Origin of the sequence: Paenibacillus sp. FSL K6-1217 (assembly GCF_045040735.1) — a bacterium.
Lineage (GTDB): Bacteria > Bacillota > Bacilli > Paenibacillales > Paenibacillaceae > Paenibacillus_AQ.
The window spans coordinates 692060-749730 of record NZ_CP150271.1; the positions used below are offsets into that span (position 1 = coordinate 692060).

The following is a 57671-nucleotide window of genomic DNA, read 5'->3' on the forward strand; positions in this document are numbered from 1 at the left end:
TTTATAATGGTGCACACCGAGACCGCCGGATGTTACAGCAGGAACACTGGAAGAGGCCTATGAGCTGATATCCAGTGAACAATAATAAAGGAGCTGTGAGCGAAATGAACGACAATGTGGAAGAGCAGGAGCTGGAATTGTTAAAATACCCGATTGGGAGATTCGCCGCTAAGGGGAGCCGGACGGCAGAGGTACGGGAAGAATCGATTGCAGTCTTCAAGCAGCTGGCAGAGGAGCTGCGGGCAGCAGTCGAGCCGTTAACGGCGGAACAGCAGCAGACGCCTTACCGGCCGGGCGGCTGGACCGTGGTTCAAGTCGTGCATCATCTCGCCGATACGGGCATGTATGCATACCTCCGCTTCAAGCGGGGGCTGACGGAGGAAGCACCGCTGGTTCCAAGCTACCGGCAGGATCTGTGGGCGGAGCAGAGCGATTATTCCGGCGAGCCGGTGGAATCCTCACTCCAGCTCATCGGACTGCTTAACCGCAGATTCGCCACCTTGCTGGACTCCTTGAAGCCTGAGGATTATGACCGGACCTTCGTAAGCGGCGGTCTTGGTGAGATGACACTGGATACGGCATTGGAGAGATACATCTGGCACAGCCGCCATCACACTGCCCAGATTACAGCATTAATCCGGCGAAGCGGCTGGTAGAGGATAACTAAGTTTTACAATGAACAGACGGAGAGGATGTTTACCCTCCGTCTTTTTATTTTGTCCGGGACCGGAAAAGGGTGTGGAGGCCCTACGAGTAAACGAGGAGTCTGGAATGTATGCGGAAAACAGCATACATTGGGGCGGAAGCGGGGCCTACAGGCAATACGTATGTGGAAAACAGCATACATTCGGGCGGATACGAGGCTCCCGGGCAAAATGTATGTGGAAAACAGCATACATTGGAGCGCAAGCGGGGTTCCGGGCAAAATGTGTGCGGAAAACAGCATACATTGGGGCGGAAGCGGGGCCTACAGGCAATACGTATGTGGAAAACAGCATACATTCGGGCGGATACGAGGCTCCCGGGCAAAATGTATGTGGAAAACAGCATACATTGGAGCGCAAGCGGGGTTCCGGGCAAAATGTATGCGGAAAAACGCATACATTAGCATAGGGCGACTGCGGGGCATGTGAGACTTTACTCCTTTTATGGTTGCAGCCCCATCCAACCCAGCCCGTCCGCCCCATCCATTGTTTAATCGCGCATCCAGCTATTCAATTCCGCTTAAGTTGCAATTTTACCGGGCGTCGGCACAATTCATCGTCACCTGGGCATGGGCGGATACATACCATATAACCAGAACGATAAAAACGGCCCCGAGGAAGGACGGATATGTGTGACCTCTTACATGGATTATACGTCGCCCAATACACAGTTTACGTTTGATATGAACGGCAACACCTTATTCAAGAAGGATGACTGCAATTATATCAATGTACTGGGCATCAAAAATTTGAACACCCTGGAGAACACCTCGCTGCTCGATATCTACCTCAGCAAATCCAATGTGGTCGAACCGCATTATCATCAAAATGCTGCTGAACTGGTCTATTGCATCTCTGGCGCAGCCGTGGTGTCGCTGATTAACCCGTTCACGAATGAGCTGCTGCATTTCCCGATCACCCCGGGCCAGGTTGCCAATGTGCCGCAGGGCTGGTGGCATTATGAAGTGGCTACGATGGATTGCACCCATCTGCTGGCGGTCTTCGATGCTCCCACTCCAGAGGTCATCCTCGGCTCGGATCTTCTGAGCCTGACCCCGGCTAATGTGCTGGCGCATACCTACTGCCTGAATGAAGCGCTGGTCAAGGAGACACTCGCTCCGGTGAAGCCCCAGACCTTCATTGGTCCGCCTGCAGACTGCTGTCCCCCTGCGAAGGCTGCGAACGAGAATATAAAGGGTACCCATACCGCTCCCGCCAATATGGCGCCGATGATGGCCAGTGCGAATATGCCGCCTTACATGCAGCCGCAGCCGTCTCCGCAATCCTTCGGATACCAGCCGATGGCGGTACACGGTTATTATGCTCAGCCGTATGCCCAGCCCTACCGCCAGCAGCATTACTTCCAGGCTCCTCCGCAAGCTGTACATGAGGCTGGAACCAAGTAGCAGCAGCAATATACACTGGACTTGAAAAAACGGCGGCGTCATTCTGCATGCACAGAATACGCCGCCGTTTTCTTTTGAGATCTAACAAAAAGGGAGCTTACCCTCAGTTCTTCTTATCTGGAACCTGAAAGGAATGCAGATAATTCTGAATATCCTCCTGCGGAGTCTCCAGCAGACCTGCCAGCATGCTTTGGATGGAATACAGGGCGGCCACCTTCTCATCGATTTCGGTGATTTTGTCGCGGACGAGCTCCTTCAACGTGTCCTCATCCATCTTCGAGCCGAGTAGGGCAAGCGCTGCCTGAATTTCTTTCAGTGAATATCCCAGGGATTGGGCATCCTTGATGAACTTCAGCTTCACCAGAACATCCGCGGAATAGATCCGGTATCCCTTCGCGGTCCGCTCCGGGGCGGGCAGGATGCCGCTGTCCTCATAATAACGGATGGCGGCTGCGCTCACCCCCGCCTGCCGCGCCAGCTCACCACGGGTCATTCCTTCCATCTGGCTTTCCCTCCTGTGTTCGATATCTGTCTAATCCTATGGTCTCTTACGCGTGTAGGCTTGGTCAATAGTCACTTCCGGGTATCCAGCCGACAGACCATTCAGCAGTTCTTGCGGCGTCCCGTTCCAGATTCAGAACGGGCTGCCGCCGATACTGCTAACCTTGCATCAAGTAAGACTAGGCTATGCGGACAAGCACGCGCCCCCGGGTACCCGACTGGAGAATATCCTGAAGCGCCGCCGGCAGCTCCGTCAGGGAAATCTCGCGGTCCACCAGCGTATCCAGCACCGCAGGCTTCATGTCACCTGCCATGCGCTTCCAGAGCTTGACCCGTTTCTCCATAGGGCAAGCTACGGAATCGATGCCGAGCAGACTGACTCCGCGCAGGATAAACGGCAAGACAGTGGTTGGGATAGCCGTGCCTGCGGTTAAGCCGCTTGCGGCCACTGCGCCGCCGTAGGCGATTTTGCTTAGAACGGCAGCAAGCGGGGTACCCCCGACTGAATCCACTGCCGCCTGCCAGAGCTGCTTGTCCAGCGGCTTCACCGCACTGCCCGCGACCTCTTCACGGGAGATGACCTCAGCGGCGCCAAGCGCCAGCAGATATTCTGCTTCATCCGTTCTGCCGGTACTGGCAGTGACCTGGTAGCCCAGCTTCGCCAGGATGGCGGTTGCCGCACCTCCGACACCGCCGGTGGCACCGGTAACGAGCACTTTTCCCTGATCAGGAGTCATTCCTTGGGCTTCGAGCGCCTGCACAGACAGCGCCGCCGTGAATCCGGCCGTGCCATAGATCATCGCTTCCCGCAGCGTTAAGCCTTCCGGCAGAGGGACGACCCAGTCCGCAGGAATTCGGGCGTATTCACTGAAGCCGCCGAAGTGGGAGACGCCGATCCCATAGCTGGTGGCGATGACAGACTGGCCTTCGCGGAACCGGCTGTCTGTAGATGAGACTACCGTCCCTGACAGGTCAATCCCTGGAATGAACGGATAGTTTCGCACAATATTCCCATTAGGGATGCTTGCCAGTCCGTCTTTGTAGTTTACACTGGAATAAGCTACCTTAATTAACACTTCACCGGCGGGCAGTTCCTCCAGTGCTACCGGTCTGATCTCTACGGAGAATGGTTCTGTCTTGTCCACTACCAATGCTTGAAAAGGGTTAGTCATATCTTCTCACTCCTAATCCGTGCTGTATTTGTTCAATGACAAGAATTCATAGGTCTTGCGCCACTACTATTGTGCCCTGTCAATTGGGGAAACGCAATGATATCCTATACTAAAATGGTTTCAAAGGGGGTGTTCATATGGGAGCAAAAATGCGTAAAACCGCGCTTATCACAGCGATTTGCCTCGTTCTGGGCGGAGGAGCGCTGTACGGGTCCGCAGCATCTGATTCCGGCCCGGCCGTACACCGGCTGCGGCTAAGTGCGGACGAGCCTGCGCGATATGTGCAGGGGATGGAGGCTGTGACTCTCGACCAACTGGAGCTGACGCTTGGCGAGCAGAGCCGTCCGGGTAATTATATCAGTATCCCCAATCATACTGAGGTGCTATGGAGGAAGCCGGTGCCGACTCCGGCAGGCGAAGGGGAGCTGATCAAGTTCGTTCAGGGGGGAAGCGCGGTCTATCCGGTTCCTGAGACTACTTATTATTGGCTGTGTTTTCAGCGTTCCGGCAAGAGTGACAGCGTTAATACGTTAACCTACTATATTGAAGCGAAAGTCTTGGGACAGGATGAAGAAGCGGCCGAGGCGGAGCTGTTGAAGCTTGCAGAACAGTGGGAAATTCCCGGTTAACCCGGAATTGATTATGAACATCGTGTGAACTGTAGTATATTAGGATAGAATTCATCCGTCTGATGAGGGAGGCATACTCTATGTCCATTGCAACAACGATGATTATCCGGCTTGAGATCCGTAAGGCAGAGGCTTCTTTTGGCGATGTGGCGTCCAGGCTGGCCGCAGCCGGCGGTGATATTGTCGCGATTGACGTGATCCGTGGCGGCAAGGATGTGACGACCCGTGACCTGACTGTGAATGTGCAGGATGCGGCGAACGAAGAGATTATTAGCGTGCTGAAGAATATGGCCGGGATCAAAGTCATCAATGTCTCCGACCGTACCTTCCTGGCCCATCTCGGGGGCAAAATCGAGGTTACCCCGAAGATGCCGATCAAGAACCGGGAGGATCTGTCGCTGGTGTATACCCCCGGTGTGGCCCGTGTCTGCACGGCAATTGCCGAAGATCCGTCCAAGGCATATTCCCTGACGATGAAAAGAAATACGGTAGCTGTCGTCACCGACGGTACCGCAGTGCTTGGGCTTGGTGATATCGGACCGGAGGCGGCGATGCCGGTGATGGAGGGCAAGGCCATGCTGTTCAAGCAGCTGGCGGATATTGACGGGTTCCCGCTGTGTCTGGACACCAAGGACCCGGAAGAAATCATCCGGATTGTGAAAGCGGTTGCTCCGGGCTTCGGCGGCATCAACCTGGAGGATATCAGCTCGCCGCGCTGCTTCGAGATTGAACGGCGGCTGTCTGCGGAGCTGGACATTCCGGTCTTCCATGATGATCAGCATGGTACGGCGGTAGTTGCGCTGGCTGGTCTGCTGAACGCGTTCCAGGTAGTGGAGAAGACGATTGAAGACTCCAGAATTGTGGTCGTCGGTATCGGTGCGGCAGGCGTATCGATCTGCCGTCTGCTGCTGGCGGCAGGCGCGAAGCAGCTCTATGCGGTGGACAAGGACGGGATACTGAACCGCAATGTAGCCTACACCAATCCTGAATGGAGCTGGCTGGCCGAAGCCACGAATCCCGAGAATCTGAGCGGAGGACTGGACGAGGCGGTGCGCGGCGCAGATGTGTTCATCGGCGTATCCAGGGGAGGCATTCTGCAGGTTAGTCATCTGCAAAGCATGGCCCCGGACAGCATCGTGTTCGCTATGGCGAATCCTACCCCGGAGATTGAACCGGATCTGGCCGAGCCTTACGTCCGGGTACTGGCTACCGGAAGAAGCGATTATCCTAACCAGATTAACAATGTGCTGTGTTTTCCAGGGATTTTCCGCGGGGCGCTGGACTGCCGGGCGAAGACGGTCAATCTGGAGATGAAGCTCGCAGCGGCGCAGGCCATTGCATCGGTGGTTCACCCGGATGAGCGGAATGAGCAGTATATTATTCCGAGCATTTTCAACGAGAAGGTTGTGGAGCAGGTACGTCTGGCTGTAATTAAGGCCGCCATAGCGACCGGCATCGCCCGGCGCATCCCGCCGGATGTGAGCTGAGGAGCACACTGAGCATTAGGAAGGTGAACAAGCTGTAGCCTGGGGCTGCGGCTTTGTTTGCGTTGTCCACCTATTTCCTGCCGGGATAGAGCGGCAAGTCCTGCAGAATCAGGCTGCAAGGTTTAAATATAAGGATCAGCATGGTAAAATATACAAATGGATACAATGATTCTTTCATACAGGAGGGCCTATGTACCGCAGAATTCATATTATGGGAGCTTCCGGGGCGGGAACGACTACCTTGGGCAAGGCGCTGGCGGCGAGGCTTCCGCATGCCCATCTGGATAGTGACGATTATTTCTGGGAGCAGAAGTACAGTAAGCAAAGTGTTGTGTCAGAGCGTCTCGGCAGATTGCGGTCTGATTTGGCGCGGAATGAGCCGTGGGTACTGTCCGGTGCGGTCTGCGGCTGGGGGGATTCGCTGCGGGATACCTTTGATCTGGTGATTTTCCTGTGGATTCCTGAGCAGGTTCGTCTGGAGCGGCTGCGGGCGAGAGAGTATGGGCGTTACGGGGATGAGAGTCTGCCGGGCGGAGATAAATATGAGGATGTACAGGACTTTATGGCTTGGGCGGCGCTCTATGATACGGCAGGACCGGAGGTCCGCAGCCGGACGCTGCATGAGGAGTGGATGGCTGGGCTGAGCTGTGATCTGCTGCGGCTGGAGGGGGATCTGTCAGTGGAGGAACGGGTAGAGGCAGTGCTGCAATACATGTCCCGTTCACTCTAATTCAATCTATGGGAAAAGGGGGCTGACCATGAAGAAGATGGTGCGTGCGCTGCTGCTTCCGGCAATTCTGCTGCTGCTGACGTCCTGTAATACGGAAACGACCCATTTCAATTATACCTTCAAGGGCGAGGGGGACACCTGGTCGGGGGTGTATAAGCAGGAGGCCAGCCAGAAGCTGATTACGAAGAAGGATAAAGTGACCAGTGAAAGCTCCAAACAGCATACATTCGATCTGAAATACAAAGGTAAGCAGTCCGACCTGGGGGAAATCAAGCAGTTCAAATATGGCTACAAAGGCACCAGCGGCAGCAGCACCCGGACGGAGGAAGGCCCGGTGCGCTGGGATATGCTGCATATGGGGGGATATGGGAATGGTGCGTTTGAGAATGAGGACTCCGTCATTATAGTCACTGTCGAGTGGGACGGGAAAAGTGAGGAGTTTGAGCTCAAGAATGAGAAGTAGGGGGCATAACAAGCCATGGTAACCATCGAACAAATCGAAATCGCATCACTGGAAGCATTGAACACACTCTACGATGAATTAATGGGCGGAAGGGCGGACCCGGTGAAGCTGGAGAGAGCCTTTCTGACAATCCGGCAGGATGAGCGGTATGTGCTGCTGGGTGCTTTTGTGGACGGGGAATTGTTAGGCTCGCTGATGGGGATTGTCTGCCAGGACTTAGTGGGGGATTGCCGTCCGTTCATGGTTATTGAGAATGTGGTGGTATCTTCGCGCGCACGGCGGCAGGGGCTTGGCAAGAAGCTGATGACTTCCATCGAAGCGATTGCGCATGAGCGAGACTGTTACTATATCATTTTCGTGTCGGGGGAGAAGCGGAAGGAAGCGCATATTTTCTATGAGGCGATGGGGTATAGGGAGGAGAAGGTCGAGGGGTACCGCAAGCATCTTAGCTCGCATTAGGGTATACTACTTTTCCAATTCACCCTCTAATTGTACTTTGTACAATCAAAAGCCAAGAAACCATCGTATTTTCATCTTCTGCTGTAGTTCATACATTAGAATGCTGGAATTGGGCCTGGAATGAGCACTTTTGAGGAAATCTGTTGCAGCAAATACAGCAGAATTCATTCTGGAGGACGTTTTATCCTTGTCTGCTGTACAAAATGCAATTAGCCAAGTGTATCTCGATTCCTGTTAAAATCAGGATAGCATGCGCCTCTCTTAGACACTGTACATAGGCAGACTTGAACAAATACAAGAGCCGGGAAAGCTTCCCTGCTCTTATTTTTAGTTTGACCATCTTCATGATAGCGCTTTATAATCCGTTCATGACTGGCATAGGCCGGCGAGGATCACTATGAAAGGCGGGGGACAATTGTGAATCAAATATGTAAGGTGCTGATTGTGGACGATGAAATCCTGGTCCGGCAAGGGATTAAGTATGTGCTGGACTGCGAACAGGAAGGATTTCAGATTGTGGGTGAAGCGGCCAACGGACGGGAAGCGCTGAATTCGCTGCTGACCCTGCAGCCGCATATCATCATTACAGATATTGTCATGCCAGTGATGGATGGCGAGGAGTTGACCCGGCTCGTGAAGCGGGATTATCCAGATACCGAGGTCATTGTACTAAGCAGCTTCAGCGAGTTCCATTATGTGCGCTCCACTTTCCAGCATGGGGTGGCGGATTATATTCTGAAGCCGAAGCTGGAAGCCGGAGCTTTATTGCAGGTGTTAAAAAAGACCCGGGAACGCATTCCGGGACTCAGCGGCGGGGGACCGCAGGCGGAGACGGCAGCGCAGCCGCTGGACACCCTGCTCGGCCGGATGCTGGCCGGTTACCGGCTGCCGCCGGAGAGCGAGGCGGATGTGAAGCGGCAGCTGCCGCATAACTGCTTCGCGCTGCTGGGCTGGGAGACGCTACAGCCAGTACCGGGCGGTGAAGCCCTTAACCGTAGCTCCGTTAACGCTGCCATGACCAATAACGCCACTAGCCTTGGCGGTAATAATGCGGCCACAAGCAGCAACGCCCGCACTGCATATGACGCGGCATCCGCCACCGTCACCACTGCTATTACAGGAGAACTGGACCGGAGTGTTCCGGGACGGGTGCAATGCGTTATTCCAGGCACAGAGCCGCCGGGGACTGCTTTCATGCTGGTCAATCTGGAGGAAGCCCATTGGCCGGAGCTGCTAGAGGCTGTTCACCGGTTAGCCGATACGCTGACCGGGCAGGAAGTCGAGCTGCGTCTGACCCTAAGCCGAAGCTTCAGCTCGCTCAGCGAACTGGCGGCTATCCGGCAGGAGAGCTATGCCAGACTGCAACAGCACCGGTTCTTCCGGCCGGATCAAGTGCTGCTGGTGCAGGTAGAGCGGCCGGAGTGGGAGACCCCGCCGCCCAAGTTCAATCTGACCACGTTCACAGAGCAGCTGAAGCGGCAGCAGCTGGAGGAAGCATTCGGTGACCTGCATCAGCATGTGGATGCGCTCAGCCGCCAGAATGACGGGGATGTGTATCAGTTCAAGTCCTTCCTCGGCAATATCATCTTCAATATTACGAATCAGTTCAGCCATCTGCCGGAGCTGGAGGAGGGGAAATACAGCCTGTTCAGGGCCATCGATGAAGCGGGTACTGCGGAGCAGGCTATGCAGATTCTGGATCATTACCTGACCCGGATCATGGAGCTGACTTCATCGGCAACGTCTGCACCGGGCGGCAATGCCAATATGGCGAAGCTGCTTCAGTACATAGAAGAGCATTATGCCGAGCCGCTGACCCTTACGGAGCTGGCCCGTCATTTTCATTTTAACCCATCCTATCTGTCCAGCCTGTTCACAACCCATAATCGCGAAGGCTTCAAGGAGCATCTCAACACGGTCCGCACGGGCAAGGCGGCAGAGCTGCTGCGGGCCGGGGAAGCACCTATAGCGGAGATTAGCAGTATGGTCGGGTACGGGGATCACAGCTATTTTTGCAAAGTGTTCAAGAAATACACCGGCTTGTCCCCGAGCGGCTACCGGCGTCAGCATTACGGGCAGGAGTAGAGCGTATGCGCAGACACTGGGAGCGGTTCAAATTCCACAGCCTGTTCATCAAAATCTTCATCGTCATGCTCATCAGCATCATCGCCGTAGCCATCGCTTCCTCCTGGACGACCGTCCGCATGTCGGAGAAGCTGTTCATGAATACCTTCAGCATTACGAATTCCAAGGTGATCAGCCAGATTAAGGCGAGCTTTGAAGCTTTTCATTACTCGGTCGTTACGGCTACCAACAATACCCAGCTAAGCGGCACGATCCGTTCCTTCCTGAGTGAGGAGGACTCTGATTCGGTGCGGATGCTGCGGACCTATTACAACATGACCACCCAGATGAAGAAGATTCAGTCCACACTCGATGCCTATCAGGTCGGGATCAAAATCATGGGCAAAAACGGCCGCAGCTACTCCACCAACACGAACAATCTGCTGATGAGTGACCGGGAGCTTCAGCAGCATGAGCTGACACGGAATACGCTGGCTGAACCGAAACGGCTGATGTACCAGTTCTATGAGGAGACGGTGCAGGATTCGCCGCAGAAGGAAGCGGTCATTGTGGGCAGCAAAGCGCTGATGGACCGGACGACGGGCGATATTTACGGGACACTGTTCTTTACGATTCATGAGAAGGATTTCCGCTCCTTCTACGGGAGCTTTGTCAGTACCGGGAACGATGTGGTGATCCTCAATAAGCAGGGGACGATTGTGTCCAGCAACCGCAGTGAGCTGATGGGCCAGCAGGCAGGAGATCTATTGCAGGTGGCGAGCGAGATTGAGGAGCAGCAGCTTGCTTACCAGAAGATTGATTTCCAGGGGACCGATTCGATTCTGATTGCAGATTACCTGCCGTCTTATGATTTCTATATTGTGAACCTGATCGATAAACAGACGGCCCTCGGCCAGATGGTCAACGGTAAAATGGTCGTACTCTTCTGCTCAGCCATCGTCATCGTGGCCCTGATCGTGGTGTTCCTGATCTTCAGAAGGCTGACCCGGTCGCTCACGCTGCTTACCCGGCAGATGTCCAAGATTACCGAGCGTAACTTCCATAATTACATTACGGTGACGGGCAGCTTTGAATTTCAGGAGCTGGGTCATGCCTATAACTATATGCTGGACGAGCTGAATGAATATGTCGAGAAGCTGGTGGAGACGCAGAAGGAGCAGCGGAATGCCGAGCTTGCGGCCTTGCAGCATCAGATTAACCCGCATTTTCTGTACAATACGCTGGCCTCGGTGAAATTCCTGGTGCAGCAGGGCAGTCAGGACAAGGCGGTGCATACAATTCATGCCCTGATCTCGATGCTGCAGAATGCGCTGAGCAATGTCAGTGAGAGCATTACGGTGACGCAGGAGCTGGAGAATCTGAAGTCTTATGTGTTCATCAACCATGTGCGGTACGGCGAACGGATCAGGGTGAATTTCTTCGTCTCCCCGGACTGTATGGAATACCAGCTGCCGAAGCTGATTATTCAGCCGTTCATTGAGAATGCCTTCTTCCATGCGTTTACGCACAAAAGCAGCGGATATATCCATATCCTCATCTCCCAGGATGCCGGGTCCCTGCTCTGCGAGGTGGTGGACAACGGGGACGGGATGGACACCGGAGCGGGAGATCTGCCCATGTCCGGCCTGGAGGGCAAACGCCAGTTATTCACCGGCATCGGCATCCGCAATGTGCATGACCGGCTGGTGTTGATGTACGGTGAGGAGTATGGAGTCACCATTAAGAGTGCACCGGGGGAGGGGACTGCGATCCGAATCCGCCTGCCGCTGATGAAGGGGTGAGATAATTACCATTTTCCAAAAAAAGAACAAACGGCAAACAGGGTAACGCTTACAATCAGGCGATAAAATGACCAATCCCCATAAAGTAAGTCCTAACGGGTCCCCGATGGCGGGTGATAAGATTACTTATGTAATAAATAAGCGCTTACATTCAAGCGGGTTACAGTAAAGCGCATCAAAGGGGAGGCTTACCAATGAAAAAAGGCTTTGCGTTAATCCTGATTTGCCTGCTTCTGCTCACGGCCTGCAGCTCGAACTCCGGGTCGAAGAATTCCGGCAATACCGCTGCGGACACTGGAAAGACAGAGAATACAGCTGCTACAGAGCCTGCACAGGCGAAGGAAGTTACCATCTGGGCTTGGGACCCTGCATTCAACATCGCCGCGCTGGAAGTGGCCAAAGCAGAATATGCCAAGACGAACCCGGATGTGAAAATTAACATTGTGGAATATGCACAGGCGGATATTATCCAGAAGCTGAACACGGGGCTGAATTCCGGGACCACCAAGGGTCTGCCGAACATCGTGCTGATTGAAGACTACCGTTCGCAGAGCTTCCTGCAATCGTACAAGGATTCCTTTTACGATCTGAGCAGCTCGATCAAGGGCGCAGACTTCGCGGATTACAAAAGCGGGCCGACCAGCCTGGACGGCAAGCAGTACGGAATTCCTTTTGACTCCGGCGTGACCGGCCTCTATGTCAGAACGGATTATCTGGAGCAGGCAGGCTATAAGCTCGCTGATCTGCAGGATATCGACTGGAAGCAATATATTGAAATCGGCAAAGCTGTGAAAGAGAAAACCGGCAAAGCACTGATTACGCTGGACCCGAACGACCTCGGGCTGATCCGGGTGATGATTCAATCCGCAGGCCAGTGGTATCTGAAGGAAGACGGCAAGACACCGAATATTGCGGGGAATGCTCCGCTTAAGGAAGCTTTTGAAACCTATAAGGAGCTGACCGAATCCAATGTGGCCAAGGTGCATGCGGACTGGAGCCAGTTCGTGGCTGCCCTGAATAGCGGCGATGTCGCCTCCGTGCCGACAGGCAACTGGATCACCCCTTCGATTACGGCTGAAACATCACAATCCGGCAAGTGGGGTATCGCGCCGCTTCCGAAGCTGACGGTGAACAAATCGGTTCATGCCTCGAACCTGGGCGGAAGCTCCTGGTATGTGATGAATGTGGACGGCAAGGAGACGGCAGCGGACTTCATGGCGAAGACCTTCGGCTCGAATGTGGAAATGTACCAGAAGCTGCTCACAGACATCGGTGTCATTGGTACCTTCAAAGCGGCAGCGGGCGGAGAGGCTTACAGCCAGGCGAATGAATTCTTCAGCGGCCAGAAAATTGTATCGGATTTCGCGGCCTGGACGGAGCAGATCCCAAGCGTCAATTACGGGATCAACACGTATGCGATTGAAGACATCCTGATTGTAGAGATGCAGAATTATCTGAACGGCAAGGATATTGACAGCGTGCTGAGCGATGCTCAGGCCCAGGCCGAGTCGCAGATTAAATGATTGGCTCTCACACAGTGAACCTTGGGCGTGGCGTGCAGCTTCCGGGAGTTAGGGAGGCGGGCGGCGCCCGGGGTTTATTTTAAATGATCAGGAAAGGACTGGACGGCTGTGCATCATACAAATTCCAAACTTAGGTTCCGCACCAAAAGCGTGTTGACGGGATGGTCCTTCGTCCTGCTTGCGGTCCTGCTTATCTTCATCTTCTATTTCTACCCGATGATTCAGGCCCTTATTCTGTCGTTCCAGACGGGAACGGGCAGCAATCTTACCTTTACCGGCTTCGATAACTATTCACGGCTGCTGTCTGACAAGACATTTATAGTATCGGTTAAAAACACCTTCATCTATCTGCTGGTTCAAGTGCCGCTGATGATCATCCTCGCGCTGTTTATCTCGGTGCTGCTGAATGACAGCAAGCTGAGATTCAAGGGGTTTTTCCGGACGGCGATCTTCCTGCCCTGTGTCACTTCACTGGTTGCGTATTCTGTAGTATTCAAGTATCTGTTCTCCGGCAATGGCCTGGTGAATACGATGCTGCTGAAGCTCCATCTGGTCAGTGCCCCGATTGAATGGATCACTGATCCGTTCTGGGCCAAAATCACCATTATTATAGCGATCACTTGGCGCTGGACGGGGTACAATATGATTTTTTACCTGTCGGCCCTGCAAAATATCGATCACTCCATCTACGAGGCCGCCCGGATTGACGGAGCTTCGGCTTCCCGCCAGTTCTTCGGAATTACGGTCCCGCTGCTGAAGCCGATCATCCTGTTCACCTCGATTACCTCAACCATCGGGACGCTGCAATTGTTCGACGAGGTCATGAATATTACGAAGGGCGGCCCGGGCAACGCGACCCAGACGATCTCCCAGTACATCTACAATTTGTCGTTCAAGTATTCAGCAGACTTCGGCTATGCAGCCACCGTATCGTATTCGATCGTGATTATGATCGCGCTGCTGTCGGTCATCCAGTTCAAAGTGGCAGGTGATAAGAATGGCTAAAAGTAAACGGTTCTTCATGTACCTGTTCCTGAGCATCGCGGCCATCGTCTCGATCTTCCCGTTCCTGTGGATGGTGGTTAGTTCCACAAACCCGTCGGTGGATGTCACCCGCGGACGGCTGCTGCCGGGCACCCATCTGGTGGAGAATCTGCGCAAGCTGCTGGACACCACAGACCTGCAGTTATCCCTGATGAATTCAGCGAAAATCTCGGTAACCACCACGCTGCTGGCGCTATTGATTGCCTCGCTGGCCGGTTACGGCTTCGAGGTGTTCCGCAGCCGCTCGAAGGATATCGTATTCAACATTCTGCTGCTGTCGATGATGATTCCGTTCGCCGCGCTGATGATTCCGCTCTACCGGATGTTCGGCCAGATCTCCAACGTGTTCCCGTGGATGGGCATTGATACGATGGCCTCGGTCATTCTGCCAACCGTGACTACCGCGTTCCTGATCTTCTTCTTCCGCCAGAGCACGAAGATGTTCCCGAAGGAGCTGCTGGAGGCCGGCCGGATGGATGGTCTTAGCGAGCTGGGCATTTTCCTGCGGATCTATCTGCCGACGATGAAGACCACTTACGCCGCCGGAGCGATCATTACGTTCATGTCGAGCTGGAACAACTATCTCTGGCCGCTGATCGTATTGCAGACGCCGCAGACGAAGACGATGCCGCTGCTGATCTCCACCCTCGGCTCGGGTTACGCCCCAGACTACGGAATGATTATGATCGCGATTGTAATCGGCACGATCCCGACCGCGCTGGTATTCTTCGTGATGCAGAAGCAGTTTGTGGCGGGGATGATCGGGTCGGTGAAGTAAGGTGAACAGGAGCAATTCTACACATTGGGAATAGTCGTGGCTCCGGGGATTGTTTGGACTTTCGGCCGCTGTTGTCTCCAGATTTCTTGATTCAAGCCGCTTCCAGCGGTTGAAATCCGGAGACAAAGGCGGACGCATTCGCTCCTACAGTTCCAAACATCCCCTCCGCCACTCCTCCCAAAATGGGGGGAAGCTCAAGTTCACTTACTGTGAGGGGAGGCAAGGGGGGAAAGGCAAAAGGCAAAGGCAAAAGCAAAAGGGTTTGTTTAATTGCACTCTGTACACCTATATCGTCTGATATAACGCCAATTATCCGTTTAGCTGTATTTCGTGCAATTAAACTGTCTCGATAGTGGGGTTCTCACCCATTCGGGCAGATTTAGTTGTACAGACTGCAGCTAAAAGGAGAAAGCCTTCCTTTTCAGGGTTTTTAAGTGTACAGAATACAACTATCGCTGAATGTTCGCTTCGGACACAGCTTCATACGTTAACTTAATTAATAACAGATAAATGAAGAGGAAATCCAATAAGGATACCGTATTGACATATCGCAAATCATCAATATAATAAAAATATGAATCCAATCGATGTATTTAAGGCGTTATCGAATGAATCCAGGTTACAGATCTTACAATGGCTCAAAGAGCCATATGTTCATTTCAAACCCCATGAAGGAGTGGATATGGAGGAGATTGGGGTTTGTGTAAGTCAAATAACCGACAAGCTGAACATGACTCAGTCCACGGCTTCACAATATCTTACGATGCTGCAGCGGGCAGGGTTGATCACAACAAAACGTATAGGCAAATTCACGTATTATCAGAGAGATGAGGAAGCCATACGTCAGTTAGCTCATTATACGATGACTGATATGTAAGAGAGATAACCCTGAGTTCTTTACCGGAATTCGGCTTTATCTTGGTAGTACGTATCTACAATTCTAGATATGTCTTTTTATGTTATCATATCGACAATTCGTGAATTGTACATATAATAAATAAAATCAAAGGAGTGGTATTATTTTATGGCACTAAGCTGGAAAGTTTATATTTTAGCCATTGTTAGTTTTTTGGTAGGGACGTCTGAGTATATTCTATCTGGCATTTTAGATAAGGTAGCCGTTTCTTTTGACGTTTCAGTTGCTGCAGCCGGGCAATTAATTACGATTTTTTCTCTGGTCTACGCTGTATTTACTCCTGTTCTTATGGCTCTAACCGCAAGTATGGACAGACGGAAATTAATTATGATGGGTCTAGGTTTGTTTGTGGTATCTAATGTTCTCGCCGTTCTTTTGCCCGGGTATGGATTGTTTGTGGTTGCCCGTATCATCATGGCCTTAGGTGCAGGCATAGTGGTTGTTACCGCATTAAATATCGCAGCGAAAATTGCCCCAGAGGGTAAACAAGCAAGTTCTATTGCAACAGTCGTAATGGGCTTTACAGCATCATTAATCATTGGCGTTCCTCTTGGGCGCATTGCAGCGGATACGATTGGTTGGAAATCTGTGTTTGGGGGAATTGCCCTTCTAGGTATTATTGCAATGGTCATACTTTCTGTCGCCATCCCGCGTGTGAAGGGAGATGAGTCTATTCCATTACGGCAACAATTAAGTTTACTCAAAAAGCCTAAGGTAGCCCTGGGGTTAGCTATCACCTTCTTTTGGCTGGGCGGGTACTCGATTACTTATACGTATCTTTCACCGTATCTGCTTGAAGTATCTGGCATAGGTGATAAATATCTCAGCGGAGCTTTGCTTATATTTGGAATAGCCAGCATGATAGGCTCCAAAATCGGCGGCCTCAGCACGGATCGATGGGGGGTTCAACGAACCTTATTCAGTGGATTGACACTCCATATTGTAATGCTGATTCTATTGTCTTTTGTGACGAATACATTGATTGGTGTAATGGTTGTGCTATTGTTGTGGTCGTTCTCCGCATGGTCATCCGGCCCAACGCAGCAATATCATTTAACGACAATTGAACCCGAAGCGTCAGGTGTGATGCTTGGCCTTAACCAGTCTATGATGCAGCTGTCTATGGCAGCAGGTGCCGGTATAGGCGGGGCAGCTATTGAAACAGTATCACTTACCTCTATTACATGGCTGGGTGCTGGAGGGGTTGCGATTGCTATAATCGCTATGCTTGTTTTATATAGAATGAATTCTAGATCAGAGATAAGTATTCGACATTTAGTTCAAAATAAGTGAATGATGCTGCGTGAAGTGTACTTACTTCCGGCTTGTTTTGGGAGTAGTCGTGGCTCCAGAGATTGTTTGGACTTTCGGCCGCTGTTGTCTCCAGATTTCTTGATTCAAGCCGCTTCCAGCGGTTGAAATCCGGAGACAAAGGCGGATGCTACCGCTCCTACAGTTCCAAACATCCCTTCCGCCACTCCTCCCAAAGGGGGGATAAGTACGTTTACTGTGGGGTGGGGCATGGATGTTTTAGTCGCTGCTGTTTGCTTCATTTAATGCCTCTCGTTAATACATTTCCCTCCCAATCCACAAAAATGAGCTTTTCTTTATCCATCAGGCTCCATTCAAGTATGGTTTTTACAAGGCCTGGCGTTATAACGTCGTCACCCCACAATGGTGTCTGTATTCTAACCCAGCCGCTACGACCGCCACTTTCTAATCCGCCAAACTCCAAGCCGATAATTACGATGAAGGGAATTCGGTCTTTTTTGGATTGTCCAACTTCATAGGAAACGTTAAATTTTTTATCTTCCGAAACAATAAATAGTTTAATTCGTCCGTAATCTTCATCATCTTCTTTGACGTACCAGAAATAACTCTTTTCGCCATGAACGAACTTTCGTTTTCCCTTTGTATTAACACCCAATATGTTTATCCCTCGCATTCGTATATGATTCTTTTTCCGATCTTCCACTTCATAAAAAAGTTAATATCCTCAATTGAATCAAGGATTCTCCATTCATATTCTTTATTCTCACGAAGCTCTCTCAGAACGATGGGTTTAACGATGTGTTTCTCTAATTGTCCCTTCGTCCGGGCAATATATGCAAATCCTAAAACGGCATTAGCACGGACAGCAGCAGACTCATGATCCGCAAGCTGAGCACAAATATCTTGGGCGAACTTCCAGTTCGAATGGTATTCACCGACAGAAAGAGGGAGCGTCAGAAGATCAGCAGCGTCATTTCTTTTTAGACGCTCAATGATCTCCTCGCTGGAGAGATCATCCAGAGGTTTATAAATCCTTTTTTCGTCCATGTGTACCTTCCTTACCACAAATAAGTATAAAACAAAGAATTCTAGATCACCATCGTATTGTCCTCCAAGGTAATGATGCAGCTTGCCTCTTGGGGGTACTAAATTTACTATAGAGGTAGAGCTCGGTAATAGGGCAGAGGTTAGGACATTCTAACAGAGGTGAATCTATTTGAAGGATATGCTGGCGATCAAAAAGGCTGTAAGTACGCTCAGGGATGAGGAAGTGAAGCTGCATCTGATGCAGCTTCTGGCGGGAATTGGCGAGTTGAAGGAGCAGAGCGAACTGCTGGAGAGTGCGCTGGAGGAGCATATGGCGGAGCCGGTTGCCAGATTGATTGACCAGTACTCGTCGCTGATGAGTCTTCCGGCGCAGCGGGCATTCTGGGACCCTGCGCCGGACAGCACCCATGTTCATATCCTCTGCGGGGATTCCTTCGGAGGCAGTATGAAGCAAGCGCTGAAGGGACTTAGCTGGACCGATACACATAAGCTGATTATTTTGCGGGAGAATTATGCTATAGGTCCGCTGGAGCAGTTGGATACGCCAGTAGGGAGGAAAGTGCGCAGCGACTGGTTCCGCCAAAATATAACGGAAAATTATAATATCTCATATGATTGTGAAGAAGAGTATACGGAGAAGCTGGACAATCTGGAGCAGATTCCTGAACAGGCCAAGGTTGTGATCTGGACCAGCGGCAATGCTTGCGAGCAGACTGCGCTGCGTCTAACCGCTCATCTGCTGGGGAACCGGCAGAATGAGCTCATAATGATTGATGCCTGCGCCATCTGTGAGCAGCTGTTTAACCGGCCGGATGCCTTTATTAATTACTGTCATTCCGGTGAGATTCCGTCAGACAAGCTCCGGGAAGCACTTCTGTGGATTAATGACGGCAGCAGGCTAACTACTGAGGATATCGCGCAGTTGTCTCAGGAATGGCAGGCAATTTCCGGGCAGTCCGGCGTCCTGCGAATCTGGCAGGAGGACACCCTGCTGGAGGTGCCCGCTGATTATTACGACGGCTATCTGCTGGAAAAGCTGGATTCACTAACACCCCCGCCAGGAGAAGACGGGTTCCTGAAATCAGCACGGCTAGTTGGAGAGGCGCTCGGATACTGTGAGCAGTATGTCGGTGATACTTATTTCGAGCATAGGGTGAGGGAGTTGATCTACAGCGGGGTCCTGGAGATCAAAGGCGTTCCCACAGCGATGAGATTCTATAGCATCCGGCGCAAGAAAGGGTAAGTTATTAGGAAGCACTAATGAAATTAACGAAAAGCAAAAGAAGCGGAGGGGAAATTTGGAACTGTAGGAGCGAAAGCGTCCGCCTGAAAGCTTTCCGAAGGAAAGCTCGCATCGTAAGCAACAGCTGTGTTTGGATTTCTACCGCTAGAAGCGGTTTAAATCAGGAAATCCAAACTGGGCAGCGGCCGGAGGGCCAAATGTTCACCGCAGTGACGACCAAGCATTGGGTTCAAATGTTCACCGCAGTGACGACTAAGATTTGAGTTCAATTATTAGGTGTACAAGGCAAAAGGAGGCCAACCATGCAAACCTTATTTCTTTATAACTGGCAGGTCCGTGAGGAATGGTATCAATGGTGCGGGGAGCTTCCGGAAGAAGAACTGGTGAAGACACGCATTGGCGGGGTGGGCGGAATCCTGCAGACGCTGGTGCATATAGTGGATGTGGAATTAAGCTGGGTCCGGGATATGGAAGGGAAGCCGGATATCCGTTTAGACTTCACGGAGTACAATACTTTGCAGAAAATCAGAGAGGTGGACGCACGCTTCCGGCCTGAGGTGGAGTCCTTCGTAATGGCCTGGAATGAGGGATTGGAACGGAGGATTCTAAGGGAGGATAAGCCGGATGGGCAGGTTACCCAGCATAGATGGGGCGAAGTGATGCGCCATGTTGCCGCGCATGAGATTCATCACATCGGCCAGCTCTCCATCTGGTCAAGGGAACTCGGCCGGAAGCCAGTCTCGCCTAATCTGGTGGGCAGAGGTCTGGCTACGTATTTACCCGGTACAGAATAAAGGAGGCTGCGGGTCCTAAAATAGTCTGGCGGTGCAGCCTCCCCGGCCTTCTACTTCGTATCTACAGCTCCGGCGGAAACCAGAGATGGCGCAGATCGACCCAGCCCTGGCTGTTGAAGGTCACGCCGCGCACGCTGGGCAGATAAGCGGTCTCGGCAGGCCGCTCGTAGAGGATATGCAGCTGGTGGTCTCGCGTCAGGGTGTCCTCTATAATACGGAAGCCTTCTGCACGCACTGCGGCGTCAGGCTCCCGCGAGATCTGGCGCAGCCTGCCCTCAATGCCCGCGCGGGTGCGCGGATCAATATGCTGCGAGAGGGTCAGATACAGGTCGTACAGCCGGAGCTGCTCGTCCTGGTCACGAAGCAGCGAGAAGACGATCAGGTCGGCCTTCAGACGGATCGGGCCTTTGAATTCCTCCGGCGACACGGATAACACCTTGCAGGCATATCCATGCTGCGTTAGCCTTGCGGCAATGTATTCCGCATCTCCGGCATATTGCGGGATCGTGGCAATCTGCAAGGCTTCTGCCGGAGGCGCGGCAGAAGGCCGGAAAGGCTCTCTTGGAACTTCCCGGAGACAGGACAGCAGCTCGGCACGGAGAAGGGGATCGCTCAGCGGTCCCTTTTTCTTCGTGTTGCAGGTTACAAATTTGCGGACATAGGACTCGGAGTGGATTCGGCTTAGAGAGTCTGCACCCGCTGCTGACGGATTCGGGATGACATGGAAGGCAGAGCCGGTCTCCGAGGGCTCGCGCTCAAGGCTCCACGGGACATAGATAATCTCCACACGGTCCAGATGGGCCCGCCCCTGGAAATAATACGGGAACACCTCCAGCACACAGGTATCCTCGTTCATCTCTACGACCTTGAAGGGACCGGTGCCCGCCGGCCTCCGTCCGAACAGATTCTCCCCAATGGTTTCCAGATCGCGGGGCACAATAGCCGCCCGGCTGGTACAGAGGAAGGGAAGGAAGAGTTCATTCGGCTTCTTCAGCAGAATGCGGACGGTTGAAGCATTCAAGGCCTGGACCTCCTGAATCTCCTTGACAATATAACTGTACAGCATGCGCTGCGAGGTAGACATCATCCGTTCGAACGAGTAGACGACATCCTCGGCGGTCAGTACCTTGCCATGATGGAACAAGACCTCCTTGCGCAGATGAAAAGTCCAGGCCGTCCGGCTCCCGTCCGTCTCCCAGGCATGAGCCAGACCGGGGATGACCTTGCCGCGTTCACCGCTGCGGCCGACCAGCCCGTCAAAAACATGGCTGGAGACAAACGACTCCGCCAGCAAATTCATATAGAGCGGATCGAAGGTATGGAGCTGCTGGGTGACGGGCAGCCGCAGCGTATCGATCCGCTTGTCGCTGTGCACCTCGGCATGATGCCCGAAGTAAGTCAGCAGCCAGCCTTGCAGCGTGTCCTGCAGCGATGAGGTGCGGGCATGTCCGCGGATACCCTCCAGGGCACTGCTGATATCCTTGCTGCTTATTGCCTGCTTCATGGATTCCAGGGCAATGTCCTCGGCAGCGGCGAGGATTACCAGCTTGGAGCGCCGCCCCCGTCCCCGGCTGGGGGTCCAGGTGATCCAGCCCAGACCGGCCATTTTGCGGATGACATGCAGTGCATTGCGGTGTGTGCAGCCAAGAGTCAAGGCCAGCTCGTCCAGGGTAACAGAGATCTCTGCCGGGCCTCCATGATGGGAATGCAGCTTCAGGAATTGATTGTGCAGCTTCATCTGGGAACTCTCCTCCTGCCTATTTTGTAAAATAGGAAATTAATATTATTATATTTCTCTTTTTCTTCTTATTTTATCAGCTAAAATCAGGGTATGACAGTAAAAAGATGGGGGAATTTACCATGGGTGATCAAACTGCATCCAAACCGGGGCTTGGGCGTCTGGCCTTATTGGCCGCACTTGTGCTTGCGATTGTACATCAGTACCTGTTCTACGGCAAGATGCCGGGGGCGTCATACCCGATTTTTGTCACGTTGTTCTATGCCTTCATGCTGTATTTCGCCAAGGAGCGGCTGCGTAAGCAGACCTGGTTCAGCTATCTGTGGATGGCGTCTATTTTTCTGTTATCCCTGACTTATATGTTGTATGGTAACCTGTTTTTCTTCGCGCTTAATTTCGTTGTGATTCCGGTGCTGATTCTATTACATATGACCTATATGCTTAGTTACCGCAAGCCTGCCTGGAGCGGCTTCGCCCTGATCGGCGCGGCGCTTGAGCATCTGTTCCCGCAAAGTCTGCGCAACTGGTCCACAGCACTGAAGCTGCTGCGCAGGGGCAAGGACGGGATGGCGAATGAACGCAAGCAGGTATTGATGCGGGTGCTGATCGGCCTGCTGATTTCCGTGCCGCTGCTGCTGATTGTCATCTCGCTGCTGTCTACGGCGGACGGGGTATTCAGTCAGTTGCTGGCAGCGCTGCCGGGGGTTTTTGATAATATTTCGCTGGGGGACTGGGTCTTCAGAGGCCTGTGGGTCCTGCTGCTCACTCTCTTCCTGTTCGGCTTCGTCTGGGGGTTTGTACAGAGTAAATCCTATATCCGCTCCCCTTTGGTCAGTGAGTTTGATGCGATGGGACAGAAGCTGGAAGCGGCTGAAGCAGGAGAGGACGGTATCGGTCTTGATGACCCGGTCATTATCACTACCGTGCTGACCGCGATTAATGCTGTGTACATGCTGTTTGTGAGTGTCCAGTTCTCGTATCTGTTCGGGGCCTGGGACGGGATTCTGCCGGAGAACAGTACGTATGCGGACTATGCGCGGAGCGGTTTTCTGGAGCTGATTCTGGTCACTTCGATTAACTTCGCAATCCTGCTGCTGTCCTTGCTGGCGGTGCGCAAAGCGGGCGGTATCCTGAAGCGGGTGATTCAGCTCCTGCTGTATATTCTGGTGCTATGCTCCATGGTCATGCTGTATTCTGCGTTCTCGCGGCTGACTCTATATGAAGAGGCTTACGGTTCCACCTACATCCGGTTCCTGGTGCATGCCTTCATGATCTTCCTCGGATTGCTGCTGGTGCTGGCGGCCGTGCGGATTAGCCGGGAACCCTTCCCGCTTCTAAAATGCTACATTGTGCTCGGTCTGCTCTCCTACGTGCTCATGAACTATATAGGGATGGATCATATCATTGCGAAGCAGAATATCCATCGTTATGAAGCAAGCGGTACGCTGGATGCCGGTTATCTGGCCGGGCTCTCCGCAGATGTGGTTCCAGAGCTAATCGAATTCAGCAAGAAGGAGAAGGGGATTCTGGACAAGGCGCTGCGCAGCAGACTGGCTGAAAGCAATCAGACTCAGCGGAGCTGGCCTTCGTTCAATCTGGCCCATTACCGGGAGCAGAGAGCATTGGAGGATTATTTTGCCGGAGAGGTAATGCAGAAATAGCTTCCGTCCGTTAACTTGTGTTACAGTGATTTCAGCTAAGATGACACAAGGAGAGTAGAACCTCATGCAATCGATAATGAATCCGGAAGCGGTTCGGAGCCTCACCGAGCAGAATGGCCTCACGGCCATGTTCAACAGCAGCGCCATTGCCCAGATGGAGCTTCGGCGTTACGGAGGCGGGGAGGCGGTCTGCTCGGTGGGCGACCGGCTGGAGCATATGTTTTTCCTGATGCAGGGCAAGCTGAAGATTCATACGCTGCTGCCGAACGGCAAGTCGATGCTGGTCCGGTTCGCCCGGCCGATGTCGGTGATCGGGGATGTGGAGCTGCTGCGCCAGTATCCTGTCAAGAACGAGGTGGTCTCCGTAGGGGACAGCCTGCTGCTGGTCGCCGGAAGGAAGCTGCTGCTCCGGGAGATTGAAGACAATACGGCGCTGCTGCGCTTCCTGGTCGGAGAGCTGAGCCACAAAATGTACACGCTCGGCCAGACCTCAGCGATGAACGTGCTCTATCCGGTGGAGAACCGGTTCGCCAGCTATCTGATGTCGCTGTTCGCGGACAACACGGGCGCCCAGCGCGTAGAGGAGATCCGTACCTCCAGTCTTACAGAGACCGCCGATTTGCTGGGCACCAGCTACCGGCATCTGAACCGGGTAGTGCGCCGCCTGATTGAAGACGGTATTATTGAACGCCGGAACGGCCGGCTGATTGTACGGGACGAAGAGCGGCTGGCAATGCTGGCGAACGGGAATTTGTATGATTAGATGAAGCCCCCGCCCTGAACGAAAGGGAGGGGGCTTCGTGCTGCTTAATCGCTACTGCTTCATATATTGCCGGTACAGCTCTTCAAAAGTATCGTATCGCTCTACCTGCCGGCCGACCCGGCGGTATTCCTCCAGATAGTCATCCATTGCCAAGAGAAACCGGTCCTTGAACAGATCCAGATAGTCCACATCAAAATACTGCATAAGATTGAACTTCCGCGTTCCCCGCGACTCGGTCATCTCATCCAGCAGACCCTGCGCTCCCATGGCGGCGTAAAAGGCGTAAGAGGCATCCTTACTTTCAACGCTGGAAATCACCTTGTTACGGTAGTTGCACCATAATTCCTCATAGGTACCCTTCAGATTATCATAGGTGGGCACAGGCTGTTCCACATATTGCTGATGCAGCGTTTTGTAAAGCTCAAGGAGGCTATTCAGCAGGAAACGGGATGTGCTTCTGATCTCATCCACATTTTTGGCGCGGATCACATTCCAGTAGTTCGTCTCGAAATCCCCCGGAAGATGCCGGAAGGACTTCACCTCCTCCAGATAACGCTTCAGTCCTCTCTGAAAATACCTATTATTCATATGCGACAAAGCGTTCACCAGATTATACACCATTTCGGCTGATGCCAGCCTGACTGACCCGATATCCTCATGCAGACAAGTATTTGCATACTCCTGCTTCGCCAGATCAATCCACTTCTTCGCCCGTTCCAGGCATTCGCTTCCAATGGACTTCGCCAGTGCATCCTGCGCCCGCTGCTGATAGGCTCTCAGCTTGTCCATATATTCCGGCTTCGCGCAGTAGAGCACCAGCAGATCGGTCAGACTGGAGATCATCGGACTCTCAAGCGCGGCCTGATCTTCAATCCGGGTCTCCCAGGGCGTGCAGTAGATATCATATCCGACATCCCCGAGAATGAAGCAGGATGAGATGTCCCAGCCTTCATTGTTGTTATTGATGATGATGAGATCGAGATCGCTTTTGTCATGGAAATCGCCGGTTCTGAAAGAGCCCGCAAGCCCGATCACCGCAATCTCCTCCGGAAAATCCCGTTTGGCCCGTTCGATCACCATGCGGATTAATTTTTCATTTTTGGATAATAGCTCCTGCCTAATACTTTCATTCATAGCTGATTCCTCCTGCGCTGTGGCTTGTTGTTGTACTCATTGTAAAAGGATCTGCCGCGCAAGGGTATGCCGACTTCGGTTAGGTTCATTCTCTGCCTGAACGCTCCGTATGTACGCACATACTTTTCATAGAATACGCCATCGACCTGAGCCAGGCTCTATCTTATATTATTACCATAATTTGTTTTATGAAAGCGCATACTCGAAGGTGGAACCATAATCTATGGGAGGTGGTTGTTAAATGATCAGCAGAACCAGGTCTTCAGTGAAAAGGACATTCCTCATGTACAGTCTGATGCTTGTGTTATGTGTGGGACAGCTCGCGTTATTTCCGGCAACGGGGGCGGCGGCAGGCAATCTGGCTCAAGGCAAGACGATTAGCGCAAGCTCAGTCGGGGATGTGTATGCAGCAGTGAACGCCAATGATGGTAACCAGGGGTCGTACTGGGAGAGTGCCAGCAATGCTTTTCCGCAATGGATCAAGGTGGATCTGGGTGCCGGCAGCAGTGTGAATCAGGTTGTACTCAAGCTGCCCGCAGCCTGGGAATCAAGAACGCAGACGTTGTCGGTTCAAGGCAGTACGGATGATACCTCATACAGTAATCTGGCTGCTTCTGCAGGGTATGTGTTCAATCCTTCCAGCGGCTCCAACTCCGTCACGATTCCCTTCACTGCAACAACCGCCCGTTATATCAAAATAAACTTCACGGCCAACACCGGCTGGCCTGCTGCGCAGCTGTCGGAGATTGAGGTGTACGGCACCACGGCCTCTCCACCCGGAACCTACGAAGCGGAGGCCGCCGCCTTATCCGGCGGGGCCAAGACGAATACCGATCACAGCGGCTATACCGGTGCGGCCTTCGTTGACGGCTATCTGACGCAGGGAGCAACCACAACCTTCACGGTAACGGCTCCGGCGGCAGGGAATTACAGCGCAGCACTGCGGTATGCTAATGCGTCAGGCAGTACGAAGACGCTGAGTGTCTACGTGAATGGCGTGAAGATCAGGCAGACGCAGCTTGCCAACATGCCAAGCTGGGATAACTGGTCCACGCAGGCTGAGGTGGTAGCCTTAGCTGCCGGAACTAACACGATTGCCTACAAATATGAGGCGTCCGACTCCGGGAACGTGAATCTGGATCAGCTTGTATTGACAGCTTCAACGGCACCAACGGCAACGGTCGCCCCTACGCCTGTTCCAACGATAGTGCCGACAGTTGCGCCAACGCCTATGCCAACTACCACACCAACCGTAGCTCCAACGCCAACATCTACACCTGTGCCAACACCAACTGCCACACCAGTCCCTACAGCAACCCCTACCACAGGTCCCGGCGTGAACCTGGCGATCGGCAAAGCCGTGAATGCTTCCTCCTCCGTCTTCACCTTTGTTCCGGCCAATGCTAATGATGGAGATGTCACCACCTACTGGGAAGGAGCAGGGGGGGATTATCCGAACACGCTAACTGTTAACCTGGGTGCGAACGCCAATATAACTTCAGTAGTAGTGAAGCTGAATCCGGCAGCAGCCTGGTCGGCCCGTACCCAGACCATTCAAGTCCTGGGGCATAATCAGTCGGCAGGCACGTTCGCTAGTCTGGTACCGGCAAGCGTGTATACCTTCAATCCGGCCAGCGGCAATGCAGTGACCATTCCGGTCACAGCAACCGTCAGTGAGCTGCAGCTGAAATTCACAGCGAACTCCGGTTCAAGCGCCGGACAGGTAGCGGAGCTCCAGATCATCGGCACACCGGGGGCGAACCCGGATTTGACGGTAACGGGGATGTCATGGAGCCCCTCCGCACCGGTAGAGACAGATTCTCTCACTTTGAACGCTACAGTGAAAAACAGCGGTTCTGCTTCATCCGCAGCTACCAATATGAGCTTTTATCTCGGCAACGTTCTTGCCGGAAATGCCCCAGTGGGTGCACTGGCCGCAGGGGCTTCGGCAAATGTCTCCTTCAGCGCTGGTGCCAAGGATGCCGGAACCTATACGGTAAGCGCCAAGGTGGATGAGAGCAACAATGTTGTGGAACTGAATGACGGCAATAACAGCTATACGCATCCTTCAGCCCTTACAGTAAACCAGGTATCCAGCTCCGATCTGATCGCCTCACCGGTCAGCTGGTCTCCTGGCAATCCGGCAGGGGGCAATGTGGTCAGCTTCGCAGTTGCCATCAAGAATCAGGGATCAGCTTCCTCGGCAAGCGGCGCTCATAATATCACCCTGACTCTGACCGATGCTACAACAGGCGCAGTCCTCAGAACGTTGACTGGCGCTTATAACGGTGTCATTGCTGCCGGAAGTACAACCGCTCCTGTGGCTCTTGGGACCTGGACGGCTGTGAACGGAAAATATAATGTGAAAACAGAAATTGTCGTGGACGGTAACGAATTGGCGCTAAAGCGGGCCAACAACATCCAGAATCAGCCGCTCTACATCGGACGCGGGGCCAATATGCCTTACGATATGTACGAGGCCGAAGATGGAGTGATCGGCGGCGGAGCGGTCAAGCTGACACCGAACCGGAATATCGGGGACCTGGCCGGTGAAGCTTCAGGCAGACGGGCCGTTACGCTGAATACCACAGGCAGCTACGTCGAGTTCACCACCAAAGCCAGTACGAATACCCTGGTCACCCGGTTCTCTATTCCCGACTCGGCCAGCGGTGACGGCACAACGGCGACCCTGAATATTTATGTCAATGGTGTCTTTAACAAAGCCATTACATTGAATTCCAAGTATGCCTGGCTCTATGGCTCAGAGACCAGTCCGGGCAATTCGCCAAGCGCCGGTTCCCCGCGCCATATCTATGATGAAGCGAATATCATGTTCGATACCACCATTCCGGCAGGCAGCACGATCCGGCTGCAGAAGGATGCAGCCAACACCTCGCAATATGCGATAGACTTCGTGAGCCTGGAGCAGGTATCGCCGATTGCCAATCCTGACCCGTCCAAGTATACCGTTCCGCTTGGATTCACGCATCAGGATGTGCAGAATGCGCTGGATAAGGTGCGTATGGATACAACGGGTAATCTTGTGGGTGTCTATCTTCCTGCCGGAAACTATGAGACCTCGAATAAATTCCAGGTCTACGGCAAGGCAGTGAAAATCATCGGAGCCGGACCGTGGTATACCCGGTTCTACGCGCCGCTCAACCAGTCGAATACAGACATCGGCTTCCGGGCGACAGATTCAGCTAACGGCTCAACCTTCTCGGGGTTCGCCTACTTCGGCAACTATACTTCACGGATTGACGGTCCCGGCAAGGTGTTCGACTTCTCCAATGTGGCGAACATAACGATCGACAATATCTGGACTGAACATCAGGTGTGTATGTACTGGGGGGCCAATACCGATTATATGGTGATCCGCAACTCCCGTATCCGCAACACCTTCGCCGACGGGATCAACATGACGAACGGCAGCACGAATAATCTCGTGTCCAATAATGAAGCCCGGGCTACCGGAGATGACAGCTTCGCGCTGTTCTCGGCGATTGATTCCGGCGGCTCGGACATGAAGGATAACGTCTATGAGAATCTGACCTCGATCCTGACCTGGCGGGCAGCCGGTGTTGCGGTATACGGCGGTTATGCCAATACCTTCCGCAACATCTACATCGCGGATACGCTCTGCTATTCAGGAATTACGATCAGCTCGCTCGATTTCGGTTATGCGATGAATGGCTTCGGCGCTTCGCCGACGACGAACTTCCAGAATATCTCGGTCGTCCGGGCAGGCGGACATTTCTGGGGCTCGCAGACCTTCCCGGCCATCTGGGTGTTCTCCGCCTCTAAGGTGTTCCAGGGAATCCGGGTGAGTGATGTGGATATTGTGGACCCGACCTATCACGGGATTATGTTCCAGACCAATTATGTCGGTTCTTCTCCGCAGTTCCCTGTCGCCGATACGATCTTCTCGAACGTTACAATTTCCGGTGCCCTCAAGAGCGGTGACGCCTTCGATGCCAAGTCCGGTGTCGGTATCTGGGCCAATGAATCGGCAGAGCCCGGCCAAGGCCCGGCAGTGGGCAATGTAGTCTTCAACAACCTGAAGATCCTGAATACAGTAACGCCGATCAAAAACACAACCTCCACGTTCACGATAACGGTGAATCCATAGGGGAATAAAGCACCGCCTTGTGTGAAGCAGCGCACAAACAACCGCCACCCGTGTGTCCGGGAGGCGGTTGTTTGTGCTGAATCGCTGCGGGGTCCTTAGGTTTACATTGCAGCATGACTACTGGCCCACATGGGTTACCTTTCACATCACGCCTGGCCCTAGGAAATCCTGCATCTTTTACAACAAATTAGTCTCTTCATAGCCTCCAAAACGGAAATGCTGCACAAATGGCAACAATGTGGACTCAGAATCTCCGATCTGCAGATTATTCCTGCAAAATGTGCAACAATCGGGGACCAGAGCTACTCTGCGGCTGGAAATCCTGCATAATGTACAACATTGCCGGTGTTGCAGATTCCACAATTCTTATGGTAGAGCTTACCTAAGCTACTATCCGCCATGATTGCCGGGTAATATGATCAAGTTCAGGCCCGATCATGGCCGCAACTCCTTAGAATCGACAAATGCTATCCCGTGACTATACAATGGGTGTTATATCGTGCATAGGATAAGGACCGAAACAAAGGAGGCACACCCATGACGAAGCGGGTAGTTGGCAATATTACGGAGCTGATCGGCAGCACGCCGGTTGTACGCTTGAACCGGGTAACCGGACCGGAGGACGCGGAGCTGTATGTGAAGCTGGAGATGTTCAATCCCAGCGGCAGCGTCAAGGACCGGGCGGCCTATAATCTGATCCGGCAGGCGGAGCAGGACGGACGGCTGCAGCCGGGCGGGACAATTATCGAGCCGACCAGCGGGAACACCGGGATTGGGCTGGCGATGAACGCGGCGGCGAAGGGGTATAAGGCTATCCTGATCATGCCGGATAATATGACGAAGGAACGGATCAATATCCTGAAGGCCTACGGAGCGGAAGTAGTGCTGACTCCGGCGGCGGAGCGGATGCCCGGCGCGATTGCCAAGGCGGTGGAGCTGGGACGGGAGATCCCCGGCAGCTTCATTCCGCAGCAGTTCGAGAATCCGGCGAACTCGGACATTCACCGTACCACTACCGCGCCGGAAATCCTGGAGCAGATGGAGGGCCGGCTGGATGTCTTCGTCGCCACCTCCGGAACCGGCGGCACCATTACCGGAACCGGCGAGGCGCTGCGCACTCACCTGCCGGAGCTGCGCGTGGTTGTCGTGGAACCGCAGGGTTCTCCGGTGCTGTCCGGCGGCCAGCCCGGACCGCATAAGCTGGTCGGTACCAGCCCCGGCTTCGTCCCGGCGATTCTGAATACCGGCATCTATGATGAGATCGTACAGGTATCCGATGAGGATGCCTTGGAGATGGTAAGAGAATTGGCCCGTACCGAGGGGATTCTGCTCGGCCCTTCCGGTGGTGCCGCAGTCTGGACAGCCCTGCAGGAAGCACGGCGGCTGGGACGGGGCAAGCGGGTGTTATGCATCGCTCCCGATACCGGTGAACGCTACCTCAGCATGGGGATATTCGATTAAATTCTACTGGAGGCCCGCTATGAATCAAGCGAAGCGCAGTTTCCGGCACCGGCTAAGAGCGGCCGGATGTCTTATTCTTGCCGCAGCCATAGGCCTTAGCCTGACCGGATGTGCCCGGCCGAACAGCAATGACGCTGCAAGCAGTGCAGAAGCTTCGGTCCGGCCTTCCTCGGGCAGTCCATCGTCTGCGCCGCAGCAGACGGATAGCCCGGCCAGTGCGGTCCCTACTGTATCTGCATCGGCAACACCAACGGTATCGGCTACGAATCCCCCGGAGGCCTTCCTTGACCCTGCCAAGCTGCGGCCTGTCTTCGGATTCGCCAGCGAGACCGGGAGTCATATTCTTGTCTCCAGGGAAGAGGAGGGGGCCGGGGGGCAGATGAAGTCCCTGAATACTGCCATCGGCAACGGAGGCCAGGTGCTGGCCGTGAAGCTGGAGAAGTGGCAAACGGGTAGCGATAACAACAACGGCCGGGAGCTGGCGAATAATATCCCTAATATGTCCGGTTATCTGTACAAGGTAGAAGGTGAAGCCGCTATGCGGGATGAGACCTATTATATGGTTGATTCAGCGGCCTTCCCGCAGGCGGCCTTGCTGGAGCTTCAGCCCGCTGACCCGGCAGGCCCGCAGCTTGCAGCCGGTGATCCGGTAAGGCAGAGTATAGCAGCAGCTAAAGGGCGGAAGATCCAGTCGGCCTGGAAGCTGGCCGGGCTGGGTGCGGACAGACAGCTCTATCTGGTGCAGTTCGTAAGACAAGATAAGGATATGCTGTTCAGCCTTGTCCTGGAGGAAGACGGGAAGCTCAGCTTCAAGGACTATCCTGCGGAGATTACAGACAATGAATATTCAGTCTGGCGTGTCGATGACGGCGGTGAGGTGAACCCGCAGATGTTCTCCCTGCTATTCGCGGCACATTCGGCAGACGGGCTGCTGCTTGGGCTGAACTGGTGGGGAGCGGAGGGTGTGAACAGCTTTTTCCTGACGCAGCAAGGGAATGGCTTCACAGAGCTGGCGATCGAATACAGCCGCTATATCTCCCCCTTGTGAGCAGGGCGGCCGGAGAGCAAGGCTCCCGGTCACTTCTGGGTGACGGAGAAGCCTTGTCTGCCTGTCATATAGATCATCATGATTGGGCGGATCAGCATATATCCGAGCATTCCGCCGAATGTATTCAGCAGCAGATCATCCACATCAAAGGTACCGATATAGAAGACAGCTTGCGAGCATTCCAGTACTGCGCTTAATGCGAAGGACCACAGGATGACTCCGGTGAAGGAGCCGCTGCCTTTTCCATTAGGGGACAACAGCACCAGGAAGATGCCGTAAGGGATGAACAAAGCGATATTTCCCAAGAAATTAACGACGGTGTTAGTGGTGAGATGGTGATAAGTGTCGGCCAGAGTAGCCAGTGGAATCAAATTTCCAGTTTGCAGACTGGCGGCTACATTGCCCGGTCCGTCCTGGAGCTGCTGCCAGAGAAATGGGAGATCCATCGAACCGAATTTGAACAAAATGATTTTAAACAAAATATACACGTAGACGGTAAACAGTACCTGTAAACCGTATGTTGTCCGCTTGTGTGCCTGACTCATTGTACATCACCGCTTTCTGCTGTCATAATCACGCCGTTCATATTGTCGCCGGAGAACTCCACATGCTGGGCTTCAGGGGTGGGGATGGGAGTATTCCCGTTGACTTCGATATAAGAAATCTGATATTCGACCCCGTCAACGGTAGTAACAATCGACTTCTGCTCCTTGAGGAATTCAAGGTATTCTTCCAGCGTGAAATTCTTGTCCCGCATAATCACACTGTGCGGTAGACCTACATACCGGAAATGCCAAGGCTCATACTTGATACCGGTTATGTCCGTTTTATCTTCAGGATAGCGCAGAATGAAGCCGTAATCCCACGCGTGCTCCCGCAGCCATTGCCCTTCAGGGGCATGGCTCATGGACATCTGGGAGGAGCCGATGTCAAGCGACAAGCCCAAGTTATGCTCGCTGTATCCGGGCGGGAGGGCGTAGTCGGCCCCTTTTTCCTCATAGAGCTGCTTCTGCTTCTCATTGTCCCGGTAACCGCTGCTGATCAGAAAGCTGTTAATGTCATCTCCGGCTGCGGCATGTACCATCTTGGTGAATTTCTCTGCCACTTGCTTGGAGAGCAGGGTTTTGTGATCCAGCAGCAGGTAGCCGGAAGTCAGCTCATCATAATCGGTAAGCCTTACAATATCCTCGCTGACTCCCGAGGGCTGAACGGGGTACTCCTTGTTGACCAGCAGCAGGTTACCCTGAAAGATCTGCTCCTTAGGGATCACTGTCAGATTCTTCGAATCTTTATCTGTAGAGAGTTGTACGGTCTCGATATTCAGCCCAGCCTTGGCATCCTCTTTGTCCGGGGACAGCCACTCATATCCGAGCAGCAACGCAATCACAATTACGAATAACCATTTCTTCATATCCTCGTCCTCCTTGGTTCAATGACTTAAGCATAGAGGAGCGTGTTTAAATAGAAGTGGGGGAAAGATAAAGTTTTTCTTAAAATATCACAGCAAAAAGCCGCCCTTCTAAAAGGACGGCAACACTGCAAGCGATACTTGGGCCAGGCTAGTGGATCAGACCCGGCAGACGGACCTCGAAGAGCGTGCGGATCGTGTCACTCTGTACGGAGATCGTCCCCTGATGCTGCTCGACGATATTTTTGGCAATGAACAATCCAAGGCCCGTACTGCCTTCCTGATGGGTCCGCGCCCTGTCGCCCGTATAGAACATATCGAAGAGAAAAGGCAGCTCTGCCGCCGGGATCATATCCCCGTAGTTGATCACCTGGACAATAATGTTCCCGCCCTCCGGGTAGCAGCGGAGATCGACATAACGGCCGTCTTTGCCGTAGCGTACCGCATTGGTCAGCAGGTTCTCAAACACCCGGGCCAGCAGCTCCCCGTCCCCGGTAATCCTGAGCTGCGGAGTGACCTCCATGCGGGCTGTCAGCCCGTTATTCTCCAGCAGCGGATATAATTCCTCGTTCAGCTGGACCAGCAGTTCGCTCAGATCAAGAGGACGCTGCTCCACGGTAAGCATGCCGTAGTTCATCCGGGTGATCTCGAACAGCTCATCGATCAGCTTTTCCAGCCGCTGGGATTTGGTGTAGGCAATCGTCGTGTAATGCTTAACTTGTTCGGCGGTCAACTCCCCGTCCTTTAGGACCAGATCCAGATAGCCGAGCACAGAGGTCAGCGGAGTCCGCAGATCATGAGCCAGATTCAGCACCAGCTTGTCCTTGCTGTTCTCGGCGAAGTCCCCGCGCTCTACCGCTTCCTGCAGCTTATCCTTGGCCAGATTGAGGTCCGCGGCAATATCCTCGAATTCATCATTGGAGAGGATGACAATACGGCTCTTGAAGTCCCCCGTTGCCAGAAGGCGGATATGCTGCGAGATTTCCTTGAAATAGCGGGCATACGGCTTGGTGAACAGGAAGAAGAACAGGAGTGCCAGCGGGATGAAGAAGATCAGGAAGAAATTCAGGTCTCCGAAATCGGCAATCAAGTAACGGAAGCGGGTCAGCTTATCCTCGAACTTCACCTGGGAGGTATAATACATTTGCAGGCTTTTATAGAGTATGAACGTAATGGCACCGGAGCAGAGCATACTCAGCACCAGCAGCGAAATCATTTTGAAGCGGAAGCTGCGGACAAGATTAGCCATTGAACGTATATCCTACTCCCCAGATCGTTTTGATCCATGTATTTTTATTCTGGTCATCGCCCAGCTTTTTGCGCAGGGTGCGGATATGGACCATCACGGTGTTTCCGCCTTCATAATAAGCCTCACCCCAGATTTGCTGAAAAAGCTGCTCAGCGCTGAATACTTTCTTGGGGTAGCTGGCGAGCAAATAGAGAATATCGAATTCCTTCGGCGTCAGCTCCACGGGATTTCCGTACAAGGACACGGAACGGCGGTCCGGATCAACGGTCAGGCCCCCGGCTTCCACCACGGCCTTCTGCTCGGTAACCGGCTGGTTCAGCTTCATGGAACGTCTGAGCTGCGCGTTCACTCTGGCGACCAGCTCCATGGGGTTGAACGGCTTGGTCATATAATCGTCGGCGCCGATGACAAGACCGGTGATTTTATCCAGATCCGAAGTCTTCGCGCTCACAAAAATAATCGGCAGCCCGTGCTGCTCCCGGATCTGCCGGGTCACCTCATACCCGTCCAGCCCGGGCATCATAATATCCAGAATCGCCAGGTCGATATGCCTGGACTGGATGACCTGCACCGCTGCCGGGCCGCTGGTCACTTTTATGGGGTGATAGCCCTCTTTTTCCAGATGCAGTCCGATCAAGTCGGCAATTTCCGCATCATCGTCGGCGATTAGAATACTAATTCGTTTCATTTCATTATCTCTCCTGTAGTGTCAGCATGAAATTGTACATAGTTGTGTTTCAATTTATATAGTGTAACCTATCGGATATGGTTTCGCTAACTGCTATGATAGGAAGATGGGAGCTATGAACAGATTGAATTAACTTTTAAATACTCAAATCTGTAACATATACGGGCGGACATAGCCCTAAAGAGTCATGCCGGAGATCATCCGCAAATGGTAAAATAACGAACGGAAATTAGGGAGGGGACCGTGACGTATACCCGAATTAAAGTGCTAATCCTGCTGATTCCAACCGTTATGGTCGGCTTCTGGGAGTGGGTGAGACATCAGTTCCTGATGGAGTATATCTCCATGGACACAGGCAACTTCTTAACTCCTGTATTGGTATTTCTGTTCAGTATTATTCTGCTGCTGCCGCTCTTTCGGATCATGGAGCGCAATCAGCGGGAGCTGGAGCAGGAGCGGGCGGCAACCGGAGCGATGGAAGCGCGGGAGGCGCTGGCCAAAGAGCTGCATGACGGGATGGCCCAATCCCTGTTCCTGCTCTCTGTGCGGATTGACCGGCTGGAGCACAGCCGTAAGGACGGAAGTGTCAGCGCGGACAATGTGGATCAGATCAAGAAGACTGTCCATGAGGTTAACCGTTACGTACGTCAGGCTATTGCCAACTTGAAAGTGCCGGTCAGCAGTGCAGGGAGCTTCTCGCTGGAGCGTTCCATCCAGGAGCAGCTTGCGGCAATTGCCGGAGAAGTCATGATGGAGGTATCGCTGGACTGGCATCTGCCGGAGCAGGCGCTGACGCCTGCGGAGCAGGCAGAGCTGTTATCCTGCATTCGTGAAGCGATTATCAATGTGCGCAAGCACACACGCGCCGGCAGGGTGTCCGTCTCGGGTCATGGGAATGAACATGGCTGGCGTGTGACCGTTGCAGATGACGGTGCGGGGATTGAGCATCCCGATCCTTTTGCGGTGAACGGCAGCTATGGCTTGCAGATTATGAGAGAACGGTCGCGCAGTATGGGCTGGAGGTTGGATGTACAATCGGGGTCAGTCGGAACCACTGTAGAAATTGCGAAGGGGGAGGTGCAGGATGGAACGCTGCCGGGTGCTTATCGTCGATGACCATGCACATGCCCGTGAGGCAATGAGCGAGATACTGGCGCTGGATGAACGGTTTGAAGTAATCGGTGCGGTGGCCAGCGGAGCTGAAGCGATTGTCTGGACCGGGCAATGGATGCCCGACCTGATCCTGATCGACATCGAGATGCCGGGAATGGATGGTCTGGAGACCACCCGCCGCATTAAGCTGGAATATCCGTATGTCCGGATTGTCATCGTCACCGTGTCGGATGAGATATCCTATCTGTTCGAAGCGCTTAAGCAGGGGGCACAGGGGTACCTCCTGAAGAACCTGGCCCCGTCTACCTGGATTGAATATCTGCTGGCGATTGTAAGCGAAGAGGTGCCGCTGAGCCGAGAGCTGGCGTTCCAGATTCTGAAGGAGTTCGCCGTCACCTCCGTGAAGGAGGAGCGGGAGGCATTAACGGCGCGGGAGAAGGAGATACTGGGCTGTGTATCCTCCGGGTCCACCAATAAGGAGATTGCCGCCACCCTCGGCATCTCCGAGCATACGGTCAAGAATCATCTGAAGAACATCCTGCAGAAGCTTCAGCTTCAGAACCGTACACAGCTCACCAGATACGCATTGGAGCAGGGACTGGCTTCGCGGGAGCGGGATTTTCCGGGAAAGAGATAGATGATAACAAGAGAGAAGGGGAGATTCCATTGAATAGAATGTTTCGCAAAATAGCAGCACTGGCCGCACCGGCAGCCGCAGCCTTACTGTTGTTCGCAGCCGTGGCGAGTGCCCACGTAACCGTTAGTCCAGCCCAGTCCGGCACGGGGGCCTGGGAGACATATACCCTGAAGGTGCCGTCCGAGAAAGACGTTGCCACCATCCAGGTGGATCTGCGGATTCCGTCAGGCGCGGAATTTAAGCAATACGAAGCCACTCCCGGCTGGGAGGTAACGGTTGAAGGGAATAAAGTAAGCTGGATTGCCAAGGACGGCGGTATTCAGGCCGGACAGTTCCAGCGCTTCTACTTCACCGCCAAGAACCCGGACACCGCTGGCGATATCGCCTGGGATGCCTATCAGCACTATGCCGACGGCAGCCTGGTGCAATGGTCCGGCGAACCCGGCTCGGAATCGCCGCATTCCATCACTGCCATCGTAGAAGCCTCCGGCAGCGCCGATGGCGGCCACGGCCACGGTGCCGCAGACAAGTCCGGCAGCGGCACCATGACCATGGACGAGCATCAGGCCATTGTAGAGAACGAGGGCACCGGCTCCGGCACCTCGCCGATGCTCTATATTACCCTCGGCATCTCCCTGGTCTCCTTCCTGCTATCGGCGATAGCATTGCTTCGGGGGAGGAAGGAGTAGGCAGGAAGATTAGGATGGATTGATTTGTATAGAGAGAGCCCCGCATCAGAGGTGATTGGATTTTCACCATCTGGTGCGGGGTTCTTTGTGGTTGGTATGGATGCTCCCACGACTGAGGTCCCTTGCCTGCTGCACAGGATGCTAAGTGGATAAACAACATTAATTTTCGGTGAAATCTCTACAAATAGAATAACAGTTGGAAAAATGCTGCTTAATATAGATGAAAATGGCTATTGTGCGAGTTAGGCCGGAATTAAGTGCCGTTTATCCAATTGTTACTCAGATAGACATATTATTTGATTACTATGGTTTTAACACCTATTCCAGAGCTATTTCCAAATTGGTCAGTGGTATAGATGTGCGTTATATAAGTACCAGTCTCGTAATTGTGTTCACTGAGAGGAATGGTAATTTTCCATGTTCCTGGTGATACTTTTTGGCCTCCACTTTGCTTTATATCATCCTGACCCTGTAACTCGGTCCAAGTATAGAAGGTAAGTTTAGATATATCTTCACGTAAGTTTTCTATTGTTATTTCGTATGAACCAGCCCTTGAGCTAACTGTATCTGGAATGATAATCGTATTGGTTTTAACAATGGTGGTAACCCCTCCAAAGTACACACCATCAACCCAGACATCGTTATAGTACAATCCAGACTCATTATTATGCTTATTCAAAGGTACGACAGCTTTCCAGATACCATCGGAGACTTTCTCACCGGCTACCAAAGGAGAGGCTAAATCGTCCTGACCCTTGTAATCAGTCCAAGTGGGAAAAGTAACATTTTTGGCGTCCTTTTTGACCCCATAGGCGTAGACTTCATACGAACTATCCAGTAGATAGACCTCAGAAGGAGCAAATATAGAAGATTGGACTTTAGTCTGAACACCGATTCCAGTGCTATTCCCAAAAGAATCTATTGAATAAATATGTGTAGTATATGTACCTGTTTCAAAGGAATGTTCACTTAATGGAACCGTCAATTTCCATACTCCTGGCGATACTTTCTGTCCTTTGTTTTGCTTCAAATCGTCCTGACCATTGGCCTCAGTCCAAGTGTAAAAGGTCATATTAGTTATAGCTTCACTTACTCCATGAACGATAATATCATACGAGCCATCTTTGAAATTTACCTTCTCAGGAATTTGAACAACATTTCTTTTAACAACAGTAGTAGTTCCTCCAAAATACACACCATCAACCCAGACGTCATTGTAGTACAACCCAGACTCCTGATTATGTTTGCTAAAAGGAACAACTGCTTTCCAAATACCATCGGAAACTTTTTCACCGGCTACCCAAGGAGAGCCTAAATCATCATTACCATTAAAAGCCGTCCAAGTAGGAAAGGTAACATTTTTAGCTTCCTTTTTAACCCCATAGGCGTATACCTCATAGGAGCTATCTAATAAAGTCGCTTCTGCTGGTGCTTGAACTACAGGTGTTTTAAGGTTGCTTTTAGAGGTCATATTACCGTTCAAGTCATATTTATAAATAATGACCGTTCCATCATCATAAGCCACACTGCTGAGCTGTCCCGTAGAACCTTTGTAATTATACTGAACTGCTAAAGACACATCGGTGTCCCATATCAAAAATAGAAGCATTCCCAACACAAACACACTAAATTTTAAATAACATTTATTTACGAATACACGCATTTCTCTTTATCCCCCTAAATCAATTCTTAGAGGATTATAGCCTTTTCGGAAATCTCTGTAAATTATATAATTCTGCATTTTGATAATGTGACCAAAATAATACGCAATCGACAATATAAGTTATATTTCGACAAAATACAACCGTTTAAATGTGCGGGGCGGTAAATTATGATGGTTGAGGAAGTCATTGGATGGATACAGGCGAGTTCCGAAAAGTAGAGCTACGACAAATTCAACTAAAGAGAGGGCCTTATAGCAACATGGAAAATTTCAGAAAACTCAAGAAAGTGTTTCTTCTCATCACTATACTCTGTTCATTTATTATGAGTACAAATACTTCCGCAGCTGGAGCCTCCAATCTGAATAAGCATATCGGCTACGTCCCATGGAGCTGGAGCACAACTAGCCGTATGGTCGATGACAATAGTCAGATGTGGTTTGAGGATGTTAACGGGGACGGGAAGAAGGATCTAATCTCCAAGGGCGAAGCAGGAGCCTGGAATGCTGGAGTTATCTACGTAGCCTTAAGCACCGGAAGGGGGTTTCAGCCTTGGACGTGGAATTCCGGTTCCCGCATGATAGACGACAATAGTCCGATGTGGTTCGCTGACGTGAATGGGGATGGCATGTCAGATCTTATCACAAAAGGTGAACCAGGAGCCTGGAATGCCGGGGTCATCTACGTTTCTTTAAGCACGGGGAATGGCTACCAGCCTTGGACCTGGAACTCTGGTGTACGTATGCTTGATGATCACAGTCCATTGTGGCTTGAGGATGTGAACGGGGATGGCAGAAAGGATTTAATTTCAGTTGGACAGGCAGGGTCATGGAACGAGGGGCGCATATACGTATCCTTAAGCACAGGAGCAGGCTACCAGCCTTGGACATGGACGTCCTCAATCAAAATGCTCAATCCTCTAGATACAGCATGGTTTGCAGATGTGAATGGCGATGGGAAGGCTGATTTAATCGCAAAAGGGCAGCCGGGCGCAATAAATGCTGGTCAGATGTATGTCTCTTTAAGCACCGGCAGCGGTTATAATCCATGGACTTGGGCATCTGGATCACGGATGGTTAATGACAACGATGTTCAGTGGTTTGCTGATGTGAATGGAGACGGCAAAGCCGACATGATATCCAAAGGTCAGCCCGGAACAGCCAATGCTGGATATGTGTTCGTCTCATTGAGTAATGGAGCAGGTTATGCCTACTGGACATGGAACAGCGGCAAACGAATGATCGACGACAGCGGAACCATGTGGTTCACAGATATTAATGGAGATGGCAAGGCCGATATGATATCAGTAGGGAAAAATGTAGGGTATAACGATGGCTGGTTGTACGCCTCCCTGAGTGATGGAAGTGGCTATCCCTACTGGACCTGGAACTCTGACAGTAGAATGATTGATAGTAATGATTTATGGTTCAGCGATGTGAGCGGCGACGGAAGAGGGGACTTGATTATTAAGGGAAGCGGCCGGGAAGCAGGTTTTGTTCGCGTTGCAGTCAGTACGGATTTTAATCTGATTCAGCACAAGTATAATGCAGCCGGCCAACTCCTGCTTACTATCTTGCCAGACGGATCAACAATTCAATATACATATGATAAGAACGGGAATTTGCTGAAAGTGGAAAAGAAATAATCTATTAGAGGATGGAGAGGTTTAATGAAACTCTATAAAACGCTTGGTTTGTTTTTTTTATTTCTTATTTTAAGCTCAATCTCTGTGAATGCTGAATCCTCAAATAATCTTAACACAACATTCTATCATTATGATTCTGGGGGGAGCAGACTAGATTACACAATAGATTCAAACAAAGATAGTTTCTATTATGTATATGACCGTAACGGTAATCTCAAACGAAAGATTGCTTCTACAGGTTACAGTGTTTTCACTTCTTCTAGTATTGAGGGCTGGGAGCCTTACAAACTTAGGGACAACAATGCGGCAACGGTATGGTCAAGTGTAAATAGAGGCAATGAAGACGATATAGAATGGGTAGCTGCTGACCTAGGCACAAGTGGTATTGTAGGTGGGGTCGAATTAACTCCAAGGGGGAAGCTATCTTTTCCGGTTAACTTTAAAATACAGTCTAGTGACGATGCAGTGGCTTGGACAGATATCCCTGGTCAGACCTACAGCAATTTTGTCAATGACGGTTTGACTCATTCTTTTCAGTTTGAAGCACCTGTAATTGCAAGATACATAAGAGTATATGCTACTAAGTTGGGGAAGGACGATAACGGACATTATTATTTCCAACTTGCTGAAATTAAGATTATGCCTTCTACTGTTGCGACTTCATCCACAACTGGTGGCTGGCCTGCGTCCAGACTGGTCGATCAGAATGCTACCACAATGTGGTCAAGCATTGCGCGTTATCCGGCAGAGAGCACAGAATGGATCGTCTTTGATTCTGGGAGCATACAGATGATAGGTGGAGTTCAGCTATATCCAAGAGGAACACTGGGATTTCCGGTTGATTTTAGAATACAGAGCAGTAGTGACGCTAAGTCTTGGACAGATATCCCTGGACAGGCCTACAGAGGGTATATCAACAATGGATCTGTTCAAACATTCAACTTCGATGTACCTGTCATTGACCGTTACGTAAGAGTATATGTAACTAAGCTAGGTACGGATGATAACGGAGGTTATTATTTTCAACTCGCTGAGATTAAGACCCAACTGGCATCTGTAGCAGTGTCTTCTGAAATAAACGGCTGGCCTGCGTCCAGACTGGTTGATCAGAATGCTACCACAATTTGGTCAAGTGTAGCTCGTTATCCAGCGCTTAGTACAGAGTGGATTATTGTTGATTCCGGGAGTATTCAGATGATAGGAGGGGTTCAGTTATATCCAAGAGGAACATTGGGCTTTCCGGTTGATTTTAAAATACAGAGCAGTAGCGATGCTAAGTCTTGGTCAGATATCCCGGGGCAGTCCTACACAGGATATATTAACAATGGATCTGTTCAAACCTTTAACTTTGATGCCCCTGTTATTGACCGCTATGTAAGAATTTACGCAACCAAACTTGGTACGGATGACAATGGAGGATATTATTTTCAGCTTGCTGAGATTAAGGTCAATTTGTCAACTGTAGCAGCTTCTTCTGCAATTAGTGGTTTGTCTGCATCTAGAGTGGTGGATCAAAATTCTTCAACTATATGGTCAAGTATTGCCCGTTATCCATCAACAAGTACAGAATGGGTTGCCGTAGATTCCGGTATGCTCCAAAAAATTGCTGGCATTCAACTGATTCCAAGAGCAACATTGGGATTTCCAGTCGATTTTAAAATACAGAGCAGCGTAGACGGTAAAGTTTGGACTGACGTAAAGGGACAGTCTTACACCGGCTATGTTAACAATGGGAATATTAAAACGTTCACCTTCGATGCTCCCATCTTGGCACGGTATGTACGTGTATATGCGACCAAACTGGGTACCGATGATTATGGAGGTTTTTATTTTCAGCTGAGTGAGTTCAGAATCAATAAATCCAAATAATACAAGTGCAATTAACCTAAGAATCGAGGGGGCTAATGCGTAAATCTTTATCTGCAACTCCATTTGTTTTCACAATCGTTCTTTTAATGTTTTCTTTCACTATTCTGAATTCTGCCTCTGCCGCTACCTTCTACTATTATGATGCGAATGGCAGATTGGCACAAAAAAGCGAATTGACCGGAGAGACGGAACGGTTTCTCTACGATAACAATGGGAATCTAGTATCTAAGAATTCTGGAGAACCCTATTTTGAATTACAGACAGCCTTTGGTTCCAAACAAGGAGAGAACAACTGGTACTACCAGCTATGGGACGGAACCCAGTACAAGGACATGACATGGGACCCCGTTGAATCAAGGTGGAGAGGAGAGCAAAACTGGAATATTGTCAGCAAGGAATGGATGCATCCGGATGGTAATGACGCCGTACTTAAATGGGTTGCGCCCCAGACAGGTTCCATACGGATCGCAGGAAGAGTTGCTAAACACCCGGTGAACCTGCAAGGGGACGGGGTTCGCGTGAAAATCATGAAGAACAGCACTCAGGTCTGGCCCTCAGCAGGTTGGCAAAGTATACAAGGCGATGATGCTATAGGGGTGACAACGGATGTAAACATTAATGTGACCATTGGGGACACTATCTATTTCATCGTTAATCAAAATGGAACCATAGGATATGATGCCACTAAATGGACACCGTCAATTACATATATTGAAAAAGCTTCAACTGCATTTGGCTCTGATCAGGGAAGGAACAACTGGTACTACCAGTACTGGGATGGAATCAAGTATAAGGATATGACATGGGACTTGACAGAAAATAGATGGAGAGGGGAGCAGATTTGGAACATCATCAGCAAGGACTGGATGCATCCAGATGGTAATGACGCCATGCTGAAATGGGTTGCACCGCAAACCGGTTCCATACGCATAGCTGGAAGAGTAGCCAAACTCCCGGTTAACCTGCAAGGGGATGGGGTGCGCGTGAAAATTATGAAGAACAGCACTCAAGTCTGGCCCTCAGCAGGTTGGCAAATTATAAAAGGCGATGATGCTATCGGAGTCACAACAGACTTGAATATTAATGTGACAATGGGGGACTCCGTCTATTTTGTCGTCAACCAGAATGGTGATCAGCTCTATGATGGAACCCAGTGGAACCCGTCGATTACCTATATTGAGAAGATGTCTTCCGTATTTGGCTCAGCACAGGGAAAGAACAACTGGTACTACCAGCAATGGGACGGAACCCAGTATAAGGACATGACATGGGACCCGGCAGAAGCAAGATGGAAAGGTGAGCAAAAATGGAACATCATCAGCAAGGAATGGATGCATCCAGACGGCAATGACGCCGTACTGAAATGGGTTGCGCCTCAAACGGGTTCCATACGGATCGCAGGAAGGGTAGCCAAACACCCGGTTAACCTGGAAGGGGACGGGGTTCGCGTGAAGATTATGAAGAATAGCACCCAAATCTGGCCTTCAACGGGATGGCAAAGTATAAATAGAGACGATTCAATCGGAGTGACAACAAATTTGAATATTAATGTGACAAAGGGAGACTCCATCTATTTTATCGTCAATCAAAATGGTAACTATGGGTACGATGCTACCAAATGGAATCCATCTATAATTTATACTTTGCAATAGTTTAATCAAATATATTACGACAGGAGAATTCATCCATGAGAACTAAATCCTTACTCAATCGCTGGTTGATCATTATTTTATCTATCGCTCTGGTGTTGAGCTCGTTTCCTCCCTTGCAAGGATCGGCATATGCTGAAGCTGCGAAGCAGTCATCTATACCAACGGAAGCTGCTGACATCTCTGTACCTTCTGCTATGCCTAGCCCTGAGCCTTCTGCGAGGGTGGAACCACAGCCTATGCCTACTCCACAGAACTTTGCAGAAGAAACATTGTCACAAAAAAGCTCTATGTCTAACGATTCTTCTGAATCTTATTTGAAATACAGTGCTGTTCCTGATGGCCCCGTCATTATAGGAGAGCCTGTAAATGGTATTCAAGCGAAAATTAATGAGATCAAGGCCAAGTATGCGAACCGTAAGGCATCGAATGATTCCAGCAGGATGGCCATAAGCAGCCTTAAACCTGAACCCTCTATGACAAACGAAGAGATCGCAGAATTAATTAGCAAAGGAGCCACGATTGAAGATATTTATGAAGCAGCTTATTTGAGCATGGAGAGCGGAGTGGACCCCGTTAAGCTCTATGAGGAGTTCAAAAGCAATAAGCTTTATACGACATGGGATCAACTAAGAGAAGCTTATATTCCCTCTTCAAATACGACAGTTACCAAAGATACATATCTTGAAACCTCAACTTGGGAGGCAAATAGTTTACGTAGTCCCGTATTAGAAAGCGTTTATTCTCCTTATAGAAGCAGTGTTATGAAGGACGTGTATACTGAGTCTGGGAATAATTCCTTACTTACGGCTTTTGACTATCGAGTAAACAGTATCATCGACAAAGATGTAATTAAGCAAATCAATCAGACTTATAAACCGCAATATTCGGATCGGGCAGATTCTTCGGAAACGATAGATCCGATTACAGGCAGTTTGACCTGGAAACAAAACCAATTAACTTTACCCGGCAGAGATGGCCTGGACTTCAGCTTGGGGGTAATGTATCAATCTAATCAGGCATACGCCAGAAGGCCATCTGGAGCCAATATCACGGATAATAATTATCTGAGCGACAAATATGATTTAGGGACAGGTTGGTCCTTCCGGTTGCCTAACCTTCAGTATGATATGACTCTTAACGACAATACGATGTATTACCATGATGGCGAAGGCGGGGTCTATGAAATAGGTACGAAGGAAGATGATCCGCTCTCTCAAACTACACAATTAATCGGCTATCCAGGCAAAGACAAGAAATTCGTATATGATTCTAATCAAACGTTTTCCAATGGAACAGATAAGTCGAGTTATTATATAGAGTATGCAGATAAAAGACGCGAGTACTTTGGCGGAAGAATGAAATTGCTGCTAGGTATCGTGGATAAGTATGGAAATACCATTACATTCACATATAAAGACTATCCGTGGGGACATCTCTCATATTTATCAGAAATAGTCGATAGCGTGGGGAGAAAAATAATTTTCGAATATGATCCTCGTTCTTATGATTCCGTACCCGAGAATGGGAAAGGAAAACAAGAGAATCTAACGGTTATTGTTAAAGCTCCAAATGGTCAGGAATCTCAGAAGGTTGTCTACGAACGTGCCAGAGAAGGATACTACTTTTCATCGTACTCTGTAGAAGAAGGAAATCATTCAAAACATACCTATTGGAGTTACGGTTCGACGATTGCTCTTCGCGCTATTGTAAAACCTGAAGAGGAGAAAATAAACTTTGAGTATGCTGTGAGTGAAGGGACATTTAACTCAAATTATAAGCATTATGAGACATGGGATTGGGGTTCATCTGTTGCTGTATCGTTTTTACTGGATACGGTAAAATATAGCCACTCCAGCACGAAGTACAGTTATGGACAAACTCCCCGGAATCTGGGCTGGAAAGGAGCTATTAATGAATTTCAAGTTCTCAATAGATACGATCAAGTAAAGAAGAATAACACTGACAGCGGTAGAATGAATGAACAAGAGTTTAAATATGAAGGGTCCGCGGATGGTTTCCCCTTCGTCTATTCTTTTGGATTTCCAGAAACAGATTATTTTACATCTACAATAATCAATAAAAACAATGATACATCCACAAGTCAGACAACAGTCCGTAAGTTCAACGGAAAACGCCAACTGCTCTCTGCGGAAACGAAAGCATCCAACGGAGAACTAACAGTTATTAAGAACACTCAATTTCATAATACGTTTAAGTTCTTGCCAACGAAGACAGAGCAATGGATCTACAACGCAGGGGACACGGATGCTTCTGCTGCGAAGTTCTATCAGGAGACCGGCTACGATGAGCTGGGCTCTGTAAATTCTGAAACCAAACTGTTAGACGAGAGCCAGAATAATGATCCGGGTCTAAAAAGTAAACTCACTACAACGTATGCGTATGAGCCTAATCACCATCAACTGTCATCCAAAGCCTGGTTCAAAGACGTTAACGGCCCTCAACTGCAAGAAACCTACACGTATACACCAGAGGGAAGAATAGCGAGCATTACGAATCCTTTACATGAGATAACTACATTCAGTTACGAGTATCTTCCGGACAAGAAACAAATTACGAGAACCTCTGCAACGAGTGCTAAAGATGGTGCAGTATTCTCGGAAATAAATCAATACTACACAAAAGATACCGAATACTCATTACCAGCCCAAGAAGATAGAGTATTCACGTCCAATGGTTCCCGGCAGGTAGTAAGCAAATATAACAAATATGATCTGGGTTCAGGAAGACTTGTGGAATCGAAGGATGGCAACAATAACAAGATTACGTATACCTATGATCAATTAGGAAGAATAAAGAAAGAAACCTATCCGATCCGGACGAACGAAAACGGAGAGCAGTATCTGGAAGTAGTAGACTATAATTATTATCGTGAGAGCTCTCCTAATTTCGATGCGGTGAATGCAGGCGTATACGCCTTGAAGGTAAACAGTATCCATACTGTGACGAAGGTTTCCACGAATCAGTCGATGAGTACTAATTCCGCTATATATTACAACGGGCTAGGGTCGGCACTCATGGAAGAGCGCCTTGATCCCAATGCGAAAACATGGGTGTTCACACACTATCGTTATGACGACCAGGGGCGTCCGGTGTATTCCCGCGATCCAGCCGGAAATACCCTGACCGCCAGCTACGATGCTTGGGGCCGTCAAAACCGGGCAACCAATGCGAACAGCGATCAGATGATCAGTGACTACAATATCAAAACGCGTACCAGCACCAGTTATATTAAGGATCACACGAACGAAGAAAAGTTGAATTACGTAGAGCAGAGCTATGATCCTTGGGGGAATAAGCTGTCAGCGGCAACCTACAAGGATTGGCCAACCAATCAGCAACGAATTGCCGAATCATACCGGTACGATATTATGGGGAATGTTACAGGGTATACTGACCCTAACCACAATCTGAATGAAGATGGGGTAACCACCTCCTTCACGTATGATGCTTTAGGTCGGTTAACCAGCCTGAAGGATGCCTTGAATCAGACAACGAACTACAGCTATGACGGTAACGGCCAAGTCACCAAGGTCACGATTCAAGCCAAAGGCGGCACTCCACAAACTCTAAATACAAAGAGCTATAACGAACTCGGTCTGCCTAGCGTCAAGCAGGACGGCGCCTCGCAAAGTGAGAGCTACACGTATAATAATCTGGGGCAATTGGCCGCCAAAACCGACCGTAATGGCAGCTCATTCGATTATGTATACGATGAAGCCGGCCAGTTGAAAAGCAGCACGATTCGTGGAAGTATGAATAATGTAGCGCAAACACAGGTAACGAAAATGATTAGCGGCGATGGCAGCCCGGATAAGCAAACGGTTCGCACCCTTACCAATGGGGTAGAGACCGCTTCACATACTCAAACCCAGAATAGTCTGGGTCAGGTTAGCAGTATATATTCGAAATCGGGTGCACATGCGGCATCGATCGGTAACCAACTTGATGCATTAGGACGAATGAAACAGATTACAGACAACTATATGGGGTTCTCTGCGAATTACCAATATTCTAAGGAACGATTGGACAAAGTTCAGACAAATGGAAGCTCGACCCTAAATAGTGACCCTTCTGTAAATGCCCAGTATAGTTATTATGCGAATAACCAGATTCACCGAATTGTCTATCCGACACTGACGGACGGCAATCAGCTTATCACAACATATACGTATAACAAAGCACTCGGCTGGACGGAAACGATGGAAAATACTAAGGGAAGCGGCAGCCTGTCCAGTTACAGCTACAGCTATGATAACAACGGGAACCGGATCTCCGTCAGTGAATCACGCAACGGAGCTGCTGCTCAAAAAACCAATTACAGCTACGACGCACTGAACCGGCTGATCTCCATCAGCCGCCCGGACGGCAGCCAAACGACGTATACGTATGATGTTCGAGGTAACCGGCTAACATTGTCCGATACGAGTACTGTAAGCTTGGATTCTGCCGATACCAGCTACACCTATGATCTGCAGAATACTTTGACGAGCGTAACCAAGGGCGGCGCCAGCACCAGCTTCAAGTACTATGCCGACGGAATGCGGTCCATGAAAACCAAAGGCAATATCCAGACTCAGGTGAACTACAACTTCCAAGGTCAAGTCATCTCGGAAGAGAAACTCGTCAATGGTGATTTTGTAGAGCAAGCGAATTTTGTGCGCGGCGATCGGGTATTGGTGAAGAAGGACAAGAAGGCGGCTAAGGATTATTACTATTTGTACAACGGCCATGGTGACGTGGTGCAGATCGTAGATACTACGGGTGAGGTTGTCAATAATTACACTTATGATGAATGGGGCAACATCACCAGCCAGGACGAGAAAACGTCCAATTCCTTCAAATATACTGGAGAGGTGTATGACGAGGAGACCGGACTGTATTACCTACGGGCCCGCTACTATGACCCAAGTATGGGGCGGTTTTTAAATGAGGATACGGTTGAGGGGCAGATTGATAATCCGCTGAGTCAGAATTTGTATACGTATGTGCATAATAATCCTTTGGGTTATTCTGACCCTACAGGACATATGCCTCATAAACTTTTGAACGTATTCTTATCTGATTTTATTGGAGGCCGTTCAAACGGAACTAAATACACAAGCGCAGAATTGTCTAATGCTGTTTTTAATGCAAACGGTAATAATGACAGTGGCAGATATAAATCATTCCATGAAATTGCACAAATATTTGCTGCTAAACAAATCCATTCAGCATCTTGGCAAGCTGTTCAATTGGAATTCCATCTGGAGGAAGAAATTAATAACTGGCCCAATAAACATCATTATGTTGACATAGTTACAGGAGACAACTTAATGTGGGAAGTGAAGGCCATGAGGGTTACCTATTTAGGTTTAGGGGATGGCGCTTGGGAGGATGCAGAGGCTCAACTCTTGAGATATAACAATGTGAATAATGAGCTAAAGAGAGGATATCAGCTTAAAGATATAAGTGGTATTGTTATTGTAGATCAATTAAGAATGGATATTTCATTTTCAGATTTAGGAAAGATAATGTATTCATTTTACTTAGATTACGGAGATAAAGGAGTTATTCCTCTTACCACTAAAATGGCAGCTGATTATGTTTCAAATACTTCAGTGTATCCTCCATCATTACCTGATATCGATATTAAATTTCCTATAAAGGGAAAGAAAAGATGATTAAAAAAATTATATTGATGCTAATACTTAATTCAATTCTTATAATGGGGTGCGATATGGATAAAACTGAAACGGAAAATTTTAATCTGGAGAATGATTTCAAAGAAGATGCTTTATTTATTATTGACTCACTCCAAATTTGTATTGATAATTTTGGGTTTTCCGAGTCGTTGAGAAAAGAAATAGATATCTTTTTTGAACAAGAGCATTCAATCCATGAGGAGGATATAAGTGGTAAAATTGCTGGTATTTATATGGCTTTTCTAGGTAAAACGGATTTTAAAAATAAGGAGTCTACCTCCAATAAAGAATTATTAAGTCAATTGAAAAAGGAGATTGCTGAAGTTAGAGAATTATTGAATGATTAAAATCAACAAGATATTTCTTCAGTCTCTAAAAATATTCGCTTAGATGTACAGATAAATTAAATTCAATACCGAACCACATGGGAGTATCTAATCCATGTGGTTTTTTTGAATCGGAATAGTGAACTCCTCATTACAAAGATCCGAAAAATCTAAATGTGACTAAAATATTACCCGATCGACAAAACGAGTTATAATTCGACAAAATACAACCATTCTCAACGTTGGTCAACTCCCTTATGATGGTTGAGGAAGTTCTTGGAGAAAAGAGAGTGAGGGAATTATAATGCTGAGCAGCAAACCTAAAATAACTTTCTATTTAACACTATTGATCATTTCTACACTATTCATTAGCGACTCTGTGGCTATGGGTGCTGGAGGAAAGTCGTACTATTATGATACCAATGGGAGATTAGTAAACGAGGCATTGCACTCCAATGAGATTATGGAATATCAGTATGATTTAAATGGAAATGTCGAGCGGAAGTTTAGAACGAATAATATGCTCGTAAATCCGAATTTTGAGTTGAATGCTAGTAAAGCCACGGATATAGCCAGTGGTTGGGACAAATGGAGCGATACGGGAAGTACCTTGTTTCAAGTAATCCCGGCGTCAGTAGTGTCTAAGAGTGTGGCACAGAAAGTTTCAGCCTCGGGGATGAGGCTTGGTACTGCAGCATGGCTATTTCAGGATGTTTCCGTTAAGGGGAACTTGTCGGTTCTGTTTAATGGCGATGTTAGTATCGAGAGTATTAACAAAGCCAAGGTGTCCTTATGTATCCAATATTTCGATGCAGCCAATACGCTGCTGTCTCAAAAAACGGTTGATTACCCCTCTGGAGCTCTAAGTAGTTATATGACTTTATCCTTGACAGATATCACTCCTCCTAATACAGTTCGTGCCAGAGCCCATGTAGGGATCAGAACGGAAGAAGGGGGAGGAAGCGGTGCTTTTTATGTGGACAACATGGCATTCAGATATGACACTGCAGGCAATATATTAAACAACCCTAGCTTTGAAAATAATCTATCCGGCCAAAAGGAAATTGCTGAAAGCTGGTCGCGATGGTCCGACTCAGGAGGAAGTCTATTACAAGTAGTCTCTTCCCCTGTGACTTCAGGTGTAAGAGCTCAGAAATTGACAACGCCAACCATGAAGTCTGGAGGTGCGAGTTGGTTATTTCAAGATGTAGCCGTTCAACCTAATGTCCCCATTTCAGCAAGCGGAAATATCTGTGTGGATGAGCTGTCGTCCGCGAAAGTTTATATTGTTATCCAGTTTTTTGATGAAAAGAATAAATTCTTAACTCAGCAAGCAGTGGAATATCCTACAGACATGTTCAAAAAGTATATGACGCTAGCTCTAAATACAACACCGCCATTGGATGCGGTTAGAGCCAGATTACATGTTGGGATTCAAGCAATTGCTGAGGGAGGCAAGGGAGCCATTTATGTTGATCATATGGGTTTAAGTCATGATCCGCAAAGGAATATGTTATCTAATCCAAGCTTTGATACTATTTCAACTGCAAATGCTGGTATCGCAGACAGCTGGCAGACGTGGTCTGACACCGGGAATCATACTTTTCAAGTTTTGTCCCCTTTTCAAACAACAAACACCTATGGGCAAAAGTTCTCTAGCGTGAATATGAAGAAGAACGGAGCAGCATGGCTGCTGCAAGATGTAGTGATAAGCGGAAATAAGTTATTCGAGTTCAAAGGCAATATTTTAGTCGAGAGTGCGGTGCAGACAAAAGTTGCTTTAGCTATACAGTTTTTTAATCGTGATGACGCTCTACTCTCAGAGAAGTACGCTGAGTACCCAGCGGGGGTCCTGCAGAAATTCTCTATGCTGTCATTAGCTGAAAAAACTCCCTCCAGCGCGGTTAGGGCAAGGGTACATGTGGGATTGCGATCAACCGCAGCGGGCGGGAGCGGGACCTTTTATGTGAATCAAATGATATTAAAATATAGTGAATAATGGAGCGTGCAATTTCGTGAGTCCGAAAACGTTGAAGCTTGTAAAGAAGATCTGCCTCCTGTCTATCCTGATCTTAGGATATGCAGCTTCCTCTGCCATTGCTGAGGCATCCAGTACAAACCACATTGTGATTGATGCCCCTGGCTCAACTCCGCATCGCATATACTCCTATAATCAAGGGCGACTGGATACAGAAATTCTGCCGAATCGCTCAATGATTCAATATACATATGATGCTAACGGAAGTCTGGTCAAGCGCAGCCGGGTGAATTCATCCGAGCCTTATGTCTTCGACCTCTCCTCAGTATCCTATGATATCTATATCCGCGGGCTTCATCCCGGTATTCAGCAAGTACATTTTCCAACATGGACGGCCTGGAACGACCAGGATGATGTGGAGTGGATCGTAGGGGGAAAACTGGCCGATGGAGTCTGGAAAGGAACTGTAGTTTTTAATAGACATGGTGGAGAGACAGGTACATATATTACACATATTTATGCGGATGGGAAAATTGTTAGCGATGTAGGTGCAGAAGTCCGGAACAACGGAGTGACGATTACAGCACCTGAACAAGCTTCGCTGGCTGACGGGTTCTATACTGTGCAGGCTAATGGTATACCGGAGAGTATCAAAGAGGTGCGCTTCCCTACGTGGACAGAGCATATGGGACAAGATGACTTGGTCAATCCCTGGATAACAGGTGAAAGACTTGCAGACGGATCTTGGAGAATTAAGATACCGTTCAGTACACACAACTTTGAAATGGGAAATTATATTACACACATTTATTCATTTGACCGGTATGGGAACAAGACAGGAGTGGGCGGCAAAGTAGTCAATGTGGTAGGCGGAGCAGGGGGATCTAAAGAGACAGATCTGTCCGGTGTTTCGTATGATGTATTTATCTATGGATTAGATCCATCTATACAGATTGTACATTTCCCAACATGGACGGCTAACAATAATCAGGATGATATTGAGTGGATTGAAGGTGTCAAAGTCGGAAACGGCGTATGGAAAGCAACGGTCGTGTACGCCAAACACAATTCAGAGACAGGCAGGTATATCACACATATCTATTCCAGCGGCCGCTTTCTTGGAGCTTGGGAATATGATGTCACTAATTCACAGACATTGAAGGCACCCGTAAATGCGAAGATCAGTGACGGTTACTATGAAGTCTCTATTGATGGAATACCGGCTAGCGTAACTCGCATGGAATTCCCAACATGGACGAATCATAACGGACAAGATGATCTCAATTGGTATCAAGGAGAACGGGAGAGTTCGTCCAAATGGAAAGTTCGGATTCCTTTTGCTAATCATGGGAATGAAACTGGGTTTTATATCACACATCTCTATGCCAGTGATGGATACGGAAACAGCCGGCCTGTTGGAGGAGTTACAGTAAATGTTAATCGTTAGTGAAATGATAAAGGATTGGAGGAAATAGATAACATGAAAATTGGAAGGGATTTAAAAATTCTAATTTGTATCATTGTATCTTTGTCTCTTATAGTAAAGCCTTCACAGGGTACGGCTGCCTCAGTAGATCAAGTATTTAGAACCGTGGATAAAGGCGGAACCATATACAACTACGATCCGACTGGAAAATTAACGGAGACTCAAACCCTTAATGCAGTTGTCAGAAACAAATACGACTTGAATGGTAACATGGTAAGCCGAAAGTCGGTGGCGAGAAGCCTGACACAGTGGCAGTTGGGAAACGGTCTTGGCTCCAATACTCGTTTTATCAATGATGTGAACGGTGATGGGAAGGCGGATGCGGTTCTCTTTTTTAAGGATACAGGAACATGGTATGTCTCTCTGTCGAATGGTCAAGGAATTAAGGGGTTCCAGAGATGGATTACCGGCCATGGAGTGGGATCGGATGCTCAACTGTTAGCGGATGTGAACGGAGATGGTAAAGCGGATGCAGTTATCGTGAATTACGGAAGCTGGTACGTGGCATTGTCCAGTGGGAGCGGTTTTGAAGGCTATAAATTATGGGTCTCCGGCCATGGAGTTGGGGCCAGTGGCTTATTTCTGGCAGATGTGAATGGAGACGGCAAAGCAGATGCAGTTATCGAAAATAGCGGAATCTGATATGTATCACTTTCGTCAGGTCAAGGATTTCAGGCCTACAGCAGATGGATTGAAGGATATGGTGTAGGAGCTACCAAAGAGTTCTTAGCTGATGTAAATGGGGATAGCAAGATGGATGCCGCTGTTTTCTACGAGCAAGAGGGTTCTTGGTACATAGCGTTATCCAATGGAAAGGGGTTCGAAGGGTACAAAAAGTGGATAGAAGGCTATGGTGTTGGTTCAGCGGATCAGCTTCTGGCTGATGTGAACGGAGATGGCAAAGCAGATGCTGTAATAATAAATTACGGGAATACGTATGTAGCCTTATCAGGAGGTAGTTACTTTAAAGCATATACCAAATGGTCAATAGAAGGTGCTGTGGGGCAAAACACTTATTGGCTAGCTGATATCAATGGGGATCACAATACTGACGTTGTTCAATATAGTGAGGATGGTATGAAATGGAGCGTATCTTTATCTAATGGTTACAGCTTTCTGAAGAATAAGGATTGGACACTGGAAGGTGGATCAGAGGTTCACACCCAATTTACATCTGACGTGAACGGTGATGGGAAGGCGGATGCGGTTCTCTTTTTTAAGGATACAGGAACATGGTATGTCTCTCTGTCGAATGGTCAAGGAATTAAGGGGTTCCAGAGATGGATTACCGGCCATGGAGTGGGATCGGATGCTCAACTGTTAGCGGATGTGAACGGAGATGGGAAAGCGGATGCGGTTATCGTGAATTACGGAAGCTGGTATGTGGCATTGTCTAATGGCAGTGGGTTTGAAGGTTATAAATTATGGGTGGCTGGGCATGGAGTTGGGGCCAGTGGCTTATTTCTGGCAGATGTGAATGGAGACGGCAAAGCAGATGCAGTTATCGAAAATAGCGGAAGCTGGTATGTATCACTTTCGTCAGGTCAAGGATTTCAGGCCTACAGTAGATGGGTTGAAGGATACGGTGTAGGAGCTTCCAAAGAGTTCCTGGCAGATGTAAATGGGGATAGAAAAGCAGATGCCGTTGTATTTTACGAGCAGGAAGGTTCTTGGCACATAGCATTATCCAATGGCAGGGGCTTCGAAGGGTACAAAAAGTGGATAGAAGGCCATGGCGTTGGTTCAGCAGATCAGCTTCTGGACGATGTGAATGGCGATGGAAAAGCGGATGCTGTGATTATTAATAGCGGAAATTGGTATGTAGCATCATCAACTGGAACCAGCTTTACAGGCTATGCACCTTGGATTGTGGAGTTTGGTGGTGTCGGTTCAAAATTATACCGGCTAGCAGACATTGACGGGGATAGCCGTCTGGAAGCAATAGTAATTACTACCGATGACTCTTGGTATGTGTGGGATTATTTATCTGGTGCTAATTGATTAAAAATGAAAATAGGCGGGAATAAGGAGCGAGACATTTCTATGAGCTTCAGGATAAAAAAGAAAATAATATATTCTCTTGCCTTAAGTCTAGTCTTTAATTTAGTTGGTATCTTTAATTCTGAATATATTACGGCGGATGCAAGCATGGGGAAAGGCAATTTAATTAATAACTCTGGTTTTGAAGTAACTACTAATGGTAGTAGCATAGCTGATAACTGGGTCTCACATGGGATAGGGAGTTTCGAGGTGACCAGCTCGAAGGTTTCTGGAGGAAGCAAAGCACAGAAGGTCTCCATTAGCAATATACCGGTAAATCATTTTGCTGGAGTAAGCCAAACCTTATCGGTGAAACCCGGGCAACGGTATAATATGAACGGGCGATTTTATATTGAAAGCATCTCCAATGCTAAAGTGCAATTATACGCAGATTTTTTTAATTCCGGCGCTTTTGTAGATAGTAAGATTTATGAATTGCCTGCTCAGGGTACTGGACAATTCGTTACTTTAGGAGGAAATGGTAGTGTTCCTGAGGGAGCTACAACGGTTGTGATTTATGCTTTGATTCGTTCTAGTGCTGCTGTCAATTCTGGTGCTTTTATTACGGACAATATTTCTTTTCAGTATACTAATGATACTAATCTAATTGTTAATTCAGACTATGAGAATTTTTCAAACACGCTTGCCAACTCAAACGACTGGGATTATACGAACTCTTATAACCCAACATTTAGTTCCGTTGCTTATCCTTCGTTAAGTGGAGCCAGAGCCCAGAAAATCAAAGTCTCGTCTCTCCCGGTTAATGGATATGCGGGTATCTTGCAAAAAATCAAGGTCGATTCGGGGAAGTCATTCCAAGCAAGTGGTGCATTGTTAATAGAAAGTCTAGCGAATGCCAAGGCGCAAATCTATATTGATTTTATGAGCTCCTCTGGAAATTATACGGGGACGACTATTCTCGAATATGCTAAACCGACCAATGGCATATATATGACATTATCTGATACAGGTCAAATTCCTAAGGATACCACTTATGCTGTTATATACGTAATCATTCGAGGGACAGGGAACAATGGTTCAGGAAGCATGTATGTGGACTCTTTGAATTTTCATTATACGAATGAACCCAATCTATTTAACAACGGGAACTTCGAAGCACCTGGTTCTAACGGCTTAGGAAGCGGGTGGTTGCCCAGTTACGGGAATGATAACCCTACCTACAGATTAGTTTCGGAAAGCTACGGGAATACCGTTCAGCAAATCGATGCATCTAATATAAAAGCTAATGAGTATGTTGGAATAAGCCAGATGTTAAAAGTTGTACCTGCTAAAAAGTATACGATGAGCGGCAGATTAAAGGTGGATCGTATCAGCAATGCCAAAGTACAGCTGTATGCAGATTTTTTTACAGGCTCAGGTGCATTTATTGATGCGAATATCGTAGAATTGCCTGCCATCACTCAAGGAGGATATATCACAATATCTAATACTGGATCAGTACCTTCTAATGCTGATTACGCTCGTATCTACGCTATCATACGTGCGACTAATGGAGGCGGGGCAGCAAGTATTTATATAGATGATATGAGATTCAGTTAT

At 49.6% G+C, this 57671-nt stretch carries 45 protein-coding genes (1 of these 45 cut by a window edge); 34 read left to right on the plus strand and 11 right to left on the minus strand.

Annotated elements, in window-relative coordinates; translation table 11 throughout:
• Positions 1-74 precede the first annotated feature (74 nt).
• The gene (locus MHH28_RS02815) at positions 75-656 is read left to right on the plus strand and encodes a YfiT family bacillithiol transferase (RefSeq protein WP_405111500.1); all 582 of its coding nucleotides are present in this window, start codon (positions 75-77) and stop codon (positions 654-656) included.
• 680 nt (positions 657-1336) lie between these two features.
• Entirely contained in the window at positions 1337-2110 is a 774-nt protein-coding gene (locus MHH28_RS02820; protein WP_405111502.1) for a cupin domain-containing protein, read from the plus strand.
• A 103-nt stretch (positions 2111-2213) separates the two neighbouring features.
• Here the strand turns inward: MHH28_RS02820 and MHH28_RS02825 are convergent, their stop codons facing one another.
• Positions 2214-2612: a MerR family transcriptional regulator gene (locus tag MHH28_RS02825; protein WP_405111505.1), complete on the minus strand. Its 399-nt coding sequence runs from the start codon at positions 2610-2612 to the stop codon at positions 2214-2216.
• Positions 2613-2790: 178 nt separating this feature from the next.
• Positions 2791-3783, minus strand: coding sequence for an acryloyl-CoA reductase (locus tag MHH28_RS02830; protein ID WP_405111508.1), 993 nt, complete (start codon positions 3781-3783; stop codon positions 2791-2793).
• 137 nt (positions 3784-3920) lie between these two features.
• Here MHH28_RS02830 and MHH28_RS02835 point away from each other — a divergent pair, with 137 nt between their 5' ends.
• The 12 genes from MHH28_RS02835 to MHH28_RS02890 all read left to right on the plus strand — a co-directional run bounded on the left by MHH28_RS02835 (position 3921) and on the right by MHH28_RS02890 (position 16971).
• Positions 3921-4412: a hypothetical protein gene (locus tag MHH28_RS02835; protein WP_405111511.1), complete on the plus strand. Its 492-nt coding sequence runs from the start codon at positions 3921-3923 to the stop codon at positions 4410-4412.
• Between the two features lie 80 nt (positions 4413-4492).
• Positions 4493-5899, plus strand: a complete 1407-nt coding sequence (locus MHH28_RS02840; RefSeq protein WP_405111514.1) for an NAD-dependent malic enzyme — start codon at positions 4493-4495, stop codon at positions 5897-5899.
• 190 nt (positions 5900-6089) lie between these two features.
• Positions 6090-6629, plus strand: coding sequence for an AAA family ATPase (locus MHH28_RS02845; RefSeq protein ID WP_405111517.1), 540 nt, complete (start codon positions 6090-6092; stop codon positions 6627-6629).
• A 28-nt stretch (positions 6630-6657) separates the two neighbouring features.
• The gene (locus MHH28_RS02850; protein ID WP_405111520.1) at positions 6658-7092 is read left to right on the plus strand and encodes a hypothetical protein; all 435 of its coding nucleotides are present in this window, start codon (positions 6658-6660) and stop codon (positions 7090-7092) included.
• A 15-nt stretch (positions 7093-7107) separates the two neighbouring features.
• Complete coding sequence (locus MHH28_RS02855; protein ID WP_405111523.1) at positions 7108-7551, plus strand: GNAT family N-acetyltransferase; 444 nt, start codon at positions 7108-7110, stop codon at positions 7549-7551.
• 417 nt (positions 7552-7968) lie between these two features.
• Positions 7969-9636: a response regulator gene (locus MHH28_RS02860; RefSeq protein WP_405111526.1), complete on the plus strand. Its 1668-nt coding sequence runs from the start codon at positions 7969-7971 to the stop codon at positions 9634-9636.
• 5 nt (positions 9637-9641) lie between these two features.
• Positions 9642-11417, plus strand: coding sequence for a sensor histidine kinase (locus tag MHH28_RS02865; protein WP_405111528.1), 1776 nt, complete (start codon positions 9642-9644; stop codon positions 11415-11417).
• 194 nt (positions 11418-11611) lie between these two features.
• Positions 11612-12940, plus strand: coding sequence for an ABC transporter substrate-binding protein (locus MHH28_RS02870; protein WP_405111531.1), 1329 nt, complete (start codon positions 11612-11614; stop codon positions 12938-12940).
• A 108-nt stretch (positions 12941-13048) separates the two neighbouring features.
• A complete protein-coding gene (locus tag MHH28_RS02875) occupies positions 13049-13945 on the plus strand; it encodes a carbohydrate ABC transporter permease (RefSeq protein ID WP_405111534.1) in 897 nt (298 codons plus the stop codon).
• Entirely contained in the window at positions 13938-14762 is an 825-nt protein-coding gene (locus MHH28_RS02880; RefSeq protein ID WP_405111537.1) for a carbohydrate ABC transporter permease, read from the plus strand. The genes MHH28_RS02875 and MHH28_RS02880 overlap by 8 nt, the downstream gene beginning before the upstream one ends.
• A gap of 574 nt (positions 14763-15336) precedes the next feature.
• The gene (locus MHH28_RS02885; protein WP_405111540.1) at positions 15337-15639 is read left to right on the plus strand and encodes an ArsR/SmtB family transcription factor; all 303 of its coding nucleotides are present in this window, start codon (positions 15337-15339) and stop codon (positions 15637-15639) included.
• 147 nt (positions 15640-15786) lie between these two features.
• A complete protein-coding gene (locus MHH28_RS02890) occupies positions 15787-16971 on the plus strand; it encodes an MFS transporter (protein ID WP_405111543.1) in 1185 nt (394 codons plus the stop codon).
• 256 nt (positions 16972-17227) lie between these two features.
• On the opposite strand, the gene MHH28_RS02895 is transcribed toward MHH28_RS02890, so the two are convergent.
• Positions 17228-17623 carry a hypothetical protein gene (locus tag MHH28_RS02895; protein ID WP_405111546.1) on the minus strand — a complete coding sequence of 132 codons (396 nt, stop codon included), beginning with the start codon at positions 17621-17623 and terminating at the stop codon, positions 17228-17230.
• A complete protein-coding gene (locus MHH28_RS02900) occupies positions 17611-17997 on the minus strand; it encodes a hypothetical protein (RefSeq protein ID WP_405111548.1) in 387 nt (128 codons plus the stop codon). The genes MHH28_RS02895 and MHH28_RS02900 overlap by 13 nt, the downstream gene beginning before the upstream one ends.
• Positions 17998-18175: 178 nt before the next feature.
• Between MHH28_RS02900 and MHH28_RS02905 the strand changes: the two genes are divergently transcribed.
• Both MHH28_RS02905 and MHH28_RS02910 read left to right on the plus strand, forming a co-directional pair.
• On the plus strand, positions 18176-19240 hold the full coding sequence (locus tag MHH28_RS02905) for a DUF1835 domain-containing protein (RefSeq protein ID WP_405111551.1): 1065 nt from the start codon (positions 18176-18178) through the stop codon (positions 19238-19240).
• 302 nt (positions 19241-19542) lie between these two features.
• Positions 19543-20034: a DinB family protein gene (locus MHH28_RS02910; protein ID WP_405111553.1), complete on the plus strand. Its 492-nt coding sequence runs from the start codon at positions 19543-19545 to the stop codon at positions 20032-20034.
• Positions 20035-20095: 61 nt separating this feature from the next.
• Here the strand turns inward: MHH28_RS02910 and MHH28_RS02915 are convergent, their stop codons facing one another.
• Positions 20096-21772 (minus strand): ABC transporter substrate-binding protein, encoded by a 1677-nt coding sequence (locus MHH28_RS02915; protein ID WP_405111556.1) that lies wholly within the window; start codon positions 21770-21772, stop codon positions 20096-20098.
• Between the two features lie 122 nt (positions 21773-21894).
• Between MHH28_RS02915 and MHH28_RS02920 the strand changes: the two genes are divergently transcribed.
• Both MHH28_RS02920 and MHH28_RS02925 read left to right on the plus strand, forming a co-directional pair.
• A complete protein-coding gene (locus tag MHH28_RS02920) occupies positions 21895-23433 on the plus strand; it encodes a DUF4153 domain-containing protein (RefSeq protein ID WP_405111559.1) in 1539 nt (512 codons plus the stop codon).
• A 64-nt stretch (positions 23434-23497) separates the two neighbouring features.
• Positions 23498-24196 carry a Crp/Fnr family transcriptional regulator gene (locus MHH28_RS02925; protein ID WP_405111561.1) on the plus strand — a complete coding sequence of 233 codons (699 nt, stop codon included), beginning with the start codon at positions 23498-23500 and terminating at the stop codon, positions 24194-24196.
• 51 nt (positions 24197-24247) lie between these two features.
• Here MHH28_RS02925 and MHH28_RS02930 read toward each other — a convergent pair whose 3' ends face one another.
• The gene (locus MHH28_RS02930) at positions 24248-25330 is read right to left on the minus strand and encodes a nucleotidyltransferase domain-containing protein (protein WP_405111562.1); all 1083 of its coding nucleotides are present in this window, start codon (positions 25328-25330) and stop codon (positions 24248-24250) included.
• A gap of 241 nt (positions 25331-25571) precedes the next feature.
• Here MHH28_RS02930 and MHH28_RS02935 point away from each other — a divergent pair, with 241 nt between their 5' ends.
• The 3 genes from MHH28_RS02935 (at position 25572) to MHH28_RS02945 (ending at position 31968) form a co-directional block, all read left to right on the plus strand.
• Positions 25572-29459, plus strand: coding sequence for a discoidin domain-containing protein (locus MHH28_RS02935; protein ID WP_405111565.1), 3888 nt, complete (start codon positions 25572-25574; stop codon positions 29457-29459).
• Positions 29460-29996: 537 nt separating this feature from the next.
• Positions 29997-30920, plus strand: a complete 924-nt coding sequence (gene cysK / locus MHH28_RS02940; protein WP_405111568.1) for a cysteine synthase A — start codon at positions 29997-29999, stop codon at positions 30918-30920.
• Positions 30921-30939: 19 nt separating this feature from the next.
• Entirely contained in the window at positions 30940-31968 is a 1029-nt protein-coding gene (locus MHH28_RS02945) for a hypothetical protein (protein WP_405111570.1), read from the plus strand.
• 29 nt (positions 31969-31997) lie between these two features.
• Here MHH28_RS02945 and MHH28_RS02950 read toward each other — a convergent pair whose 3' ends face one another.
• The 4 genes from MHH28_RS02950 to MHH28_RS02965 form a co-directional block, all read right to left on the minus strand.
• Positions 31998-32513 carry a VanZ family protein gene (locus tag MHH28_RS02950; RefSeq protein ID WP_405111573.1) on the minus strand — a complete coding sequence of 172 codons (516 nt, stop codon included), beginning with the start codon at positions 32511-32513 and terminating at the stop codon, positions 31998-32000.
• Complete coding sequence (locus MHH28_RS02955) at positions 32510-33379, minus strand: D-alanyl-D-alanine carboxypeptidase family protein (RefSeq protein WP_405111576.1); 870 nt, start codon at positions 33377-33379, stop codon at positions 32510-32512. Before MHH28_RS02955 ends, MHH28_RS02950 begins: the two co-directional genes overlap by 4 nt.
• A gap of 148 nt (positions 33380-33527) precedes the next feature.
• A complete protein-coding gene (locus tag MHH28_RS02960) occupies positions 33528-34625 on the minus strand; it encodes an ATP-binding protein (RefSeq protein WP_405111578.1) in 1098 nt (365 codons plus the stop codon).
• Entirely contained in the window at positions 34618-35313 is a 696-nt protein-coding gene (locus tag MHH28_RS02965) for a response regulator transcription factor (protein WP_405111581.1), read from the minus strand. Before MHH28_RS02965 ends, MHH28_RS02960 begins: the two co-directional genes overlap by 8 nt.
• A gap of 243 nt (positions 35314-35556) precedes the next feature.
• Between MHH28_RS02965 and MHH28_RS02970 the strand changes: the two genes are divergently transcribed.
• The 3 genes from MHH28_RS02970 to MHH28_RS02980 are packed head-to-tail and all read left to right on the plus strand — an operon-like array spanning position 35557 to position 37752.
• Positions 35557-36429 (plus strand): sensor histidine kinase, encoded by an 873-nt coding sequence (locus MHH28_RS02970; RefSeq protein WP_405111584.1) that lies wholly within the window; start codon positions 35557-35559, stop codon positions 36427-36429.
• Positions 36398-37063 carry a response regulator transcription factor gene (locus MHH28_RS02975; protein WP_340941487.1) on the plus strand — a complete coding sequence of 222 codons (666 nt, stop codon included), beginning with the start codon at positions 36398-36400 and terminating at the stop codon, positions 37061-37063. Before MHH28_RS02970 ends, MHH28_RS02975 begins: the two co-directional genes overlap by 32 nt.
• Before the next feature lie 38 nt (positions 37064-37101).
• On the plus strand, positions 37102-37752 hold the full coding sequence (locus MHH28_RS02980; protein WP_405116810.1) for a DUF1775 domain-containing protein: 651 nt from the start codon (positions 37102-37104) through the stop codon (positions 37750-37752).
• A 292-nt stretch (positions 37753-38044) separates the two neighbouring features.
• On the opposite strand, the gene MHH28_RS02985 is transcribed toward MHH28_RS02980, so the two are convergent.
• The gene (locus tag MHH28_RS02985) at positions 38045-39415 is read right to left on the minus strand and encodes a GBS Bsp-like repeat-containing protein (protein ID WP_405111587.1); all 1371 of its coding nucleotides are present in this window, start codon (positions 39413-39415) and stop codon (positions 38045-38047) included.
• 191 nt (positions 39416-39606) lie between these two features.
• Between MHH28_RS02985 and MHH28_RS02990 the strand changes: the two genes are divergently transcribed.
• The 10 genes from MHH28_RS02990 to MHH28_RS03035 all read left to right on the plus strand — a co-directional run.
• Complete coding sequence (locus MHH28_RS02990) at positions 39607-41058, plus strand: FG-GAP-like repeat-containing protein (RefSeq protein ID WP_405111590.1); 1452 nt, start codon at positions 39607-39609, stop codon at positions 41056-41058.
• A gap of 24 nt (positions 41059-41082) precedes the next feature.
• Entirely contained in the window at positions 41083-42927 is a 1845-nt protein-coding gene (locus MHH28_RS02995; protein WP_405111593.1) for a discoidin domain-containing protein, read from the plus strand.
• A gap of 35 nt (positions 42928-42962) precedes the next feature.
• A complete protein-coding gene (locus tag MHH28_RS03000; RefSeq protein ID WP_405111595.1) occupies positions 42963-44579 on the plus strand; it encodes a hypothetical protein in 1617 nt (538 codons plus the stop codon).
• A 35-nt stretch (positions 44580-44614) separates the two neighbouring features.
• Positions 44615-50260, plus strand: coding sequence for an RHS repeat-associated core domain-containing protein (locus tag MHH28_RS03005; RefSeq protein ID WP_405111598.1), 5646 nt, complete (start codon positions 44615-44617; stop codon positions 50258-50260).
• A 56-nt stretch (positions 50261-50316) separates the two neighbouring features.
• Entirely contained in the window at positions 50317-50628 is a 312-nt protein-coding gene (locus MHH28_RS03010) for a hypothetical protein (RefSeq protein ID WP_405111601.1), read from the plus strand.
• A gap of 283 nt (positions 50629-50911) precedes the next feature.
• A complete protein-coding gene (locus MHH28_RS03015; protein WP_405111604.1) occupies positions 50912-52606 on the plus strand; it encodes a hypothetical protein in 1695 nt (564 codons plus the stop codon).
• 16 nt (positions 52607-52622) lie between these two features.
• Positions 52623-54032: a GBS Bsp-like repeat-containing protein gene (locus tag MHH28_RS03020; RefSeq protein ID WP_405111606.1), complete on the plus strand. Its 1410-nt coding sequence runs from the start codon at positions 52623-52625 to the stop codon at positions 54030-54032.
• Positions 54033-54065: 33 nt separating this feature from the next.
• Positions 54066-54713: an FG-GAP repeat domain-containing protein gene (locus tag MHH28_RS03025; RefSeq protein ID WP_405111609.1), complete on the plus strand. Its 648-nt coding sequence runs from the start codon at positions 54066-54068 to the stop codon at positions 54711-54713.
• A gap of 111 nt (positions 54714-54824) precedes the next feature.
• A complete protein-coding gene (locus MHH28_RS03030) occupies positions 54825-56072 on the plus strand; it encodes an FG-GAP repeat domain-containing protein (RefSeq protein ID WP_405111612.1) in 1248 nt (415 codons plus the stop codon).
• A gap of 42 nt (positions 56073-56114) precedes the next feature.
• Positions 56115-57671 carry the 5' portion of a hypothetical protein gene (locus MHH28_RS03035; RefSeq protein ID WP_405111615.1) on the plus strand. Its footprint extends 645 nt past the window's final position, so only the first 1557 of its 2202 coding nucleotides appear in the window; the start codon lies at positions 56115-56117; its stop codon lies off the right edge, out of view.

Bases quoted from the DNA above. Each gene is read 5' to 3' on its own strand.
- MHH28_RS02825 (WP_405111505.1), bottom strand. From the start codon at position 2,612: ATGGAAGGAATGACCCGTGGTGAGCTGGCGCGGCAGGCGGGGGTGAGC.
- MHH28_RS02830 (WP_405111508.1), bottom strand. From the start codon at position 3,783: ATGACTAACCCTTTTCAAGCATTGGTAGTGGACAAGACAGAACCATTC.
- MHH28_RS02835 (WP_405111511.1), top strand. From the start codon at position 3,921: ATGGGAGCAAAAATGCGTAAAACCGCGCTTATCACAGCGATTTGCCTC.
- MHH28_RS02840 (WP_405111514.1), top strand. From the start codon at position 4,493: ATGTCCATTGCAACAACGATGATTATCCGGCTTGAGATCCGTAAGGCA.
- MHH28_RS02845 (WP_405111517.1), top strand. From the start codon at position 6,090: ATGTACCGCAGAATTCATATTATGGGAGCTTCCGGGGCGGGAACGACT.
- MHH28_RS02850 (WP_405111520.1), top strand. From the start codon at position 6,658: ATGAAGAAGATGGTGCGTGCGCTGCTGCTTCCGGCAATTCTGCTGCTG.
- MHH28_RS02855 (WP_405111523.1), top strand. From the start codon at position 7,108: ATGGTAACCATCGAACAAATCGAAATCGCATCACTGGAAGCATTGAAC.
- MHH28_RS02865 (WP_405111528.1), top strand. From the start codon at position 9,642: ATGCGCAGACACTGGGAGCGGTTCAAATTCCACAGCCTGTTCATCAAA.
- MHH28_RS02870 (WP_405111531.1), top strand. From the start codon at position 11,612: ATGAAAAAAGGCTTTGCGTTAATCCTGATTTGCCTGCTTCTGCTCACG.
- MHH28_RS02880 (WP_405111537.1), top strand. From the start codon at position 13,938: ATGGCTAAAAGTAAACGGTTCTTCATGTACCTGTTCCTGAGCATCGCG.
- MHH28_RS02885 (WP_405111540.1), top strand. From the start codon at position 15,337: ATGAATCCAATCGATGTATTTAAGGCGTTATCGAATGAATCCAGGTTA.
- MHH28_RS02890 (WP_405111543.1), top strand. From the start codon at position 15,787: ATGGCACTAAGCTGGAAAGTTTATATTTTAGCCATTGTTAGTTTTTTG.
- MHH28_RS02895 (WP_405111546.1), bottom strand. From the start codon at position 17,623: ATGCGAGGGATAAACATATTGGGTGTTAATACAAAGGGAAAACGAAAG.
- MHH28_RS02900 (WP_405111548.1), bottom strand. From the start codon at position 17,997: ATGGACGAAAAAAGGATTTATAAACCTCTGGATGATCTCTCCAGCGAG.
- MHH28_RS02905 (WP_405111551.1), top strand. From the start codon at position 18,176: ATGCTGGCGATCAAAAAGGCTGTAAGTACGCTCAGGGATGAGGAAGTG.
- MHH28_RS02910 (WP_405111553.1), top strand. From the start codon at position 19,543: ATGCAAACCTTATTTCTTTATAACTGGCAGGTCCGTGAGGAATGGTAT.
- MHH28_RS02915 (WP_405111556.1), bottom strand. From the start codon at position 21,772: ATGAAGCTGCACAATCAATTCCTGAAGCTGCATTCCCATCATGGAGGC.
- MHH28_RS02920 (WP_405111559.1), top strand. From the start codon at position 21,895: ATGGGTGATCAAACTGCATCCAAACCGGGGCTTGGGCGTCTGGCCTTA.
- MHH28_RS02925 (WP_405111561.1), top strand. From the start codon at position 23,498: ATGCAATCGATAATGAATCCGGAAGCGGTTCGGAGCCTCACCGAGCAG.
- MHH28_RS02930 (WP_405111562.1), bottom strand. From the start codon at position 25,330: ATGAATGAAAGTATTAGGCAGGAGCTATTATCCAAAAATGAAAAATTA.
- MHH28_RS02935 (WP_405111565.1), top strand. From the start codon at position 25,572: ATGATCAGCAGAACCAGGTCTTCAGTGAAAAGGACATTCCTCATGTAC.
- cysK (WP_405111568.1), top strand. From the start codon at position 29,997: ATGACGAAGCGGGTAGTTGGCAATATTACGGAGCTGATCGGCAGCACG.
- MHH28_RS02945 (WP_405111570.1), top strand. From the start codon at position 30,940: ATGAATCAAGCGAAGCGCAGTTTCCGGCACCGGCTAAGAGCGGCCGGA.
- MHH28_RS02950 (WP_405111573.1), bottom strand. From the start codon at position 32,513: ATGAGTCAGGCACACAAGCGGACAACATACGGTTTACAGGTACTGTTT.
- MHH28_RS02955 (WP_405111576.1), bottom strand. From the start codon at position 33,379: ATGAAGAAATGGTTATTCGTAATTGTGATTGCGTTGCTGCTCGGATAT.
- MHH28_RS02960 (WP_405111578.1), bottom strand. From the start codon at position 34,625: ATGGCTAATCTTGTCCGCAGCTTCCGCTTCAAAATGATTTCGCTGCTG.
- MHH28_RS02965 (WP_405111581.1), bottom strand. From the start codon at position 35,313: ATGAAACGAATTAGTATTCTAATCGCCGACGATGATGCGGAAATTGCC.
- MHH28_RS02975 (WP_340941487.1), top strand. From the start codon at position 36,398: ATGGAACGCTGCCGGGTGCTTATCGTCGATGACCATGCACATGCCCGT.
- MHH28_RS02980 (WP_405116810.1), top strand. From the start codon at position 37,102: ATGTTTCGCAAAATAGCAGCACTGGCCGCACCGGCAGCCGCAGCCTTA.
- MHH28_RS02985 (WP_405111587.1), bottom strand. From the start codon at position 39,415: ATGCGTGTATTCGTAAATAAATGTTATTTAAAATTTAGTGTGTTTGTG.
- MHH28_RS02990 (WP_405111590.1), top strand. From the start codon at position 39,607: ATGGATACAGGCGAGTTCCGAAAAGTAGAGCTACGACAAATTCAACTA.
- MHH28_RS02995 (WP_405111593.1), top strand. From the start codon at position 41,083: ATGAAACTCTATAAAACGCTTGGTTTGTTTTTTTTATTTCTTATTTTA.
- MHH28_RS03000 (WP_405111595.1), top strand. From the start codon at position 42,963: ATGCGTAAATCTTTATCTGCAACTCCATTTGTTTTCACAATCGTTCTT.
- MHH28_RS03005 (WP_405111598.1), top strand. From the start codon at position 44,615: ATGAGAACTAAATCCTTACTCAATCGCTGGTTGATCATTATTTTATCT.
- MHH28_RS03010 (WP_405111601.1), top strand. From the start codon at position 50,317: ATGGATAAAACTGAAACGGAAAATTTTAATCTGGAGAATGATTTCAAA.
- MHH28_RS03015 (WP_405111604.1), top strand. From the start codon at position 50,912: ATGCTGAGCAGCAAACCTAAAATAACTTTCTATTTAACACTATTGATC.
- MHH28_RS03025 (WP_405111609.1), top strand. From the start codon at position 54,066: ATGAAAATTGGAAGGGATTTAAAAATTCTAATTTGTATCATTGTATCT.
- MHH28_RS03030 (WP_405111612.1), top strand. From the start codon at position 54,825: ATGGATGCCGCTGTTTTCTACGAGCAAGAGGGTTCTTGGTACATAGCG.